The organism is Streptomyces sp. NPDC097595 (assembly GCF_044761525.1).
Lineage (GTDB): Bacteria > Actinomycetota > Actinomycetes > Streptomycetales > Streptomycetaceae > Streptomyces > Streptomyces drozdowiczii_A.
On record NZ_JBIWCN010000005.1, the window covers coordinates 109,531 to 167,201 of the forward strand.

The 57,671-nt window shown below is 72.8% G+C and carries 42 protein-coding genes (2 of these 42 only partly in view); 25 read left to right on the forward strand and 17 right to left on the reverse strand.

What is annotated here, in order from left to right:
* A protein-coding gene (locus tag ACIQZN_RS09960) for a dihydroxyacetone kinase subunit DhaK (protein ID WP_403990131.1) crosses the window boundary here: on the forward strand, positions 1-554 show its 3' portion. 445 nt of this gene lie to the left of the window's left edge; 554 of the gene's 999 nt are visible here — the last part of the coding sequence; the start codon falls outside the window, past its left edge; the stop codon is at positions 552-554.
* 40 nt (positions 555-594) lie between these two features.
* Positions 595-1,257 (forward strand): dihydroxyacetone kinase subunit DhaL, encoded by a 663-nt coding sequence (dhaL, locus tag ACIQZN_RS09965; protein WP_403990133.1) that lies wholly within the window; start codon positions 595-597, stop codon positions 1,255-1,257.
* Between the two features lie 12 nt (positions 1,258-1,269).
* Here the strand turns inward: dhaL and ACIQZN_RS09970 are convergent, their stop codons facing one another.
* Positions 1,270-1,950 (reverse strand): HAD family hydrolase, encoded by a 681-nt coding sequence (locus ACIQZN_RS09970; protein ID WP_403990135.1) that lies wholly within the window; start codon positions 1,948-1,950, stop codon positions 1,270-1,272.
* Between the two features lie 388 nt (positions 1,951-2,338).
* Between ACIQZN_RS09970 and ACIQZN_RS09975 the strand changes: the two genes are divergently transcribed.
* The 11 genes from ACIQZN_RS09975 (at position 2,339) to ACIQZN_RS10025 (ending at position 13,360) form a co-directional block, all read left to right on the forward strand.
* On the forward strand, positions 2,339-3,019 hold the full coding sequence (locus ACIQZN_RS09975; RefSeq protein WP_403990137.1) for a ScbR family autoregulator-binding transcription factor: 681 nt from the start codon (positions 2,339-2,341) through the stop codon (positions 3,017-3,019).
* Between the two features lie 124 nt (positions 3,020-3,143).
* Positions 3,144-4,163, forward strand: coding sequence for a LacI family DNA-binding transcriptional regulator (locus ACIQZN_RS09980; RefSeq protein ID WP_403990139.1), 1,020 nt, complete (start codon positions 3,144-3,146; stop codon positions 4,161-4,163).
* A gap of 88 nt (positions 4,164-4,251) precedes the next feature.
* The gene (locus tag ACIQZN_RS09985) at positions 4,252-5,544 is read left to right on the forward strand and encodes an extracellular solute-binding protein (protein WP_403990141.1); all 1,293 of its coding nucleotides are present in this window, start codon (positions 4,252-4,254) and stop codon (positions 5,542-5,544) included.
* Positions 5,541-6,479: a carbohydrate ABC transporter permease gene (locus ACIQZN_RS09990; protein WP_403990143.1), complete on the forward strand. Its 939-nt coding sequence runs from the start codon at positions 5,541-5,543 to the stop codon at positions 6,477-6,479. Before ACIQZN_RS09985 ends, ACIQZN_RS09990 begins: the two co-directional genes overlap by 4 nt.
* 1 nt (position 6,480) lies before the next feature.
* Positions 6,481-7,338 (forward strand): carbohydrate ABC transporter permease, encoded by an 858-nt coding sequence (locus tag ACIQZN_RS09995; protein ID WP_403990145.1) that lies wholly within the window; start codon positions 6,481-6,483, stop codon positions 7,336-7,338.
* A 5-nt stretch (positions 7,339-7,343) separates the two neighbouring features.
* A complete protein-coding gene (locus tag ACIQZN_RS10000) occupies positions 7,344-8,423 on the forward strand; it encodes a glycosidase (RefSeq protein WP_403990147.1) in 1,080 nt (359 codons plus the stop codon).
* Positions 8,420-9,640, forward strand: coding sequence for a Gfo/Idh/MocA family protein (locus tag ACIQZN_RS10005; RefSeq protein WP_403990149.1), 1,221 nt, complete (start codon positions 8,420-8,422; stop codon positions 9,638-9,640). Before ACIQZN_RS10000 ends, ACIQZN_RS10005 begins: the two co-directional genes overlap by 4 nt.
* Entirely contained in the window at positions 9,637-11,244 is a 1,608-nt protein-coding gene (locus tag ACIQZN_RS10010; protein ID WP_403990151.1) for a glycoside hydrolase family 13 protein, read from the forward strand. Before ACIQZN_RS10005 ends, ACIQZN_RS10010 begins: the two co-directional genes overlap by 4 nt.
* Positions 11,225-12,616 (forward strand): phosphomannomutase/phosphoglucomutase, encoded by a 1,392-nt coding sequence (locus ACIQZN_RS10015; RefSeq protein WP_403990153.1) that lies wholly within the window; start codon positions 11,225-11,227, stop codon positions 12,614-12,616. Before ACIQZN_RS10010 ends, ACIQZN_RS10015 begins: the two co-directional genes overlap by 20 nt.
* Before the next feature lie 27 nt (positions 12,617-12,643).
* The gene (locus ACIQZN_RS10020) at positions 12,644-12,832 is read left to right on the forward strand and encodes a hypothetical protein (RefSeq protein WP_403990155.1); all 189 of its coding nucleotides are present in this window, start codon (positions 12,644-12,646) and stop codon (positions 12,830-12,832) included.
* A gap of 78 nt (positions 12,833-12,910) precedes the next feature.
* A complete protein-coding gene (locus tag ACIQZN_RS10025) occupies positions 12,911-13,360 on the forward strand; it encodes a GNAT family N-acetyltransferase (protein WP_403990157.1) in 450 nt (149 codons plus the stop codon).
* A gap of 13 nt (positions 13,361-13,373) precedes the next feature.
* On the opposite strand, the gene ACIQZN_RS10030 is transcribed toward ACIQZN_RS10025, so the two are convergent.
* Entirely contained in the window at positions 13,374-13,937 is a 564-nt protein-coding gene (locus ACIQZN_RS10030; RefSeq protein WP_403990854.1) for a TetR/AcrR family transcriptional regulator, read from the reverse strand.
* 317 nt (positions 13,938-14,254) lie between these two features.
* Here ACIQZN_RS10030 and ACIQZN_RS10035 point away from each other — a divergent pair, with 317 nt between their 5' ends.
* From ACIQZN_RS10035 to ACIQZN_RS10055, 5 genes are all read left to right on the forward strand, one after another.
* The gene (locus ACIQZN_RS10035; RefSeq protein WP_403990159.1) at positions 14,255-16,156 is read left to right on the forward strand and encodes an RICIN domain-containing protein; all 1,902 of its coding nucleotides are present in this window, start codon (positions 14,255-14,257) and stop codon (positions 16,154-16,156) included.
* Positions 16,157-16,411: 255 nt separating this feature from the next.
* Complete coding sequence (locus ACIQZN_RS10040) at positions 16,412-17,167, forward strand: (5-formylfuran-3-yl)methyl phosphate synthase (RefSeq protein ID WP_403990161.1); 756 nt, start codon at positions 16,412-16,414, stop codon at positions 17,165-17,167.
* A gap of 8 nt (positions 17,168-17,175) precedes the next feature.
* Positions 17,176-18,561, forward strand: a complete 1,386-nt coding sequence (locus ACIQZN_RS10045; RefSeq protein WP_403990163.1) for an aldehyde dehydrogenase family protein — start codon at positions 17,176-17,178, stop codon at positions 18,559-18,561.
* A complete protein-coding gene (locus ACIQZN_RS10050) occupies positions 18,558-19,670 on the forward strand; it encodes an NAD(P)-dependent alcohol dehydrogenase (RefSeq protein WP_403990165.1) in 1,113 nt (370 codons plus the stop codon). Before ACIQZN_RS10045 ends, ACIQZN_RS10050 begins: the two co-directional genes overlap by 4 nt.
* Complete coding sequence (locus ACIQZN_RS10055) at positions 19,667-20,581, forward strand: class I SAM-dependent methyltransferase (protein WP_403990167.1); 915 nt, start codon at positions 19,667-19,669, stop codon at positions 20,579-20,581. The genes ACIQZN_RS10050 and ACIQZN_RS10055 overlap by 4 nt, the downstream gene beginning before the upstream one ends.
* 3 nt (positions 20,582-20,584) lie before the next feature.
* On the opposite strand, the gene ACIQZN_RS10060 is transcribed toward ACIQZN_RS10055, so the two are convergent.
* From ACIQZN_RS10060 to ACIQZN_RS10080, 5 genes are all read right to left on the reverse strand, one after another.
* Positions 20,585-21,088, reverse strand: coding sequence for a GNAT family N-acetyltransferase (locus ACIQZN_RS10060; RefSeq protein WP_403990169.1), 504 nt, complete (start codon positions 21,086-21,088; stop codon positions 20,585-20,587).
* A 4-nt stretch (positions 21,089-21,092) separates the two neighbouring features.
* Positions 21,093-23,426, reverse strand: a complete 2,334-nt coding sequence (locus ACIQZN_RS10065; protein WP_403990171.1) for an excinuclease ABC subunit UvrA — start codon at positions 23,424-23,426, stop codon at positions 21,093-21,095.
* A 76-nt stretch (positions 23,427-23,502) separates the two neighbouring features.
* Positions 23,503-24,951: a glycoside hydrolase family 76 protein gene (locus tag ACIQZN_RS10070; RefSeq protein ID WP_403990173.1), complete on the reverse strand. Its 1,449-nt coding sequence runs from the start codon at positions 24,949-24,951 to the stop codon at positions 23,503-23,505.
* A 177-nt stretch (positions 24,952-25,128) separates the two neighbouring features.
* Positions 25,129-25,731 (reverse strand): hypothetical protein, encoded by a 603-nt coding sequence (locus tag ACIQZN_RS10075; protein WP_403990175.1) that lies wholly within the window; start codon positions 25,729-25,731, stop codon positions 25,129-25,131.
* A 92-nt stretch (positions 25,732-25,823) separates the two neighbouring features.
* Positions 25,824-26,465: an NADPH-dependent F420 reductase gene (locus ACIQZN_RS10080; RefSeq protein ID WP_403990177.1), complete on the reverse strand. Its 642-nt coding sequence runs from the start codon at positions 26,463-26,465 to the stop codon at positions 25,824-25,826.
* A gap of 77 nt (positions 26,466-26,542) precedes the next feature.
* On the opposite strand from ACIQZN_RS10080, the gene ACIQZN_RS10085 reads away from it, so the two are divergent.
* Positions 26,543-26,899, forward strand: coding sequence for a winged helix-turn-helix transcriptional regulator (locus ACIQZN_RS10085; protein ID WP_403990179.1), 357 nt, complete (start codon positions 26,543-26,545; stop codon positions 26,897-26,899).
* Between the two features lie 37 nt (positions 26,900-26,936).
* Here the strand turns inward: ACIQZN_RS10085 and ACIQZN_RS10090 are convergent, their stop codons facing one another.
* The 3 genes from ACIQZN_RS10090 to ACIQZN_RS10100 form a co-directional block, all read right to left on the reverse strand.
* A complete protein-coding gene (locus tag ACIQZN_RS10090) occupies positions 26,937-27,731 on the reverse strand; it encodes an SDR family NAD(P)-dependent oxidoreductase (RefSeq protein WP_403990181.1) in 795 nt (264 codons plus the stop codon).
* Positions 27,732-27,776: 45 nt separating this feature from the next.
* Positions 27,777-28,601 carry an aldo/keto reductase gene (locus ACIQZN_RS10095; protein ID WP_403990183.1) on the reverse strand — a complete coding sequence of 275 codons (825 nt, stop codon included), beginning with the start codon at positions 28,599-28,601 and terminating at the stop codon, positions 27,777-27,779.
* Between the two features lie 145 nt (positions 28,602-28,746).
* On the reverse strand, positions 28,747-29,526 hold the full coding sequence (locus tag ACIQZN_RS10100) for an NAD(P)H-dependent oxidoreductase (protein ID WP_403990185.1): 780 nt from the start codon (positions 29,524-29,526) through the stop codon (positions 28,747-28,749).
* A gap of 144 nt (positions 29,527-29,670) precedes the next feature.
* On the opposite strand from ACIQZN_RS10100, the gene ACIQZN_RS10105 reads away from it, so the two are divergent.
* Positions 29,671-30,525 carry a helix-turn-helix transcriptional regulator gene (locus tag ACIQZN_RS10105; RefSeq protein ID WP_403990187.1) on the forward strand — a complete coding sequence of 285 codons (855 nt, stop codon included), beginning with the start codon at positions 29,671-29,673 and terminating at the stop codon, positions 30,523-30,525.
* On the opposite strand, the gene ACIQZN_RS10110 is transcribed toward ACIQZN_RS10105, so the two are convergent.
* The gene (locus ACIQZN_RS10110) at positions 30,522-31,460 is read right to left on the reverse strand and encodes an aldo/keto reductase (RefSeq protein WP_403990857.1); all 939 of its coding nucleotides are present in this window, start codon (positions 31,458-31,460) and stop codon (positions 30,522-30,524) included. The two genes, ACIQZN_RS10105 and ACIQZN_RS10110, sit on opposite strands and share 4 nt — an antisense overlap.
* A 110-nt stretch (positions 31,461-31,570) precedes the next feature.
* Between ACIQZN_RS10110 and ACIQZN_RS10115 the strand changes: the two genes are divergently transcribed.
* Both ACIQZN_RS10115 and ACIQZN_RS10120 read left to right on the forward strand, forming a co-directional pair.
* Positions 31,571-32,371 (forward strand): GNAT family N-acetyltransferase, encoded by an 801-nt coding sequence (locus tag ACIQZN_RS10115; protein ID WP_403990189.1) that lies wholly within the window; start codon positions 31,571-31,573, stop codon positions 32,369-32,371.
* Positions 32,372-32,530: 159 nt separating this feature from the next.
* Complete coding sequence (locus tag ACIQZN_RS10120) at positions 32,531-33,724, forward strand: hypothetical protein (protein ID WP_403990191.1); 1,194 nt, start codon at positions 32,531-32,533, stop codon at positions 33,722-33,724.
* 69 nt (positions 33,725-33,793) lie between these two features.
* Here the strand turns inward: ACIQZN_RS10120 and ACIQZN_RS10125 are convergent, their stop codons facing one another.
* Positions 33,794-34,522 carry an esterase/lipase family protein gene (locus tag ACIQZN_RS10125; RefSeq protein ID WP_403990193.1) on the reverse strand — a complete coding sequence of 243 codons (729 nt, stop codon included), beginning with the start codon at positions 34,520-34,522 and terminating at the stop codon, positions 33,794-33,796.
* A gap of 218 nt (positions 34,523-34,740) precedes the next feature.
* Here ACIQZN_RS10125 and ACIQZN_RS10130 point away from each other — a divergent pair, with 218 nt between their 5' ends.
* Positions 34,741-35,487 carry a DUF1838 family protein gene (locus tag ACIQZN_RS10130; protein WP_403990195.1) on the forward strand — a complete coding sequence of 249 codons (747 nt, stop codon included), beginning with the start codon at positions 34,741-34,743 and terminating at the stop codon, positions 35,485-35,487.
* Between the two features lie 17 nt (positions 35,488-35,504).
* Here ACIQZN_RS10130 and ACIQZN_RS10135 read toward each other — a convergent pair whose 3' ends face one another.
* A complete protein-coding gene (locus tag ACIQZN_RS10135) occupies positions 35,505-36,143 on the reverse strand; it encodes a LysE family translocator (protein WP_403990197.1) in 639 nt (212 codons plus the stop codon).
* A 283-nt stretch (positions 36,144-36,426) separates the two neighbouring features.
* On the opposite strand from ACIQZN_RS10135, the gene ACIQZN_RS10140 reads away from it, so the two are divergent.
* Positions 36,427-39,624, forward strand: a complete 3,198-nt coding sequence (locus ACIQZN_RS10140) for a TIM-barrel domain-containing protein (protein WP_403990860.1) — start codon at positions 36,427-36,429, stop codon at positions 39,622-39,624.
* A gap of 18 nt (positions 39,625-39,642) precedes the next feature.
* On the opposite strand, the gene ACIQZN_RS10145 is transcribed toward ACIQZN_RS10140, so the two are convergent.
* From ACIQZN_RS10145 to ACIQZN_RS10155, 3 genes are all read right to left on the reverse strand, one after another.
* Entirely contained in the window at positions 39,643-40,845 is a 1,203-nt protein-coding gene (locus ACIQZN_RS10145; protein WP_403990199.1) for a TerD family protein, read from the reverse strand.
* 131 nt (positions 40,846-40,976) lie between these two features.
* Positions 40,977-41,426 (reverse strand): spore-associated protein, encoded by a 450-nt coding sequence (locus tag ACIQZN_RS10150; protein ID WP_403990201.1) that lies wholly within the window; start codon positions 41,424-41,426, stop codon positions 40,977-40,979.
* Positions 41,427-41,533: 107 nt separating this feature from the next.
* Positions 41,534-49,111, reverse strand: coding sequence for an amino acid adenylation domain-containing protein (locus ACIQZN_RS10155; protein ID WP_403990203.1), 7,578 nt, complete (start codon positions 49,109-49,111; stop codon positions 41,534-41,536).
* A gap of 144 nt (positions 49,112-49,255) precedes the next feature.
* Here ACIQZN_RS10155 and ACIQZN_RS10160 point away from each other — a divergent pair, with 144 nt between their 5' ends.
* Complete coding sequence (locus ACIQZN_RS10160; protein WP_403990205.1) at positions 49,256-50,566, forward strand: RNA-guided endonuclease InsQ/TnpB family protein; 1,311 nt, start codon at positions 49,256-49,258, stop codon at positions 50,564-50,566.
* Here the strand turns inward: ACIQZN_RS10160 and ACIQZN_RS10165 are convergent.
* Positions 50,514-57,671: the 3' portion of an amino acid adenylation domain-containing protein gene (locus ACIQZN_RS10165; protein WP_403990207.1), read on the reverse strand. Its footprint extends 7,110 nt past the window's final position; the window shows 7,158 of its 14,268 coding nt (coding positions 7,111-14,268); the start codon falls outside the window, past its right edge; its stop codon occupies positions 50,514-50,516. The two genes, ACIQZN_RS10160 and ACIQZN_RS10165, sit on opposite strands and share 53 nt — an antisense overlap.

Genomic DNA, 57,671 nt, shown 5'->3' on the forward strand with positions numbered 1-57,671 from the left:
GGCGCGGCACGGGCGCCACGGTGCTGCTGGAGAAGGTCCTGGGCGCCGCCGCCGACACGGGCATGGGGCTCGACGAGCTGGTGGAGCTGGGTACGGGCCTCGCGGGCCGGTGCCGTACGCTCGCCGTCGCCTCGGCCGCGCACCACGCGCCGGCCACCGGAGAGCCGGCGTTCGAACTGCCGCCCGGTGAGCTGGAGTACGGCGTGGGGATCCACGGGGAACGCGCCGCCCGCACCCGGGAACAGGACACCGTGGGCGCGTTGGTGGAGGAGATGACGGGGGCGCTGCTGGACGCGTTGCGGCCCGGGCCCGAGGAGTCCGTAGTCGCCCTCGTCAACGGGCTGGGCTCGGTCACCTCGCTGGAGCTGTACGCGGTGTTCGGCGAGCTGGGGCGGGTGCTCGACGCCCGAGGGGTGCGGCTCGCGCGCCACCTCGTGGGCGAGTACGTGACGGCGCTGGACATGCGGGGGTTCTCGCTCACGCTCATGGCCGCCGGCCGGACCGCCCTGGATTTCTACGACGCACCCGTGCACACCCCGGCACTGCGGTGGTGACCGGTCAGCCCCCTGCGGGACCAAGGTACGAGGAGGGCCCATGACGAGCGACGCTCTGGACGGTGCACGGACCCGCGAGTGGGCGGAGCACTTCGCGGACTCAGTCCACGCGACGGAGGCCGAGCTGACCGAGCTCGACCAGCGGGCGGGCGACGGCGACTTCGGCGCCAACCTCGCCGCCGGGGTCCGGGCCGCCGGACCGCTGCTCGACCGGCTGGCGGCGTCGGCCGGGCCCGGTGAGCACCTCGGCGCCCTGGCCACCGCCTTCCTGGACGAGGTCGGCGGGACCAGCGGTCCGCTGTTCGGGCTGCTGTTCCAGGCGATGGGCCGGGCCGCCGGCTCCGGTCCCGGGCTGACGACGGGCGCGCTCGCCGAAGGCGCCGCCGAGGGCCTGGCCGCGATCCGCCGCGTCGGGGACGCGGCGCCCGGTGACAAGACGCTGGTCGACGCGCTGGCCCCGGCCGCCGAGGCGCTGCGGGCGGCCGGGGACGCACCGCCCGCCGACGCCCTGGCCGCCGCCGCGGACGAAGCGTGGCGGGGGGTGCGGGAGACCGCGTCCCAGGCGGCGCGCATGGGGCGGGCGAGCTACCTGGGCGAGCGGGCCACCGGCGTCCCGGACCCGGGGGCCGTGGGCATGGCGCTGTTCTTCGCGTCCGCGGCGGGCACGGTGCGGCGGCTGGCGCCCCACCTCGCCGGCGGCTGACCCGCCCGCCGGTCAGGGGCCGAGGCGGCTGCGGGCCCAGCTGAGGAGCTCGGGGTCGGCCAGGCTCGTCACCCACAGGTCGGCCTGCTCGCCGTCCGGGTCCGGCGGGCGCGTCCCGATGCCGATCACCCGGAGGCCGGCCCGGCGCGCCGACTCCATGCCGGTCAGCGAGTCCTCCACGGCCAGGGCCTCCTCCGGCGGTACGCCGCAGAGGCGGGCGGCCGCCCGGTACACGTCCGGCTCGGGCTTCGGCCGTACCTTCTCGCCGGCGACCACGACATGCTGGAAGCAGCCGAGGAGCCCGGCCCGGTCGAGGCATGACTCCACCGTGGCCCGGGGGCAGTTGCTGGCCACCGCGAGGGGGCGGTGGCGGGCGGCCAGCCGGACCAGCGAGGCGGCGCCCGGCATGGTGACCGGGTCCTCCTCGACCAGCGCGGTGAAGGTGCTCAGGAGGGTGTCGGCGAAGTCGCCGGCCAGGTCAGGCTTTCCCGTCTCCCGGGCCATCAGGGCGCCGCACTCGATGTAGTGCACGCCCTTCGCCCGGTCGGCGAACCCCGCGGGCGGGGTGAGCCCGAAGAGCCGGAAGGTGATGGTGCGGGCCTCCTGCCAGTGCCTTTCCGTATCCATCAGGGTGCCGTCGCAGTCGAAGACCAGGGCGGACGGGGACCAGGAAAGGATGCGATGAGCTGTCATGTAACCGCCGTTCTCGGAGGCTGCGCCGAACCGGTGAGGTACAAGGGCGCAGACATGTGCCGGATGGCACACCTGTGGAAGGGAGGAATCGGACGCGGGCGTCGCTCCGTGGGCGCGGCGGCCAGGTCGATTCCGCTGGGCGCCGCGACGGACTCGCGACCCCGAGGGTCAGCCCGTCCGAAACATCATGACCGTTACGTTATTTCGGCTGCCCAGAATTCCGCAATCACCAATTCGAGTGCACCGGAATACCCGAAGAAGCACCGCACGGCTGCGCGGCTCGGGCGATGAATAATAGGATCGTCGCGCGATGCGACTGCGCCCCCCGCAAGGAGCGTGACGGCCTTTTATGTCGCGGCGCCAGAACGTATGAGCGAAGGTGGAACAAGTGCAGGACAGGGCGCGCGCTACCCGCAGAGTGCTGTTGGAATCGGCGGCACATCTATTCGTAGAACGGGGATATGTGGGCACGAGTGTCAATGACATAAGTGACCACTCAGGAAAGACCAGCGGCGCGATCTACTTCCATTACTCCAGCAAGGAAAAACTCGCGCTCGCCGTCGTGCGGGAGCAGTTCGCCAGCTGGCCGCAGCTCGCGGCCACCTACGCCGCACCCGGCATCCCCCCGCTGGAGAAGCTGGTCGCGCTCAGCTTCCGCGTCGCCCAGTCCCTCAGCGAGGACGTCGTGGCGCGGGCCGGCGCGCGACTGTGGGCGGAGCGCCGGACCATCGGGGCGCCCGTGCCGACGCCGTTCGGCTCCTGGGCGCTGGCCTGCGCCCGGCTCCTCGCCCAGGCCAAGTCGCGGGGCGAACTCGCGGACGGGGTCGAGCCGTCGGCGGCGGCCGTGGCGCTGGTGTGCGGGTTCTACGGGCACTGCACCCTGACCGACGAGATGCCGGGCAAATGGGACTGGACGGAGCGGCTCGATCAGTGGTGGCGGCTGGCCCTCGCCTCGCTCCAGGCGGAGCCCGACCCGGCGGCCCTGCTCGCCCGGGCCCGCGCCCGGATCCCCGCACAGGCGGACGGCTCGCGGGCCGGCCGGACGGCCGCCTCCCCCTCTCCCCGGTGACGGGCATCACAGGCTCAGGACTCTTGACGCCCTCCTTCCAAACCGGTTTGGTTGTCCTCGTTCGAGCAGTCAAACCGGTTTGAAGACACTCGTCTTCGGCCCACGGGCAAGGAAGTCCAGGCACATGGCACGCAAGCCCACCATCGCGGATGTCGCTCGGCGGGCCGGTGTTTCACGCGCCACGGTCTCCTTCGCTCTGAACGACCGGCCCGGTGTCGCCGAGGAGACGAAGCTGCGGATCCTCGCGGCGAGCCGGGAGCTCGGCTGGACCCCCAGCCGTCAGGCCCGGGCCCTCTCGCTCGGCAAGGCCGGCGCCTTCGGACTCGTCCTCGCCCGCGACGCGGAGCAGGTCGGGGCCGACCCCTTCTTCCCGGCGTTCATCGCCGGGGTCGAGGCGGTGATCGGGCAGCGCGGCGACGGGTTGATGATCCACATCACCGCCCCGGACCACGAGCAGAGCGTCTACCGGCGCCTCGCCTCGGAGCAGCAGGTGGACGGGGTCCTCCTCACCGACCTGCGCCGCGACGATCCGCGCCCCGCGCTGCTGCGGGAGCTCGGTCTGCCGGCCGTCGTGGTCGGCCAGCCCGAGTGGGGCGACGGTCTGACGGCGGTGAGCCTGGACGACGAACCGGCGTACACGGCCGCCGTCCGCCACCTCGCGGAGCTGGGCCACCGGCGCATCGCCCACGTCGAGGGGCCGCAGGAGCTGCTGCACGCCCACCGGCGCCGGACCGCGTGGGAGCAGACCCTGCACGCGCTCGGCCTGCCCGAAGCCCCTGTGCTGCCCGGCGGGTTCACACCCGAGGGCGGCGCGCAGGCGACCAGGCAGCTGCTGGCCTCGGCCGAACCGCCGACCGCGATCGTCTACGGCAACGACCTGGCCGCGATGGCCGGGCTCTCGGTCGCCCAGGAGCTGGGTGTCCGAGTGCCCGACCAGTTGTCGCTGGTCGGCTACGACGACGCGCCCCTGACGCGGTACAGCTATCCGCCGCTCGCCTCCGCGCGGGCGGACGCCCGGGGCTGGGGCGAGGCGGCGGCCCGCGCGCTCGACGCGGTCGTCGCCGAGGGAGCCGCCGACCATGTGCGGCTGCCCCCGGCGCAGTTCGTGCCCCGGGCGTCGATGGGGCCGGCGCCCCGCCGGTGACGTAACGGGGGCAATCGACCGGTCGTGCTCGCGCCGACCGGGAATTCCGCGCGGCGACGAGGCCGCGTGAACAGTTCGGAGATCAATCATGCTGAGGAGAACGGCGTACGCGCTGCTCGTGCTCGCTCTCGCGGGCACGGCGACGGCCTGCGGCCGGTCGGCTCCCGATCCGGCCACCGCCGCCACGGCGCGCGGCCCGATCACGGTCTGGCTTTCCAACAACGCGCAGGAGGTGCAGTGGGGCAGGGCGATGGTCGCCGCGTGGAACAAGGCCCATCCCGACCAGCACGTCACCGCGCAGCAGATCCCGGCCGGCAAGACCTCCGAGGAGGCCATCAGCGCCTCGATCATCGCGGGGACGACGGCCTGTCTCGCCTTCAACACCTCCCCGGCGGCGGTGCCGACGTTCCAGAAGCAGAACGGCCTCGTCTCCCTCAGTGACTTCCCGGACGGCGAGAAGTACATCGCCGGACGCGGCGGCTCCCTCACCGACCAGTACCGCTCCACCGACGGCAAGTTCTACCAGCTGCCGTGGAAGAGCAATCCGGTCATGATCCTCTACAACAAGAAGCTGTTCGCGAAGGCAGGTCTCGATCCCGAGCACCCGAAGCTGGCCACGTACAAGGAATTCCTCGAAACCTCGCGGACGCTCGTGCACAGCGGCGCCGCGAAGGCCGCGATATGGCCCTCGCCGAGCAGTGACTTCTTCCAGCCCTGGTACGACTTCTATCCGGCGTTCGCCGCGCAGAGCGGCGGAAAGCAGCTGATCGAGGACGGCAAGCCGCAGTTCGACTCGGCGGCGGGCCGGCAGGTCGCGTCGTTCTGGCGCACCCTGTACGCGGAGAAGCTGGCGCCCCAGGAGCAGTACCCGGGGGATCCGGTCAACGACGGCAAGACCGCCATGGCGACTGTGGGTGCGTGGGCCGTGGCCGCGTACAAGGACAACGTGGACATCGGTGTGGCACCGGTGCCGACGTCCGACGGCGGGAGCGGCAAGCACTCGTTCAGTGACGAGAAGTCCGCGGCGATGTTCAGCGCCTGCAAGAACCGGGGCACCGCCTGGGACGTGCTGAAGTTCGCGACCTCCGCCGCCCAGGACGGGAAGTTCCTGGACGCCACCGGCCAGATGCCGATGCGCGAGGACCTGACGGCGAAGTATCCCGGCTACTTCGCGAAGAACCCGACGTACAAGGCGTTCGCCGACCAGGCGGAGCGCGTCGTCGAGGTGCCCAACGTGCCGGGCTCCATCGACATCTGGCAGGCGTTCCGCGACGAGTGGACGAAGTCGGTCGTGTTCGGCCGCGAGTCCACGGACGCGGGACTGCGCAAGGCGTCGTCCGAGATCACCGACCTGCTGAACGAGTACGGGGACCCGTCATGAGCGTGAACCTGGACGCGGCGCCCGGCGCCGTACGCACGAGTGCACCCGCCCCGCGCGGCAAGGCACGGCGGGGTCTGTCGCGGGCCGGCGCGCTGTTCGTGTCGCCGTACGTGCTGTTCATCGTGGTGGTCTTCGCGGTCCCGCTGGTCTACACGGTGTGGATCTCCTTCCACCGCTTCTACTTCACCGCGCCGGGCACGGACATCGACTCGCCGTGGGTGGGTCTGTCGAACTACCGGGACGTGTTCACGGACCCGGTCGTCGGGCAGGCGTTCCTCAACATCCTGATCTTCCTCGTCATCAACGTGCCGCTGACGGTGGGCGTCTCACTGGTGCTCGCGGCGGCGCTGAACTCGAAGATCCGGGGGCGTGGGTTCTTCCGCGCCGCGTTCTACGTGCCGTATGTGACGGCGAGCGTGGCCCTGGTCGCCGTATGGCAGTTCCTCTTCGGCTCGGACGGGTTCGTCAACCACCTGCTCGGCTCGCACGCCCCGGACCCGTCGTGGCTGGTCAACTCGCATCTCGCGATGCCGATGATCGCCGTCTTCGTGACCTGGAAGCAGCTCGGCTTCTTCGTGATGCTGTATCTGGCCTCGCTCCAGAACGTCGGCAAGGAGCTGTACGAGGCGTCCGCCATGGACGGCGCGGGCAAGGTGCGGCAGTTCTTCTCGGTGACCGTGCCGGGTGTCCGGCCGGCGACGACGCTCGTCGTGATCTACGCGATCATCACCGGCGCCAACCTGTTCAGCGAGCCGTATCTGCTGACCGGCGGCGGTGGCCCCGACCACTCCTCCACCTCGCCCGTCCTGCTGATGTACCAGAAGGGCATCGAACAGGGGCATCCCGACTTCGCGGCCGCTCTGGGCGTCGTTCTCGTCGCCTTCGTGATGGTCGTGTCGATCGCCGCCCGCAAGCTCACCGAGAGGGGCGACTGACATGAGCGCCACCACCCGCAGGCCCGCCCGCCGCTTCGCCACGGGCAGCGCCATCCGCTACGTGCTGCTGTCGCTGGGCGCCGTCGCCTTCCTGTTCCCCTTCTACTACATGATCGTCGGCTCGCTGCGCGGGCAGACCGTCGGTGACCTGTCGGCCGCGGTCCCCTCGGGGCTGACCGGCGACAACTACGCGGCGGTCAACAGCGCGATCTCGCTGGGCCGGTCCCTGCTCAACTCGGGGATCATGACCATCGGGGTGCTGATCTGCACGCTGGTGTTCGGCGTGCTCGCCGGGTACGCGCTGGCGCAGCTGCGCTTCCGGGGCAAGGGGGCGGTCTTCGCGGCCCTCCTGCTCGTACAGATGGTCCCGTTCCAGCTGCTGACGCTGCCGCTGTACGTACTCGTCGTCCGCGACTACGGGCTCGGCGACAACTACCTGGGCATGATCCTGCCGTTCGCGATCAACTCGACGGCGGTGTTCCTGTTCCGCCAGTTCTTCGCGCAGATGCCGCAGTCCCTCTTCGAGGCGGCCCGCATCGACGGTGCGAGCGAGCTGCGCATCCTGTGGCGGATCGCGCTGCCGATGGCCCGCCCGGCCGTGCTGACCGCGCTGCTGCTGACGTTCATCGGTCCGTGGAACGAGTTCCTGTGGCCGTTCCTCGTCACCAAGAACGCGGACATGCAGCCGCTGGCCGTCTCGCTCGCGAGCTTCCTCTCCAACCTTCAGGGCACGGTGGCCAACCCGGCCGGTGCCCTGCTGGCCGGCGCCTGTGTGCTGGCCCTCCCCGCGGTGGTCCTGTTCCTCCTGTTCCAGCGCCACTTCACCTCTACCGACATCGACTCCGGAGTAAAGGGCTAATCGCCATGAGCAACACCACCACCGCCACCCGCATCCCCTACCGCATGGTGCGCAAGGGTGTGGTCATGTCCCCGCTGGCCGGTGAGGCGAACGAGGTCGAGGGCGTCCTGAACCCCGCCTCCGGCCGCACCCCGGACGGCACGCTGCACCTGCTGCCGCGCCTGGTCGCCGAGGGCAACGTCTCCCGCGTCGGCCTCGCCGAGGTCACCTTCGACGGGGCGGGCGTCCCGAACGGCATCGAGCGCCGCGGCACCGTCCTCTCCCCCGACGAGGGCTGGGAGCGCGGCAAGAACAACGCCGGGGTCGAGGACCCGCGCGTCACCTGGATCCCGTCGCTCGGCAAGCACGTCATGAGCTACGTGGCCTACGGCCCGCTCGGCCCGAAGCCGGCGCTCGCCGTGTCCGAGAACCTCACCGACTGGACCCGTCTCGGCCCGATCCAGTTCGCCTACCAGCCGGATCTGGACACCGACCTCAACCTCTTCCCGAACAAGGACGTCGTCCACTTCCCCGAGCCCGTCCCGGGCCCGGACGGCGAGATGGCGTACGCGATGCTGCACCGCCCGATGTGGGACCTGGGCTGGTTCCGCCCGGGTGAGGGCGTCCACCTGCCCGCCGGTGTCACCGACGAGCGCCCCGGCATCTGGATCAGCTATGTCCCGGCCGCCGAGGTGGAGGCCGACATCACCGCGCTGACCCGGCCGCGCGACCACAGGCTGCTGGCCCTGTCCGAGTACCCCTGGGAGTCCCTGAAGATCGGCGGCGGCCCCGCCCCGATCCGGGTGCCCGAGGGCTGGCTGCTCATCCACCACGGTGTGTCGGGCACCATCGAGGACCCGTGGGCGCAGAACCAGGACGTGTCGTACGCGGCCGGCGCGATGATCCTCGACCCCGCCGACCCGTCCCGCGTCCTCGCCCGCTCGGACGAGCCGCTGATGGCGCCGGAGACCGAGGAGGAGCGCTCGGGCACCGTCCCGAACGTCGTCTTCCCCACGGCGATCGAGGAGATCGACGGCGAGCTGTACGTGTTCTACGGCATGGCCGACGCGCACATCGGCGTGGCCCTCCTGGAGCGCACGGCATGACGGACGGCGCCCTCGGTATCGGCCTGGCCGGCTGCGGCGGGTTCGCGGAGTTCGTCCTGGACGCGATCGCCGGACTGCCCGGGCTGCGGCTCGCGGCGGTCGCCGACCCCTTGCCGGAGCGGGCCCGGCTGCTCGGTGAGCGGCACGGCGTTCCGGCGCTGGGTTCGCTGGACGAGCTCCTTCAGCGGGACGACGTGGCGGCCGTGCTGATCGCCACCCCGCCCGCGACCCACGCCGCGATGGCCACGGCCGCGCTGCGCGCGGGGCGCCACGTCTTCTGCGAGAAGCCTCTCGCGACCACGACCGAGGACGCATCGGCGGTCGTCCACGAGGCGCGGCGCGCCGGGCGTGCCCTGGTCGTCGACCATGTGCTGCGCTACAACCCGCTGCTGCGGGCAGTGGAGCGGCTGACCGGGCGGGGGCTCCTCGCGCCGCCGCGCCGGTTCCTGTTCGAGAACGACGCGTCCGACGAGGACCTGGGCCCCGGCCACTGGTTCTGGGACCCGGCGCACAGCGGCGGGATCTTCATCGAGCACGGCGTCCACTTCTTCGACGCCGCCCGGGCCCTCCTCGGCACCGATCCGCTGAGCGTGCGGGCCACCGCGGTCGGCCGCCCCGGCGGCCCGGTCGACATGGTCAGCGCCGATGTGGTGCACCCCGGGGGCGTGCTCGCCTCGCACCTGCACTCCTTCACGCACGCCCATCGCGCCGAGCGGCAGCTGATGCGCCTGGACCACGGGTTCGCTGAGACCCGGATCAGCGGCTGGATCCCCGTGCACGCGGAGATCACTGCGTGGGTGGACGAGGAAGGGGCCCGTGCCTGGGAGGAGCTGCCGGAGCTGCGGGACGACCTGCTGGCCGTCGAGGGGTTCCGGCCCGGCGGCGGCGAGCGGATCACCGTGCGCGTGGAGCGGAACGCCGGGTCCGCCGCACCGGCCCGCGGCCGGGGCGAGGAGCGCACCGTGCCGCACCGCGTGACCGCCGTGCTCGACCTGGGCGGCGAGCCGCGCAAGCCGTACGTGTACGCGCAGAGCGTGCGCGCCGCGATGGCCGATCTGGTGCGGGCGGCCCGTACGGGCGAGCCCCCGGCGGCCGGCCCGGTCAGCGGGTTCGCGGCGGTCGCGGTCGCCGAGGCGGCCACGGTCGCCGCCGCGACCGGCGCCGAGCAGCACGTCCTGTCCCCCGGCCCGGCCCTCTCCGAAGGAGTCCCCGCATGAGCTGGTGGCAGGACATGGTCTGCTACGAGGTGTACCCCCGGTCCTTCGCGGACTCGGACGGGGACGGGACAGGGGACCTGGCGGGCCTGACCGCGCGCCTGGAGCACATCCGGGACCTGGGCGCGGACGCCGTGTGGTGCACCCCCTTCTACCCGTCCCCGCTGGCCGACGGCGGCTACGACATCTCCGACTACACGGGCGTCGCCCCGGATCTGGGGACGGACGCGGACGCCGGACGGCTGACCGCCCGCGCCCATGAGCTGGGCCTCAAGCTGATCGTGGACCTCGTCCCGAACCACACGTCGGACCGCCACCCGTGGTTCACGGACGCGCTCGCGGCCGGCCCGGGATCGGCGGAGCGGGAGATGTACCTGTTCCGGGCGGGCCGGGGCGAGGCCGGCGAACTGCCGCCTAACGACTGGCAGTCGGCGTTCGGCGGGCCCGCCTGGACGCGGGTCGCGGACGGCGAGTGGTACTGCCATCTGCACGCGCCCGAACAGCCCGACCTGAACTGGCGCAACCCGAAGGTGCGGGACGCCTTCATGGAGGTCCTGCGGTACTGGCTCGACCGGGGTGTGGACGGCTTCCGGGTGGACGTGGCGCACGCCCTGTTCAAGGCGGAGGGCCTGCCGGACGCGGGGCCCGGGCAGCACGCCGACCCACTGCGGAACCACCTGATGCCGTACTACGACCAGGAGGAGCTGCACCCGCTGTACCGCGAGTGGCGGGCGCTGCTCGACACCCATCCGGCGCCGCCGGGGGCGGTGGCGCCGCACGACCGGGTGATGGTCGCGGAGTCGGCCGTCTTCGACCCGGCGCGGCTGGCCCGCTACATCCGGCCCGATGAGATGCACCAGGCGTTCAACTTCGCTTTCCTGGAGGCGGCTTGGGACCCGGCGGAGCTGCGCCGGGTCATCGACGACTCGTTCGGTGTGCCGGGTGCGGCCGTCACCTGGCTGCTCTCCAGCCATGACGCGGTGCGCCCGGTCACCCGGTACGGTTCCCCGGCCCGGGCCCGCGCCGCCGCTCTGCTGATGCTGGCGCTGCCGGGCTCCGCGTACCTCTACCAGGGCGAGGAGCTGGGCCTGCCCCAGGCCGAGGTGCCCGTCGACCGCATCCGCGACCCGTTGTGGGAGCGGTCCGGCCGAACCGAGCGGGGGCGCGACGGGGCGCGGGTGCCGATGCCGTGGTCCGGTGCGCGGGCGCCGTACGGCTTCACCACGGCGGACGCCGGGGCGACCTGGCTGCCGCAGCCCGATGGCTGGGCCGGTCTCACCGTCGCCGCGCAGGAGACGGACCCCGGCTCGACGCTCGCCCTGTACCGGGCGGCGCTCCGGCTGCGCCGCGCCCACCCCGCCCCGGACCCGGCGGCGCCGCCCGTCTGGCTCTCGGAGCCGGGCGCGCCCGTCCTGGCGTTCCGGCGCGGGGAGTTGGTGTGCGCGGTCAATCTGGGCGCCGAGCCCGTACGTACGCCCGGGCGCCCGCTGCTCAGCAGTGGGCCGCTCGACGGGGACACGCTGCCGCCCGACACCGCCGTGTGGTTCCTCGCCCCGCCCTCTTCCCGTACCGCCCATGGAGACACCGATGACGACGCCCGTGACTGACCCGACGCCCCGGACCGACCTGTCGGGGCTCGTCAAGGCGTACGACGTACGCGGTGTGGTGCCGGACCAGTGGGACGAGGCGACGGCGGAGCTGTTCGGTGCCGCGTTCGTCCGGGTCACCGGTGCGGACGCGATCGTGACGGGGCATGACATGCGGCCCTCCTCCCCCGGTCTGGCCCGGGCGTTCGCGCGCGGCGCCACGGCGCAGGGTGCCGACGTCACGGAGATCGGGCTCTGCTCGACGGACCAGCTGTACTACGCGTCGGGCTCGCTGGGGCTCGCCGGTGCGATGTTCACCGCCTCGCACAACCCGGCCCGCTACAACGGCATCAAGCTGTGCCGGGCCGGTGCGGAGCCGGTCGGCCAGGACACCGGTCTCGGGGAGATCCGTGCCCTGGTCGAGCGGTGGACGGACCACGGGGCACCGGCTCCGGCCGCCCGCGCGGGTGCCGTCACCGGGCAGGACACCCTGGCGGAGTACGCGGCGTATCTGCATTCCCTGGTGGACCTGTCCGCGATCCGCCCGCTGAAGGTGGTGGTGGACGCGGGCAACGGCATGGGCGGCCACACGGTCCCGACGGTGCTCGCGGGGCTGCCGCTGACGGTGGTGCCGATGTACTTCGAGCTGGACGGTACGTTCCCGAACCACGAGGCCAATCCGCTGGAGCCGGCGAACATCGTGGACCTCCAGTCCCGGGTGCGCGCCGAGGGCGCCGATCTCGGGCTCGCCTTCGACGGGGACGCGGACCGCTGCTTCGTGGTGGACGAGAACGGCGACCCGGTCTCACCGTCGGCGGTCACGGCCCTGGTCGCCTCGCGCGAGTTGGCGCGGCACCCCGGGGCGGCCGTCATCCACAACCTCATCACCTCGCGCGCGGTGCCCGAGCTGATCCGTGAGGCGGGCGGCACGCCGGTCCGTACCCGGGTCGGCCACTCGTTCATCAAGGCCGAAATGGCCCGTACCGGGGCGGTGTTCGGGGGCGAGCACTCCGCGCACTACTACTTCCGCGACTTCTGGAACGCGGATACGGGCATGCTGGCCGCGCTCCACGTCCTCGCCGCGCTCGGCGGCCAGGACGGCCCGCTGTCCGCGCTGACCAGCCGCTTCGAGCGGTACGCCGCGTCGGGCGAGATCAACTCCACGGTCACCGACCAGGCCGCCCGTACGGCGGCGGTCCGCACGGCGTGGGAGTCCCGCCCGGGCGTCACGGCGGACACCCTGGACGGGCTCACCGTCGGCGGCACGGACTGGTGGTTCAACCTGCGCCCGTCCAACACCGAACCGCTGCTGCGGCTCAACGTGGAGGCCCGCACGGAGGAGTTGATGCGCCGGGTCCGGGACGAGGTGCTGGCGACGGTGCGCGAAGCCTGACGGACACCGCCGGGCACCATGCGGCCCATGAGCCTGCACTACGAAGTCGTCTTCACCTGCTCCCTCCGCGAGGACACCCCGGCCCCGGTGCTGGACGCCCTGCGGTGGCACCTCGGCCTGTCCGAGGAGCCACCGCAGGGGTACGGCGAGGAGGACGAGACCCGGCCGACGGTCTTCACGTTCCGGGACGGGGCCTACGACGCACTGAAGCCCTGAGGACCACGGGTGCCCCCACTCGGTGCCGTCTTCGGCAGGAAGATCACCGGAACGCAGGAGCCCCCTAGGCTTACCGGTGTGAAGATCACCGTACGAACCGCCGCCGAGCAGGACCTTCCCGCGCTGCTCGCGCTCTACCGCGAGCTGAACCCCGACGACGCGGCCCTGTCCCCGGAGGCGGCCCGGGCCGGGTGGGAGCGCATCGCGGCACAGCAGGGGCGCACCGTTCTCGTCGCCGAGGCCGACGGGGCCCTCGTCGGGACGGCCGACAGCATCGTCATGCCGAACCTGACCCGGGGCGGCCGGGGGATCCTCTTCGTGGAGAACGTCGTGGTCGCCGGGGCCGGCCGCCGCCGGGGCGTCGGGCGGCGCCTGCTGGACGCGGTGGTGGGCCTCGCGGAGGAGGCCGGCTGCTACAAGGTGCAACTCCTCGCCGCCGACGACGCGTACGTCCACACGTTCTACGAGTCGTGCGGCTTCGAGCCGCGCGCCCAGGGGTTCCGGCGCTACCTCGCGCGCGAGGCGTGACCCGTGAGGCCGTTCAGCTCTCCGCGCCGAAGCGGTCCGGGGCCAGCGTCCTGAGCAGGGCGTTGACCACCAGGTCCGTCGAGGCGGCCATGTCCACGGCGCCGGGGGCCAGCAGCCACTGGACCTGGAGGCCGTCCATCACCGCGATGATCGCGTCGGCCGCGTGCTCCACCTTCTCCGTCCCGTCGTCGGGGAGGCCGCACGCCTCGCGGAGGGCGTCGGCGACGAGACCCCGCAGCCCGTCGTAGCGGTCCCGGAAGTACTCCTGCGCCGGGTGGTCGTCCGTGACGGACTCCGCCGACAGGACGGCGTACAGGCGGACGATGCCCTCGCGTTCGGCGTTGCGGGTCGCCGTGTCGACCAGGTGGCGCAGGAACGCCAGGCCCTGCGGGCGGTCCGGGCCGAGCTGCTGGATGTCCGACTGGTCGCGCAGTTCGAGGACGCTGGTGAGCAGGAGCGCCTTGGAGCGGAAGTAGTGCAGGACACCGGCCTGGGTGAGGCCGACCCGGTCGGCGATCTCGGCGAGCGAGGCGTTGTTGTAGCCACGGGCGGCGAAGGTGTCCATCGCGATGTGCAGGATGTCCCGCTGCCGCTGCTGGGCTTCCGGGCTCCTGGGCGTGCGGGGCTTGGCCGACCGGCCGGATGTGCCTGCTGACTGGTTGCTCACCGGCACAGCTTAGACCGGCCGTAACAGGGGTCAACGGGGGCGTCCGGGCCGCTGACCTGGGGGCGGCGGGGGTGCGGAAGCCGCCCGCACCAATGCGCGTACGACTACTTACTAACCACTTAGTGGGTGTGCTTTCATATCGCCGTCGTCCACGGAACCGCGGCCCGCCGCGGTGTCCGAGGGACGCGCCATGTCCTCCCCCAGGCATGACCGAAGGAGAGCCGCACATGTCCCACGACACTCCCCCGCGCCCCCGGGCGCGCGCCGCAGGCGCGGCCCTGGCGATGGCCGTCGCGGCCGTCGGCCTGGCCGGCAGCGGTACGGCCGCGCAGGCCGCCGACCCCACGGCTCAGGTATGGGTCACCACCCCCGACGGCGCGAAGAGGCTGTCCGCGGAGGGCTCCGTCGCGTTCACGGGCTCGCCGCAGAGCGTCGACATCCGCGTCGACGCCAACAGCAAGGGCCAGAAGTTCACCGGGGCGGGCGCCTCGGTCACCGGGGCCTCGGCCCACCTCATCCAGGGCCTGCCGCAGGACAAGCGGAACGCGCTGATGAGCTCGCTGTTCTCGTCCGCCGGCGACGGCATCGGGCTCAGCTATCTGCGCCAGCCGCTCGGCAGCAGCGACTTCAACGCCGACAACAGCCTCTACACGTACGAGGACACCCGCGGCTCCTTCTCCATCGACCGGGACAAGGGCGAGATCATCCCGGTCCTGAAGCAGGCCACCTCGGTCAACCCGGCCATCCGCTTCATGGGCACCCCCTGGTCGCCGCCCGCCTGGATGAAGACCAACAACGCGCTGAACGGCGGCAGCCTCAAGACGGACAGCTACCAGGCGTACGCCGACTACCTGGTCAAGGCGATCAAGGCGTACGGGCAGCAGGGCATCACGCTGACCGACCTCACCGTGCAGAACGAGCCGGAGTTCGCCGCGAGTTACCCGTCGATGACCATGTCGTCGTCGCAGCAGGCGGACTTCTTCAAGGTGCTCGACCGTACGCTGACGGCGGCGAACCTGCCGACGAACCTGCTGGCCTTCGACCACAACTGGGACCACCCCAACTACCCGTTGGAGGTGTTCAACGGGACCCCGGGCATGAGCCGGGTGATCGGCGCCGCGTTCCACTGCTACGGCGGTGACCCGTCCGCCCAGCAGCAGGTGGTCAACGCCGGGAAGCGGGTGTTCTTCACCGAGTGCTCCGGTACGGAGAGCGCCGACCGGTCCACCACGTTCGCCGACACCCTCAAGTGGCACGCCGAGAACCTCGTCGTGCAGAACATGCGCAACGGCGGCGAGACGGTCATCGACTGGAACCTGGCCCTGGACCAGAACGGCGGCCCGCACCAGGGCGGTTGCTCGGACCGCTGCAACGGCGTCGTGGAGATCGCGAACGGCAACGTGACGCGTAACGCCGAGTACTACGTGCTGGGTCAGCTCTCCAAGTTCGTCAAGCCCGGCGCCACCCGCATCGGCTCGACCAGCCAGGGCAACGGCGGCGTGGAGAACGTCGCCTTCCAGAACGCGGACGGCACCCGTGCCGCGTACGTCGTCAACTCGGCCACGAGCGCGCAGAAGTTCTCGCTGACCGACAACGGCAGGTCGCTCGTCTACACGCTGCCCGTGGGCGCGGTCGCCACCTTCGTGTGGAGCGGCACCGACGGCGGCACCACGGAGCCGCCCACGGGCTCCATCGACTCGTCCGCCTGGTACCGGGTGAAGAACGCCGGCAGCGGTGCCTGCCTGGACGCCGCCGACTGGGGCACCGCCGACGGGACCGCGCTCCAGCAGTGGAGCTGCACCACCGGCGCCAACCAGACCTGGCAGTTCCGGTCCGCCGGTGACGGCACCTACCAGGTCGTCAACCGGCACAACAGCAAGGTGTGGGACGTCGACGGCGGACCCGGCGCGACCGCCTCCGGCACCCGGGTGCACCTGTGGTCGTACGTGGGCGGCACCAACCAGCAGTGGCGGGCGGAGCCGTCCGGCGCGGCCGGCCGCTACCGCATCGTCGCCCGCAACAGCGGCAAGTGCCTGGCCGTGGACGGTGGGTCCACCGCCAACGGGGCGCACCTCTCGCAGCAGCCGTGCGACGGATCGGCGGCGCAGACGTTCTCCCTGGAGAGCTGAGCACCCTCGTCCGTGTGCCCCCGCGAGCGGTCCGCTCGCGGGGGCCTCGTGCTTACGCCGTCACTTCCAGGTCACTGCTGGTCCCCGCATGATCCCACGGTGCTCCTCTGCGCCGGGGCGTGCGGCGCATTGCGCGTGGGCGCTGTGCTCCCAGGGGGGCCCGCGCGCTCTACCGGGGCCCGTGAGCGGCGGAAATGATGAGCGCACCGCAGGTCAACCTGGTGATCCGCACCCCTGCGGCGGAAGGAGCCCGAGGTGTTGCTTCTCATCTCTCCGGACAGCGTCGAGGAAGCCGTCGACTGCGCGAAGGCGGCGGAGTATCTGGACATCGTCGATGTGAAGAAGCCCGACGAGGGGTCGCTCGGCGCCAACTTCCCCTGGGTGATCAGGGAGATCCGGGAGGCGGTCCCGGCCGGTAAGCCGGTGTCCGCGACCGTGGGCGACGTTCCGTACAAGCCCGGCACGGTGGCCCAGGCGGCGCTGGGGGCCGTCGTCTCGGGTGCCACGTACATCAAGGTCGGGCTCTACGGGTGCACGACGCCCGACCAGGGGATCGAGGTGATGCGGGCGGTCGTGCGGGCGGTGAAGGACTACCGCCCCGAGGCGCTGGTCGTCGCCTCCGGCTATGCCGACGCCCACCGCGTCGGATGCGTGAATCCGCTCGCCCTGCCCGACAGCGCGGCCCGGTCCGGCGCGGACGCGGCGATGCTCGACACGGCGATCAAGGACGGCTCGCGGCTGTTCGACCACGTACCGCCGGACGTCTGCGCCGAGTTCGTCGGTCTCGCCCACGCCTCCGGGCTGCTCGCGGCCCTCGCGGGCAGCGTGAAGCAGGCGGACCTCGCCACGCTGACCCGTATCGGCACGGACATCGTGGGGGTGCGCGGGGCGGTCTGCGAGGGCGGTGACCGCAATGCCGGAAGGATTCAGCCGCATCTGGTGGCCGCGTTCCGGGCGGAGATGGACCGGCACGCCCGGGAGTTCGCGGCCGGCGTCACCCTCGCGGGCTGACCGCCGGAATGCGGACCTTCGAAGGGGCCGGGCGCGGGATCTTTGTAACCGACCCGGCCACCGGGGAGACCTGTGGCGAGGCCCCCGACATGCGGCCGGACGAGCTGGACGCGGTGATCGGCCGGACCCACCGGGCCTGGTCCGAGTGGCGGGCCGATCCCGCCGCCCGGACGCGGGCGCTGCTCGGCGCGGCCGATGCCGTGGAGGCGGCCGGTGACGACCTGGCGCGGCTGCTCACCCGGGAGCAGGGCAAGCCGCTGGCCGAGTCGTACGCCGAGGTCGCCCGCACGGCGGCCCGGCTGCGGTACTTCGCGGACCTGGCCCCCAGGACGCGGCGGCTCAGCGACGGGCGGCCCGTGCGCAGCGAGGTCCGCTGGCGTCCCGTCGGGCCGGTCGCGGCTATCGTGCCGTGGAACTTCCCGCTGCAACTGGCGGCGGCGAAGTTCGCGCCCGCGCTCGCGGCGGGCAACACCATGGTCCTCAAACCGTCCCCGTACACCCCGCTGGCCACCCGGCTGCTGGGGTCCGTGCTGGCGGCCGTCCTGCCCGAGGACGTGCTGACCGTCGTCACCGGGCGCGAACCCCTCGGGGCGCGCCTCGCCTCGCATCCGGGCATCCGGCATGTCACGTTCACCGGTTCGGTGCCGACCGGGCGGGCGGTCGCCGAGGGGGCGGCGGCCTCCCTCGCCCGGGTCACCCTGGAACTGGGCGGGAACGACGCGGCCGTCCTGCTGGACGACGTCGATGTCGAGGGGGTCGCGGACCGGTTGTTCTGGGCCGCGTTCCGCAACTGCGGGCAGGTCTGCATGGCGGTCAAGCGGGTGTACGTCCCCGCCCGGCTGCACGCGGAGGTGGTCGAGGCGCTGGCCCAGCGGGCGAAGTCCGTCGCGGTGGGCAACGGCCTCGACCCGGACACCCGCATCGGCCCGGTCAACAACGCCGCGCAGCTGGCCCGGGTCGCGGAGCTCACCGGACGGGCCCTGGCCGACGGTGCCCGGGCCGCGGCCGGCGGGCACCGCCTGGACGGGCCCGGCCACTTCTTCGCCCCGACGATCCTCACCGATGTGCCGCCCGACAGCGCGGTGGTAACGGAGGAGCAGTTCGGGCCGGTCCTGCCGGTGCTGCCGTACCGGAGCGTCGACGAGGCGGTCGACGCGGCGAACGGCACGGGCTTCGGGCTGGGCGGCTCCGTCTGGGGCACGGATCCCGACCGGGCGGAGGCGGTGGCCGACCGACTGGAGTGCGGCACGGCCTGGATCAACCATCACGCCGAGCTGTCCCTCGCCCAGCCGTTCGCCGGGGTCAAGGACAGCGGGGTCGGCGTCGCGGGCGGGCCGTGGGGGCTGTACGGGAACCTGCGGCCGTTCGTCGTCCACCGCCCGGAGGGCACATGACGACGAGATTCCGGGCGGCGGTGCTGCGCTCGTACGAGGAGCCCTTCGCGGTCGAGGACGTCGTCCTCGACACGGAACCGGCACCGGGCGAGATCCTGGTCGAGATCGCGGGCGCCGGAATGTGCCGGACGGATCTCGCGGTACGGCGGTCGGCAGGCCGCAGCCCGTTGCCGGCGGTCCTCGGCCACGAGGGGGCGGGAGTCGTCGTCCGCGCCGGCGGCGGCCCGGACACGGAGATCGGTGTCGGTGACCACGTCGTGCTGAGCTTCGACTCCTGCGGACACTGCCGGAACTGCCGGGGCGCGGCGCCCGCGTACTGCGACTCCTTCGCCGCCCTCAACCTCTTCGGAGGACGGGCGCAGGAGCCGCCCCGGCTCGGCGACGCGGACGGGAAGGCGCTGGCACCCCGGTGGTTCGGCCAGTCCTCGTTCGCCGAGTACGCGCTCGTGTCCGCCCGCAACGCCGTCCGCGTCGACCCCGCGCTGCCCGTCGAACTGCTCGGGCCGCTCGGCTGCGGCTTCCTCACGGGGGCCGGGGCGGTGCTGAACACCTTCCGCGCCGGGCCCGGCGACACGCTGGTGGTCCTCGGCGCCGGGGCGGTGGGGCTCGCCGCGGTCATGGCGGCGCGGGCGGCCGGGGTGCCGGTCGTGGCGGTGGACCGGCTGCCGGGGCGGCTGGAGCTCGCCGAGCGGTTCGGGGCCGTCCCGCTGTCCGCCGGTGCGGCCGGGCTGCCGGAGCGCGTGCGCCGGCTGACGGACGGCGGTGCCCGGTACGCGCTGGACACGACGGCGTCGCCCGCGCTGATCAACGACGCGCTCCTGTCGCTGCGCCCGACCGGGACGCTGGGCCTGGTGGCGCGGCTGCACAGCGCCCTGTCGCTGGAGCCGGGGACCCTGGACCGGGGCCGGAGCGTCCGCCACATCTGCGAGGGGGACGCGGTGCCGGGGCTGCTGATCCCCGTACTGACGGAGCTGTGGCGGGCCGGGCGGTTCCCCTTCGACCAGCTGATCCGTACCTATCCCCTGGCCGACATCAACGAGGCCGAACGCGACTGCGAAGCGGGCCGGGTGGTCAAACCCGTCCTCATCCCGGAGGGAAGAAGCCGATGAACGAGGCATGCGGTACGACGCCCCAGGACCTGGTGGCGGAAGGCGTGGACGGGGGTGTGGGGCTGACCGCCCTGCTGGTCGCCGCCGCCCGGGCGATCGAGACCCGCCGCCCTGACAGCCTGGCCCGCGACGTCTACGCCGAGCACTTCGTGCGGGCCGCGCCGGCCTGCGCCCAGTGGCCCGTGCGCATCGAGGAGGTGCCGGACGGGGACGAGAACGCGTTGTGGGGCCGGTTCGCCCGCTACTTCGGGCTGCGGACCCGGGTCCTGGACGACTTCGTCGTACGGTCGGTGCTCACGGGCGCCCGCCAAGTGGTGCTCCTGGGCGCCGGGTTGGACACCCGGGCGTTCCGGCTGGACTGGCCGTCGGACTGTGTGTTCTTCGAGGTCGACCGAGCGGGCGTGCTGGCCTTCAAGCACGAGGTCCTTGCGGAGCTGTCGGCCGCGCCGAAGGTGAAACGCGTGCTGGTCCCGGTCGATTTGCGCGACGACTGGGTCACCGCGCTGACCGCCTCGGGCTTCGACCCGTCGGCGCCGAGCATCTGGCTGGCGGAGGGGTTGCTGTTCTATCTGCCGGGCCCGGCCGAGACGTATCTCGTGGACACCGTGGACCTGTTGGCCAGCGAGGGGAGCGCCCTGGCCTTCGAGGCGAAGCTGGAGGCGGACCTCCTGGCGTACCGGGACAGCACGATCTACACGGCGACACGGGAACAGATCGGTATCGACCTGCTCGGCCTCTTCGACCTGGGCCCGCGCCCCGACTCGGCGGGCCGGCTGGCCGCGAGGGGCTGGTCCGCGTCGACGCACACGCCCTTCGAGTTCACCCGCCGCCACGGGCGCGGCCCGCTGCCGGAGCCCAACGACGCACTGGAGGGGAACCGTTGGGTGTTCGCGTACCGGCGCCGGGTGTAGTGCCTACGGCAACTCGCGCGTGAGCCAGACGATTTCGCCGTCCTCGTCCGTGGAGATGTGATCCCGTACGAAGTCGAGCTTCTCCAGGACGCGGAGCGAGGGCTCGTTCCACGTCCGGACGGTCGACCAGAGCCGTCGCCGCCCGGTCGCGGCGGCGGCGCCGAGCACGGCGCGGGCTGCTTCGGTGGCGTAACCCTGGTTGTGCGCATGCCGGAAGAGCTCGTAGGCGATCTCGGGTTCCTCCAGGGTGGAGCGGCCGATGATCAGCCCGCAGTAGCCGATGAAGTCGCCCTCGTCGCGGCGCTGGATGGGGAGGAGGGCGATGCCGGTGTCCTCCGTGCCGGCGAGGAGACCGGCGATGCCCTTGCGGGCGCGCTCCACGGTGTAGTTCTCCTCGCCGCGTTCGGAGAGGAGTTCGCTGAACTCGGGGGCGTCGGATTCGGCCCAGGGGCGCAGGATCAGCCGCTCGGTCTCCAGGTGGTACGGCATGGTCGTGTAGGTCGGCATGCCCCTACTCTGCCGTACGGCCGCGGGCCTTCTTCCGGCGAGGCCGGCTCTCCGGTGCGGAGGCGAGCCGGAGCGCGCGGCCGGTCAGCGAGGTGTCGTCGCCGAGGAGGGCGGCGGGGGTGCCGGTGAAGACGACCCGGCCGCCGTCGGTGCCGGCGCCGGGCCCGATGTCGATGACATGGTCGGCGCGGGCGACGACGCGGAGGTTGTGCTCGACCACGACGAGCGTGGCACCGGCCTCCAGGAGGTCGTCGAAGAGCACGTTGATCCGGTCCACGTCGCTGGGGTGCAGTCCGGTGGTCGGCTCGTCCAGGACGATCCGCTCGCCGGCCAGGTCGTCCACGCCGCTGAGGTGGCGCGCCAGGAGGAGGCGCTGCTTCTCGCCGCCGGAGAGGGTGTCGAGGGACTGGCCGACGGCGATGTAGCCGAGGCCGACGCGTTGCTGCCAGGACATCGCCGCGACGGTCTCGGGGTCGTCGGGGAGCAGGTCCGCGAGTTCGTGTGCGGCCATGGAGAGCACGTCGGCGATGGTGCTGCCGCGGACCGTGACGGCTAGGGCGGTGTCGTTGAAACGCAGGCCCCCGCAGACGTCGCACGGGGTGGAGACGTCGTCCAGGAACGCCAGCTCGGTGGTGAGGTGGCCCTTGCCCCGGCAGGCGGGGCAGGCGCCCTTGGAGTTGAAGCTGAACCAGGACGGGTCCAGGTCCGATGCCCGGGCGAACGCGCCCCGGACGTGGTCGGCGACGCCGAGGATGGACAGCGAGGTGGACCGCACCCCGCCGCGCAGCGGGTCCTGGCCCACGACGGTGAACTCGGGTTGCTGGGCCGGGAGTTCCTGGGTGGCGAGCGAGCTCTTGCCGGAGCCCGCGACGCCGGTGACGGCGGTGAGGACGCCGAGCGGGATCTCGGCGTCGAAGCCCGTCAGGTTGTTGGCCCGGGCCTTCCGGACGACAACGGAGCCCTGCCAGGGGCGGGCGGTGGTCGCGACCTCAAGCGGTGTGCCGAGCAGTCGCCCCGTCACGGTCCCGCTCGTGCGCAGCGCGTCCGGCGTGCCCTCGAACTCGATCCGGCCGCCGTCCGCCCCGGCGCCCGGGCCGACGTCGATGACGTGGTCCGCGATGCCGATCATCTGCCGGTGGTGCTCGACCACCAGCACGGTGTTGCCCGAGTCCCGCAGCCGGAGCAGCAGATGGGTGAGGAGGTGGACGTCCACAGGGTGCAGGCCGACCGAGGGCTCGTCGAACACATAGGTGACGTCGGTGAGGGCGCTGCCCAGGTGCCGGACGATCTTCACGCGCTGGGCCTCGCCTCCGGAGAGGCTGGAGGAGGTCCGGTCCAGGGAGAGGTAGCCCAGGCCGACGGAGCGGAGGGCGTCGAGCGTGGCGCGGATGCCGTCGAGCGCGGGCTCGACGCGCGGGTCGTGTGTGTCCTCCAGCAGTTCCCGCAGCCGGGTGACCGACAGGGCCGACCAGTCCGCGAGGGAACGGCCGTCGATCAGGCTTGTCCTGGCCGCCTCGTTGAGCCGGGTGCCGTGGCACTCCGGGCAGGTGTGGCGGGTGGTGATGCGGTCCAGCTCCTCGCGGACCTGGGCGGAGACCTTCGTCGGGTGGTTCTTGACGAACGTGTCGCGCATACGGGTGATGACACCGTCGAAGCGGGCGGTCTTCGGGAACTCCGGGTCGGGGTGGGGCGGTTTCAGCTGCTCGGCGTGGAGGAAGAGGTCCATCTCCTCGGCCGTGTAGTCCTTCAGCGGCTTGTCCCGGTCGAACAGACCGCTGTACGCGAACCGCTTCCACCGGTATCCGCCGCGCCGGAACAGGCTGAACCGGACGGGCCCCTCGTTGATGGACTTCTCCGGGTCGATGAGTTCGCCGGGGTCGATGTCGACCACGGTGCCGATGCCCTCGCACCGCGGGCACATCCCGGTCGGGTCGTTGAAGGAGTACGCGGGCGTGTAGCCGGCGGAGGGTTCGCCGATCCGGGAGAACACGAGCCGCATCAGCGGTGCAACGTCGCAGGCGGTCGCCACGACCGAGCGGGCGTTGCCGGTAAAGCGGCGCTGGTCGATCAGCGCAGCGAACGTGAGCCCGTCCATCGACTGGACCTCGGGGGCGGGCAGCTGCGGCAGCCGGTTGCGTACGAACGTCGGGTAGGCGTCGTTGACCAGCCGCTGGGCCTCGGCCGCGATCGTGTCCAGCACCAGCGACGACTTGCCCGAGCCGGACACCCCCGTGACGACGGTGAGCGCCTTCTTGGGCACGTCGACGGTGACGTCCTTGAGGTTGTTCGTCGCCGCGCCGACCACGCGGATCACCCCGGCCGCATGCGCATCGCTCATCAGGGGATCGTACTCAGCCGCGTGTTCCTTCACGGGTGAGGGCGCCCGGCATTTCGCGTACCGGGCGCCCCGGGAGTCAGCCGGTGGCGGCGTTGAGCAGGTCGAGCGCGCTCTGCTGGCAGCCGTAGTCGGTGGTCCCGCCGCCGCCGTTCCAGTGCGGGCCGTACTGGTCGAGGGCGTTGCGGTCGCGGTCGTGGGCGCTGTCGGCCCAGCGGGTGAGGGGTGCGGCGTACGGGTGGTCGGAGAGCGTGCGGTTGAGGGCGCCGAGGCCGCGCACATAGGCGCCCTTGAAGCTGGGGCCGTCCCCGGTGCAGCCGTCGCCCTCGCCGGGCTCGCGCAGGACGCCGTCGGTCTGGAGCCGGACGGTGGACGCGTCGGCGAGGCCGCGCGCGGTCGTCAGGAGTCCGGCGTCGCCGGTGGCGCGGTGCAGTTCGGTGAGCGCGCCCAGGATGACGCCCTGGTTGTACGTCCAGGTGGGCTGGCCGTTGTTGGCGCAGTTGCCGTCGAGCCCGTCGTTGATCATGCGGTCACCGTTGATCATGCCGCTGCGCTGGAACCAGTCCCATTCGTTCTTCGCCCGGTCCAGATAGACGGTGTCGCCGGGGATGCGGTTGTGCAGGGCCGCCGTGAGGCCGAGGAAGAGTTCGTTGGTGATGGCGTTCTTGTAGTTGCCTTCGGTGTTCCACCGGACCCCGCCGCCGCAGGTGCCGTTCCAGTTGGCGAACATGTGGTCCGCGTCGGCCCGTGCGGTGTCGAGGTAGCGGCTCTCCCCCGTCAGGTCGTACGCGGCGATCCAGGCGAGGCCCCACCAGCCGGTGTCGTCCAGGTATTCGTTGCGGAACCGGCCGCCCTGGGCGTTGATGTTCTTCTCGTACGTGTCCGCGATGGCGTACCGGTAGCTGCCCATGCCGGTGATCCGGATGTTGTCGATGACGGCGGTCAGCGCGTTGGCCGCCGTCCACCAGCCGTTGCCGCCGAAGAGTTTGGTGCCCCGGTCGTACGACATCATCAGGGCGGTCGCGGCGGCGGTGCTCCTGCTGCCCGCGTTCCAGGTGGTGCGGGCCCAGGGGGTGCACGCGATGGCGCCGCCGCCCGCCGGCTGCCCGCAGGCGCGCAGGGCTCCGACGCCCTGGGTGTTCCAGTCGTCCACGTTGTACATCTGGGTGCGCCAGCCCCGGCCTCCGGACGGCACGGCGGTGTCGCCCAGCCGGCTGCCCGACGCCCAGGTCCTGCCGCCGTCCATGGACCGGTCCAGCCAGACGTGGTCGCCGGCCCCGCCGTTGTCGAGGGAGCCCCAGCCCATCGCGTCGGTGTCGTCGAAGTGGAGGGAGATCGTGCGGGAGTCGACGGTGGCCGTGACGGGGATCCGGTCCTGGGGACTGAGCGCCGGGTCCCGCGCGTCGCAGTACTTGTTGCAGACCGCCGCCTCCGGCGCGGCGGCGGCGGGAACGGCTCCCACAAGGAGCGCGGACAACGTTGTCAGGACAGCGCCGACGAGGGCTGCCCGAGGACGTGCAGGCTTCATGAGGGGGCTCCCGGAACGTGTGGGGGGGCGTCGGAGGGCGCTCCGCCGACGCGCAGGAGAACGCTCTCCGACGCTAGCGAAGCGCCATGGGCACGTCAACGGCGCGTGCGGCGGCCGTGCTGCGGGCCTCGCCCCGGACCACGTCCCGGTCCGCTTCCCGCACCGCGCCCCGGCCGGTCACCCGGCGCCGGGGTCCGGCCAGGCCGCGACCAGGGTGTCCAGGTCCGGGAAGCGGGAGCCGCCGATCGGCGCCCGGAGCATCTCCCCGTTGAGCCAGCAGACTTCGCCGGGGCTGCCGTCGCCGATGTCGAACAGGCAGCACACTCCCCCGGCGTCCGCCGCGAGGCCGGTGAACGTCTCCCGGACCGTGGCGGAGCGTTCGAAGAGGCGGCTCATCGCCGAGGTCGCCGCCCAGAACTCCATGGAGGCGTAGCCCGGGTGGTGGGTGGACGCGAAGCGGACCGTGGCGTAGATGTAGCCGACCTCCAGCCGCCCGCCGGTTTCCGATGGGTAGCCGGGCCGGTCGGCGTACGCGCGTACCGCGTCGTCCAGGCCGAACATGAGGGAGGTGTCAAGTTCGAGGTCGTCACCCGTGGTGCAGTCGACCGGGCCGCTCCCGAACTGCGAGGTGAAGGGAAGGGCGATCCGGTCGCCACCGGGCAGCGTGACGTGGAGCGGAGGCCCGTCGAGGTCCGGCGCCGCCAGCTCCGTCAGCGCGGTCAGCGCCCCGGCGACGTTCTGCGGGCGCAGGTAGATGTCGTAGCTGTAGGTCAGCCCCATGAGCGATACCCCTCCCCCTCGGCCCTACCGGATCGCACCCTCTCACGAACGGGCGGCCGGGCCCTGATCGTTTTTCGCGGGCCCGGACCCCGTCAACCGGCCGCGTACGCCAGCGGCGGGGCGATCGCCTGGGCGTCCGCTCCCTCGCCGACCCACAGTCCGATGAACAGCGCCGCCGTGGCTTCCAGGAGCCCCGCGCGTTCCAGTCCGCCGCCCGGCACGGGTGCGCACCCCGTGTCCCGTACGAGCCGGTGCACGTGCCCGAGGGAAGGGCCGTCGTCCCCGCACACCGGTACGGCCAGCGGGCGGCCGTCGAAGACGGGCGGGCGCATGCGCCATACGTCCTCGTGGCAGAGGTTGAACGCCTTGACCACGTGGGCTCCGGGCGCCGCCTCGGCCAGTCGCTCCGCGGCGGAGACACCACCGCGGGTCAGCAGCCGGAAGCCGGGGCCGACCGGGTTGGAGCAGTCGATCAGCGCCTTGCCCCGGAGCTCGGGCCCCAGGTCCCGCACCACCTCGGCGCCGGCCCCGAAGGGCAACGCGACGAGCACCACGTCACCGAAGGCGGCCGCCTCTCGCAGTCCCTCGGCCTTCGCGCCCCCGCCGAGCCGTGCCGCGAGCCCTCGCGCCCGCTCCCTGTCGCGTCCGCCGACCACGACCTCGTGCCCCGCCCGCACCCAGTGGGTGGCGAGCGCGTCCGCCATGTTGCCCGCACCCAGTACGCCGATCCTCATCACGCATGTCCTTTCGTCGACGGCCCGTTCAGCCGTTCGCATCGACGCTAGAACGCGGCTCGGGCACCATCTGGTACGTGACCACCGACGCCTTCCTCGCCGACTGCCGCGCCCGCCTGGCGTTCGACCTGCTCTCCCACACGTGGAACGCCGTGGTGCTCTGGTCCCTGCGCGACGGTCCCCGCCGCCCGGTCGAACTGCGCGAGCACATCGGGTCGATCAGCCCCAAGGTCCTCACCGAGACGCTGCGCCGCCTCCAGTTCAACGGGCTCGTGTCCCGGCGGGCGTACCCCGGCTCCCCGCCGCACGTGGAGTACGCGCTCACCGATCTGGGGCGCACCCTGCTGGGGCCCATCGACACCATCGGGGCATGGGCCTTCGAGCACGGCGACGAGGTGATGGCGGCGCAGGACGCCGGCGTGGACGAGCGGTAGCGGCCGGCGCGCTCGGGGCGGGGTCTCGGGCGGGATCTCAGGGCAGGATCGAGTCGACGTAGCCGCCGTCCACGCGGAGGGCGCCGCCCGTGGTGGCGGAGGCGTACGGCGAGGCGAGGTAGACGACCATGTGCGCGATCTCCTCGGGCTCGATGAGGCGTTGCAGCAGGGACTGCGGTCGGTGCTTGACCATGAACTCGTGCTGGGCCTCGTCCCAGGGGAGGTCGTCGCCGACGAGTTCGCGGACGAAGTCCTCGACGCCGCCGGTGTGGGTGGGGCCCGCGATGACGGAGTTGACCGTGACGCCGGTGCCCGCGGCGTCCTTGGCGAAGCCCCGGGAGACCGCGAGCAGCGAGGTCTTGGTCATGCCGTAGTGGATCATCTCGGCGGGGATGGCCACGGCCGAGTCGCTGGCGATGTTGAGGACGCGCCCCCAGCCGTTGTCCTTCATACGCGGCAGGTAGGCGCGGATGAGGCGGACGGCGGAGAGGACGTTGACCTCGAAGTAGCGGCGCCACTCCGCGTCCTCGATCTCCAGTGGCGAGGCGGACCCGAAGACACCGAGGCTGTTGACCAGGATGTCGACCGCGGGCGCGGCCTCCAGGACGGCGGCGGCGCCGTCCTCGGTCGCGAGGTCGCCCGCGGCGCCGGTGACCTCGTCGTTCCCTGATGCGGTCCGTACGGCGTGGACGGCCTCGGCGACCCGTTCCTGGCCGCGGCCGTTCACGACGACATGGGCGCCGGCGCGGGCCAGCCCGACGGCGATGGCCTCGCCGATGCCCTGGGTGGAGCCGGTGACCAGGGCGGTGCGGCCGGAGAGATCGATATGCATGGCGGGTCCTCCTCGCGCCGGGGCCGGCGACACGGCCCGCGCGGGTCAGTTGAGGGTGTCGGGGTCCGGGCCGGTGCGCAGTCCCCGGTCGAGGTCGGCCAGGGCGGCCAGGTCGGCGTCGGTCAGGTCGAACCCGAAGACGTCCAGGTTCTGCCGGATGCGGGCGGGGGTGACGGACTTGGGGATCACGATGTTGCCCGTCCGCAGATGCCAGCGCAGCACGACCTGGGCGGGCGTTACGCCGTTGGCCTGAGCGATGCGCACGACCGCCTCGTCCGCCAGCACCGCGCCCTGGGCCAGCGGGCTCCACGCCTCGGTCGCGATGCCGTGCTCGGCGTGGAAGGCGCGCAGCTCGGCCTGCTGGAGGCCGGGGTGCAGCTCGACCTGGTTGACGGCGGGGACGGTGCCGGTGTGCTCCATGAGCCGCCGCAGGTGGGGGACCTGGAAGTTGGAGACGCCGATCGCGCGGGCGCGGCCGCCGGCGAGGATCTTCTCCAGCGCCTTGTACGTCTCCACGTACAGGTCCCGGGCGGGGGTGGGCCAGTGGATGAGGTAGAGGTCCACGTGGTCCAGGCCGAGCTTGTCCAGGGAGGTGTCGAAGGCGGCGAGAGCCTGGTCGTAACCCTGGTCGGCGTTCCACAGCTTGGTCGTGACGAAGAGCTCCTCGCGCGGCAGCCCGGAGTCGGCGATGGCCCGGCCGACACCGCGTTCGTTGCCGTAGACGGCGGCGGTGTCGATGCTGCGGTAGCCGGCGTCCAGGGCGTGCCCGACCGCGGTGGCGGTCTCGTCGTCGGGGACCTGGAAGACGCCGAAGCCGAGCTGCGGCATGCGGACGCCGTTGTTGAGGGCGATAGGGGGCACGGAAGTCATGGGGGGTGGTCCTTTACGTGTTCGTCGTGCGCCGGGCGGCGAGCCGGGCCGGGCCGGCTCGCCGCACATGCATGCAAGCGCGCCTTACATGCATCGACAATACTTGCACACGCGCATTAATGCAATCGACTGCTTCCCGCGTCGGTCACTCCCCCACGTGCAGCCCGAAGCCCGTGCGGCCCGTCGGTTCCAGGCCCTCCTTGAGGTGCAGGGACGGGATCTCGTAGTCGCCGAAGTTCTGGCGGCGGTACGGGACCGGAGCGGTCGTTTCCAGGGTGAGCAGGCGCTCCTGCCATGCCTTGGCCGCTTCCGGGTAGTCCGTCTCGGTCATCCGGTCGGTGCCGTACAGGACGAACGGCGGCAGCACCTCCAGGCCGGGGTAGTGGAGGATGCCGTGCTGGATCGGGAACAGCAGGTCGTCGATGGGGCCGTTGATGCCCCGGGGCGCGTAGTGGGATTCGAGGCCGCCGACGGTCACCGAGAGCATCGCCCGGCGGCCCGCGAGGGTGCCCTCGCCGTAGCGCTCGCCGTACTTGGTGTCGCTGTGCTCGCCGACGCCGTACGCGAAGTGGAACGTGAACACGCGGTCCACCCAGCCCTTGAGGATCGCCGGCATCGTGTACCACCACAGGGGGAACTGGAAGATGACGGTGTCCGCCCACAGCAGCTTCTCCTGTTCGGCGCGCACGTCCGGGGTGAGCGTGCCCGCGTCGAAGGCGCGGCCGGAATCGCGGGCCGGCTTGAGCGGGTCCGAGGCGTCGGGCCCGTAGTCCGCCGCGTCGACGGTGGTCTTCCAGTTCATCGCGTACAGGTCGCTCACCCGCACCTCGTGCCCGGCCGCCTCCAGGGTCGAGACCGCGAGGTCCTTGAGCGAGCCGTTCAGGGACTTCGGCTCGGGGTGGGCGTGGACGATGAGCGTCTTCATGGGAAACGCACTCCTTCGGATCGGATGAGTTCGATCCTGGACGCCCGGGCGACGGTTGTTCAGGGGCGCCGCTTCCATCGGACCGGGCTTCCTGGTACCGGCAGGGCCACCCTCGCGCGGGGCGGGCGTGGCCATACTGGGGGCATGGACGATCTCGCGGGATTTTTGCGGACCCGGCGCGCCCGGGTCGACCCGGCCTCGGCCGGCATCTCCGCCGACAGCCGCCGCCGGGTCGACGGGCTGCGCCGCGAAGAGGTCGCGCACCTGTCCGGGGTGAGCGTCGACTACTACGTGCGCCTGGAACAGGGCCGCGCGACCCAGCCGTCGGAGCAGGTCCTCGACGCGCTCGCCCGCGTCCTCGGCCTGGACGAGACCGAGCGCGAGCACCTGGACCGGCTGGCCCGGCAGCGGCGCCGGCGGGCGAAGGCGCCGGGCGGGCGGGTCCGGCCCGAGGTGCTGCGGGTCCTCGATCTGGTCGTGGACGCCCCGGCGGTGCTCATGGACCACCGCATGGACGTCCTCGCGGGCAACCGCCTGGCCCGGCTGCTGTACGGCCGGCCGCTGCCGGGGATGAACACCGCCCGGCACCTCTTCCTGGAGGAGACCGAGCGGGGTCTGTACGCGGAGTGGGAGCAGTGCACCCTGGACGCGGTCGGCCACCTGCGCCTGGCCGCCGGCAAGTACCCGGACGACGCACGGCTGGCCTCGCTCATCGGGGAGCTGTCGATGGGCAGCGACCGCTTCCGCCGGCTGTGGGCCCGCGCGGACGTGCGCGCCCGTACGCATGGGCGCAAGGTCTACCGGCACCCGCTCGTCGGCGTGTTGGAGCTGCACCAGGAGAACTTCTCGCTGGCGGACGCGCCGGGCCGGGAGATGATCGTGCTGTCGGCGGCGCCCGGCAGCCCGGCGGAGGACGGGCTGCGGCTGCTGTCCGGGCTGGGGGCGGAGGGCGACGGCGCTCCCGACCGGTCCCGCGTCCGCGAGGAGCGCCCCCGCTAGCGCGCCGCCTCGAAGCGCGTCAGGTGGTCGTCGGTGAGCCGGACGTCCCGGGCGGCGAGGGCTTCCTCGACGTGCTGTACGCGGCTCACGCCGACGATCGGGGCGATGCCCTGGTGCAGCAGCCACGCCAGGACGACCTGGTTCTTCGTCGCGGAGACCTCGTCGGCGACCTCGTCCAGGACCGCGAGCACCCTGGCGGTGCCGGGGTGCTCGTACGTGTCGGGGAACGGCTTCTCCGGGCGCGTGTAGGAGCCCCAGAGCAGGGAGCTGTACGCCCACACCTCCAGCCCTTCCGCCTCGGCGAGGTCCAGGTCGTCGGGCGTGAGGTGGCGGTGGCCGCCCTCCGCGACGGGGGTGAGCGGGCGCGGCTGGACGAGGGAGTGGCGCAGTTGCAGGGCGGTCCACGGCTCCGCGCCCTGCTCGCGGGCGAGGGACCGGGCGCGCTCGACGCGCCAGGCGGTGTGGTTCGCCGCGCCGACCCGCAACGCCACGCCCTTGGTGACCAGTTCGCCGAAGGCCCCGACCGTCTCCTCCAGGGGGACGGTGCGGTCCTCGGCGTGGGCCCACAGCAGGTCGACGTGGCCGACGCCGAGGCGTTCCAGGCTCTCCGCCATGCCCGCGTGGACGGCGCGGGCGGAGAGACCCTCGGCGCTCTCGGGCCAGGAGTGCGGGACGAGCGGGTTCTGCCGGACCTTGGTCGCGATGCGTACGGCGTCGCGGGCGCCGGGGCGGGCCGCCAGCCAGGCGCCTATGACGCGCTCGCTGGCGCCGCCGACACCGCTGGGGTCGGCCCAGAAGGAGTAGCAGTTGGCGGTGTCGAGCCAGCCGCCGCCACCGGCGACGAAGGCGTCGAGGACGGCGAAGGAGGTGTCGGGGTCGACCTGGGTGCCGAAGCCCATGGTGCCCAGAACGATCCCGGGGTTCGCGTCGTTCATGTTGATGGCGTGCGTGTCGGTGCGGTTCGTGTTCGCGTTCATGTCCGTCATGCTCGGCGTTGAAGTGCGCTCCAGGTCAAGCCAGTCCTTCGAAACCTTCAGGAGTTGTGGTGGCGGATCTCGCGGAATCGGTCGAATCGATGGAACAACTCACCGTCGGCTGGCGGACCATGGTGCTCGACCGGGACGCCGGCGCGGATGTACGGGACCTGCCCGGGATCGCCGTGCGCTGGGCCGACTGCGGTTTCGCCTTCTGGAACTGCGTCACCCTGACCGACGTCGGCGCGGACGCGGCGCTCGCCGCCCGGCGCTTGAGCGAGGCGGCGGACATCATGCGGGCGAAGAGCCGGCCCGGCTTCCTCTGGGTCTTCGAGGGGCTGCTCGACGCGGAGGCGCGCGCCTCGCTGGACACGGCGGCCGAGCGCGCCGGCCTCACGTACGCCTTCCCCGGCACGGGCATGGCGGGCGACCTGTTCCCGCTGCCCGAACCGGCCCACCCCGAGCTGGAGTTCGTACGGGTGAGCGAGGACGCTCACCTGTTGGCGTACGCGGATCTGAACTCGCGGGCGTACGGCTTCCCCCTGGACGCGGGCCGCGACGGGCTGGCGGGGTCCTCACTGTGGAAGAGCGGGGTGCACGCCTATCTGGGGCTGCGGCAGGGGGTGCCGGTGACGTGTGCCGCGACGGTGGAGGCGGCGGGCCGGCTCTTCGTCGTGCTGGTCGCCACCGATCCGGCGTGGGAGCGCCGGGGATACGGGGAGGCGGTGACGCGCAAGGCGCTGTACGAGGGGGCCCGCGCCACCGGGCTGACCCGTGCCACCCTGCACGCGACGGCGGCGGGGGCGCCGGTGTACCCCCGGATCGGCTTCACCCCGAATTCGGCCATGCGCTTCTACGGGTTGCCGGAGTGAGCGGGAGGCGGCCGACGCTGTCACAGAACCATGACACGCGGGGTCACAACCCGGGGCCCGGGTGGCCTGTCCAACTGGGTGAGACGACGGGCTGATCCACCCGTCGTCGGCGGGACGCGGCAACCGGCCGCGCCGCCCACACGCCCTGGGGGAAATACCTTGAACACCGTTGCGCGCAGCCTGCGTTCGTCCGCCGTCGCCTCGGCCGCCGGCCTGCTGCTGACCCTCACCGGAGCCGCCCTGGCCCCGGCCGCCCTGGCCGACAGCGGCCCGCCCATGCTGGCCGTGTCCACCGACGCACCCGCGATGGTCGGCCTCGGCGGTCTGCCGGTCGCCTTCACCACCACGGCGTCCAACCCCGGCCCGAACGACACCTCGTCGGCGCGCCTGATCTACCGCATCGACGGTGAGAACGGGCTGCCGGAGCACGCCCTGAGCCTGGAGTACCGGCTCGACGGAACGACCTGGAAGAAGGTTCCGCTGGAGGTCAGCGAAGGCTCCGTGTACGGCGGCGAGCTGCCCGAGCAGTTCCCGCTGGCCGCCGGGAAGTCGCGGACCGTGCAGTTGCGGCTCGGCATGCCGATGGGCACCCCGCACCACGGCTCCAGCAACGGCGGCACCGACCACCTGAAGCTGACGACGATGATCTCCTACGGTGCCTCGGGGGCGGCGAACGACACCGATGTGGACAACGTCGCGGTCAGCGGGCTGGACACCCGCCTGTCGGGGGTACCCGCCACCGCGGTGGCCGGCGGGCCGGGGATCACCTTCAAGGCCACGGTCGACAACCCGACGCCGTCCGCGTACGAGAACGTGAGCGATGTGATCATGACGAGCCGCCACGCCTCCGTCCAGGTGCTGCGCTCGGGGAAGTGGACCACGCTGAAGCCGATCACCGACAGCGCCGAACCCGATGTGTACGGCTTCAACGTCATCGGCCCGGACGTGTCCATCAAGGCACACGGCAGCACGTCCACGCAGGTCCGGGTGACCTACCTCAAGGACGCGCCGGCCGGTAAGACCATCCTGAACCCGTGCGCGATCGTCAACGAGGGGCCGGGCACCTTCCGGGGCACGACGAGCTGTGGCGACAGGGCCACGGTCACCGTGAAGAAGGCGGTGGCCACCTCCGGCACCCCGTCCCCCTCCCCCTCCGTCACCGCGAGCGCGTCGTCCTCCCCCGCCGCGACGGGCACCGGCACCACCTCGGCGTCGTCCGGCACGACCGCGCAACTGGCGGAGACCGGGAGCGGCGGCGTCTCGGCGACGGCGGTGGGCGCGGCGGGCCTCGTCGCGGTCGGCGCGGGCGCCCTGGGCTTCACCGCGATGCGCCGCCGGCGCGGCCGGGTCTGAGGGGACGGCGGAAGGGGCCGGTCCACGGCGAGAACGGCCGTGGACCGGCCCCTTCCGGGTCGTGCGGGGTCAGGAGGCGATGAACCGCGCGACCTGGCCGAGGACGACCGTGTCCGCCAGGTACCCGATGTGGGTCTGGCAGACCACGTTGTTGTTCGTCGCGCCGCTCAGGCGGGTGCTGGTGTACGGGAGGATGACGCCGTCGCACGCCGAGTACCAGGTGGCGTACTTGGTGTCGCCGGGGGTCTCGTCACCCGAGGTGATCTGCGCGATGAACGAGGAGCCCGGGTACATCTGCTGACAGGTCGTGTAGATCAGGCAGGCACCGGCGGCCGTGGTGCCGTGGTTGGCGCCGGCGATGGACGCGAGGTGGCTGACGCTGGTGTTGCCGCCGAGCACCTTCAGGTAGTACTGGCTGACCAGGCCGCCCATCGAGTGGTTGACGATCGCGACCTTGCTCGCCCCGGTCCGGGACTTCACGTCGTTGACGAAGGCGGCGAGGCCCTGGGCGTTGGTGATGTTGTTGCCGTAGGAGTCGTACTCGTACGCGAACAGGTTCGAGCTCGACCAGCCGTTGAGGCGGAAGACGCTCATGGCCGTGGTCCAGTTGGAGGCGCTGCCGGTGTAGCCGTGGACGAAGACGACCGGGGTGCCGGTCGACAGCGGCTGCACGGCGGCGGCTCGGGCCGGGGCGGTCGTCTCGGCGGCGCCGGCCGCGGACGCCGGGGAGAACAGGGTGAACGCGACCGCGACGGCCGCGAGGGCGCCGAGGAGCCGGCGAGGTGAACGACGAGGCATGGGGCACTCCTGAGGGGAACGCGGGGATGTGGTTGCCTGCCCGCACAAGGTGCCGGGCGCGGGGTACCCACGCCATCGGCTAATTCACCGGTCTTCGCTACCCGTCGGCGGGTGCTCCGTGGCCGCAGGGGCCCGGGAAGCGGCACTTTTCAGCCGTTCGGGCCCTCGAAGCGGTGTTACGCCCCCGGCCGGCGCGGCGCTCGCGCAGAGTGCTGCGTATGACCACACCCGCTGAGCTGCTCCGCCTCCTCGCCCGCACCCGGGCCTCCCTCGACGGGGAGGAGGTCACGTACTGGTGGTCGGGCGATGTGTACTCCTGGGCTCCCGACCAGCCCTACCAGCGCCTCTTCGGCTTCGAGGGCGTCAACGTCGCCCGCCTGGTCCGGGACGCGGAAGCCGGGCCCGACGCCTACCAACTGCTCACCCGTGAGGCCGCGTTCTACCTCGACCCGCTCACCCGGGAGATCCTGGAGACCTGGCAGGACCTGCCGGTGGTGCACGTCTGGAACGACCCGGCCAACCAGAAGTGGCGGCCCTTCCCGGTGCCCATGACGGAGCTGGGCGCACAGGTGTGCTTCAGCCTGGAGATCCCGCTGGCCTATCCGTCGCCGCTGCCCGTCGCGGAGTACCCCGTGCACTCGTCCGGGGACACCTACCGGGCGCTTGAGCTCTTCCAGTTCTTCGCCGACCGGGCGGAGCTGGCCGGTCCGGCGGCGAGTGTGTCCGCCACGATGTCGTGGACGCGGATGTCCCCGTGGCTGCCGTGGATGGCCCGGGGGCAGGCGCCGGGCGGGCTGACGTTCCACTGCCGGGGCCGGAAGCTGGGCTCGTACGCGGAGGTGCCCGAGCGCACCCGCGCCTACATCGCGGACCGGCACCCGGAGTTCGCGCACGCGCCGGAGAAGTGGAGCGAGCCGAACGAGACCAGCTGGACGTACTTCCGCAAGCTCAACCCGCCCGCGTAGAGGGGCGCGCGGGCAGCTCAGTCCTTGCGGCCCGTCGCGGCGATGGTGACGCCGAGCCCGATCATGGTGAGCCCGCCGACGCCTCCGACGAGCGACATCCGCCGGGGCGAGCGGGCGAACCAGTCGCGTCCCGTCGCCGCCGCCAGCCCCCAGATGCTGTCGCAGGTCAGCGCGATCAGGTTGAACACCAGTCCGAGCTCCAGCATCTGGACCATGACGTGCCCGTGCTCGCGGTCCACGAACTGCGGCAGCACGGCCGCGAAGAACACGATGGTCTTCGGGTTCGCGACTCCGACGGCGAACCCTTCCCACAGCGTGCGCAGGCTCCCCCGCGCCTCCCCCTCGGTGCTGAACGCGGCCTGCAATGAACCGCGTTGGCGCCAAGCCTTCACCCCGAGGTGGACGAGGTAGACGGCGCCCGCCAGCTTCAGGGCGGTGAAGACGAGCACGGAGCGTTCCACGACCGCCCCGAGACCGAGCGCCACGGCCACGATGAGGACGTACGCGCCCAGGGTGTTGCCGACGACCGTGGTCAGCGCGGCGCGGCGGCCCTGCGCCAGGGCGCGTCCGATCACGAACAGCACGCTGGGGCCGGGGATCACGATGAGCAGGAACGACATGGCCGCGAAGGCCAGCGCACGGTCGGAGGACACCATGCGGCCATGTAAGCACGCACCGTACCCGCCCCACAGCCGAATTCCGGGCGGGCTGTGCGGCGGTGCCAACTCGCGCCCGCCGCCCGCCTTATGGACACCGCGCCATGGGCGTGCTCTCATGCCACTTGCACTTTTCCAACGATGCACAACGAGCGGTGCGGTGCGGACGGGCCGACCGGTCGGCGTGAGAACGGAGTCGCACATGAAACCTCCATCCGCGAGGCGGCGCAGAGGGCTGCGGCGGTGGATCGGTGGAGCCGCCGTCCTCGGGACCGCCGCCGCCATGACGGTGACGGGCACGGCGGGTCCGGCGTCGGCCGGCGGACCGCACAGCCACCGCATCCCGACGGTCACCTCGGGTGACGCCCGGTTCCAGGTCCTGTCGCCCACGCTGATCCGGACCGAGTACGCGGGTGACGGGGCCTTCACCGACGAGGCGACCTTCAACGCCATCGGCCGGGGCTCCTTCGCCCCGGCCGCGTACACCACGAAGACGGCGGACGGCTGGCTCACCCTCACCACGAGCGCGGTGACGCTGCGGTACAAGGTGGGCTCCGGGCCCTTCGACGCGAGCAACCTGTCGGTCCGGCTCAACACCGGCGAATCGCCCGTGACCGCGAGCCCCTGGCACCGCATCACCTGCGCGCCCGGTGCGCTGTGCGAGGCGGAGAACCTGCGGGCCGGCGGGGTCTCCGTGGCGTCCGACCACGACGGCTACACCGGTTCCGGGTTCGCCGCCGGCTTCGAGAGCACCGGCGCCTCCCTGTCCTCTGACATCGATGTCAACGCTGCGGGCGCCTACCGGTTCGCCGTGCGATACGCCAATGCGCGCGGCGGCGACGGCAAGAGCGAGCCGCGCACCCTCACCCTGTCGGTGGACGGCGGTGACGAGCAGCGGGTGACGCTGCCGCCGACGGCGGACTGGGACACCTGGGACACCGTCTACGCCGATGTCCGGCTGGGCGCCGGGCACCACGCGGTCGGCCTGACCCGGGGCGCTTCGGACTCCGGCAGTGTGAACGTGGACAGCGTCGCGCTGCTGGGCGGGGGCGAGGCGTTCCCGCCCGCGTCGAGCACGGCGATCGCCGACTGCCGGTTCGGGGTGAGCTGTGAGGCGGAGGCCGGGCGTGTCATCGGTTCGGCGGCGGCGGCCACCGATCACACGGGCTTCGCCGGGACCGGCTTCGTCGCGGAGCTCAACCAGGGCTCCTCACTGACGACGCATGTGGTGGAGGTCCCCTCGGCCGGGACGTACAGCCTGCGCGTCCGTTACGCCAACGGCCCGGGCGGCGACGGCCGGCACGTGACGCGCACCGCCGCCGTGTCGGCGGGCGGCGCCACCGGCACCCTGTCGTTCCCCGCGACGGACGACTGGGACACGTGGTCCACGGCGACCCTGCCCGTCCGCCTGGAGGCGGGTGCCAACGACGTCACGCTCGCCTGCCCGGACGCGGGGAGCTGCCACGTGAACGCGGACACCGTCTCCGTCGCCGCGACCGGCGACCCGGCCCCGCAGCCGCATCTGGCCCTCGGCGGCTACCGGCGCGGCCTCGACGGCGTCACCGGCAACGGCGCGGCCCCCGTCACCACGCCCGGCCTGCTCAACCAGGACGGCTGGTACCTCCTGGACGACACCCCGTCCGCGCTCTACGACTCCGCCACCCGCGAGGTGACCCAGCGCTCCGATCACGGCGGCGCCCCGTACCAGGACGGCTACCTCTTCGGCTACGGCCACGACTACAAGCAGGGCCTCGGCGACCTGGCGGCCCTCACCGGACCGCCCGCGCTGCTGCCCTCCTGGGCGTACGGGGTCTGGTACTCGGAGTACATCGACCGCACGGACGCGGACTACCGGAACACGATCCTGCCGACGTTCCGTTCCGAGGGCGTGCCGTTGGACGTGCTGGTGACGGACACCGACTACAAGGCCGTCAACGCGTGGAGCGGTTGGGAGATCGACACGGCCAAGTTCCCCGATCCGAAGGGGTTCTTCGACTGGTCCGAGTCCCAGGGCCTGCACAACACGCTCAATGTGCACCCCAGCATCCTCGCCGCCGACCCCCAGTTCGCGCAGGCGCAGAAGACCGCCAAGGGCAAGCTGGAGAAGGGGAGTTGCGGTGGCGGCGCGGGGCCGGACTGCTACGTCTTCGACTTCGGCGACCCCGACCAGTTGCAGGCGTACATGGATCTGCACCGGACCATGGACGAGCAGGGCAACGACTTCTGGTGGCTCGACTGGTGCTGCGACTCGTCGCAGTCGTCGCTGCCCGGTGTGACCCCGGACGCGTGGATCAACCAGCAGTACGCGGACACCACCGGCCGCCACCTCGACCGCCCGTTCGTCCTCTCGCGCGCCTACGGTTCGCTCCAGGCCGCCGGTTACAGCGGCCAGCAGTCGGTGCCCACCGGCCCCTGGGCGGACAAGCGCACCACGGTCCACTTCACCGGCGACACGTCGTCCACCTGGGGCACGCTGAAGTTCGAGGTGGGGTACACCCCGGCCGAGTCGGCGGCGACCGGGATGGCCAACGTCACGCATGACATCGGCGGCCACAACGACACGACGGGCCTCAAGGGCTCGGAGGCGTACACCGACGGCGGTGGCACGCACACCACGACGAAGCTGCCCGACGACCTGTACGCGCGCTGGGTGCAGTTCGGCACCTTCCAGCCCGTCGACCGGCTGCACAGCAACCACAGCGACCGGCTGCCCTGGCAGTACGGCCCCGAGGCGGCGGCCTCCGCGAAGAAGTTCCTCAACCTGCGCGAGAGTCTGCTGCCGTACACGTACACCCTCGCCGAGGAGGCCAACCGGACCGGTGTGCCGATCGTCCGGCCGATGTATCTGGAGTACCCGGAGGAGCGGCAGGCGTACGAGACGGCCGGCAGCGAGTACTTCTACGGCTCCGACCTGCTGGTCGCCCCGGTCACCACGCCCGGCGCCTCCGCGAGGACGTCGGTGTGGTTCCCACCGGGGCAGTGGACGGACTACTTCACCGGCAGGACGTACGAGGGCGGCACCACGCAGGACGTCACGACGACGCTGGACACCATGCCGGTGTTCGTCAGGGCGGGCGCCGTCGTCCCGAGCCGCACGCATGACGTCGCCCACGACGGGGCGCCCGGCGCGGACGACCTCACGCTCACGATCGCCCCGGGCGGCTCCGGTTCGTTCAGCCTGTACGAGGACGACGGCGGCGCCGCGGGCCAGGCCCGGAGCGCCACGACGAAGGTCTCCTACAAGGAGTCCGGCGCACGCCACACGGTGTCCATCGCCCCGGCGAAGGGGTCCTTCCGGGGTCAGCCGAAGGCCCGCACGTGGACCCTGTCGGTCAAGGCGGACCACGCGCCCCGGAAGGTCACCGCGAGCGGGGCCCACCTGTCCCCGCAGGCGTACAAGTGGGACGCGGGCTCCAAGACGCTGAACGTCACCCTGCCGCAGCGCAACATCCACGTGCCGGTCACCGTCACGTACTGGTAGCAGCGGCCCGGCAGTCGGTCAGTCCTTGCTGGCCGACTGCCAGGACAGGCCCCAGTCGTAGGCGAGGTCGACGGCCTGCTGCTTGAAGATGCCGGGCGGGAGGATGATGTACTTCGCCTCCCGGCGGACGATGAGTTCGCCGTTGACGTTCTCGATGAGGGCGATCGCCGCGACGGGTGCGGGGACCGTGCACTCGTCCAACTGGACCTCGATGGGCGGTCCGGCGGGCGGGTAGAGGGTGGCCACGCCGTGCAGGCCGGCGAAGCTGGACGCGCCGGAGTAGACGGCCACGAAGACCAGGAGGCGCTTGATCTCGGAGGTGTGGTCGAGGTTGATCGTGAGGTTCTCGCCGTCCTCGCTGCCTCCGGTCCGGTCGTCGTGGTCCAGCTGGACGTAGGGCGGCTCGTCGTACGAGCCGAACTGATTGTTGATGGGGTGGACGATCCCGCTCGCCCCGTTCTGCAGCTCCCACAGGCAGGAGAGGTCGAGGTCGACGTCTTCGAGGCGGACGGCGTCGCGGCCCTTGTTCATCCAGCCGCCCGGGGGTGTGCGGGCGCTCCAGGAGAGGTTGACCCGCATCGCGCCGGACGTCGCTCCCTGTTTGGTGAGGGAGACCGAGGGCGCGTTCTTGGTCAGCGTGATCTTCGTCAGCCGTACGGGCGGGGCGACGGGCGCGGCGACCGGGGCGGGGGGCGCGGGCTCGTCCACGGTGATGCCGAAGTCGGTGGCGAGCCCCGCCAGGCCGGAGGCGTAACCCTGGCCTACGGCGCGGAACTTCCACGCGCCGTTGCGCCGGTACAGCTCCCCGAGCACGAACGCGGTCTCCGTGGTGGCGTCCACCGGGTCGAACCGTGCCGTCTCGGCACCGGTCGCGGCGTCCAGCACCCGGATGCAGAGGCCGGACACCCTGCCGAACGTGCCGTCCGTGGAAGCCGCGAGGACCACGGTCGCGATGTCCTGCTCCACCGACGGCAGGGACACCTGGATCGTCTCGACCACCCCGGCGCCGTCCTGCCTCCGGCCCTCGTGGCGCACGGCGCCACGAGGGTGGACGGGCTGGTTGTAGAACACGAAGTCGTCGTCCGAGCGGACCCTGCCGCCCGCCGTGAGCAGCAGCGCCGACGCGTCGACATCGGGCGCGCCGGGGCCGGTGCGCCAGCCGAGCTCCACCCGTACGACCGGGCTCGCGATCGGTGTGTTGGCACCCTTGCGCAACGACATATGGCTCCCCCTCAGCAGTCCGTCCGTCCCGGGCAGCGTACGGAATGCGGGGTGGCCGTCAGGCGTGAAGCGGGGAATTGGGTGGGCCCGCCCCCGCTGGGATGCGGAGGCGGGCCGGTGAGCGGCGCCGATCAGCGGACCTGGAGGCTCCGCTGCTCCTTGAACGAGGCGCAGTTGGAGTTCTCCACGGACACGTACACGTTGGCGATGTGACCGCCCCAGCTGACGCAGTGGCCCTTGCCGTAGGCGTAGGCCGGACCGGCGTACGACGTGTAGTTCCCGTAGTCGCTCGCCGACGCGTCGGTGTCGGGGACGTAGAGGTACGCCGACATGTCCTTCGCGGCGCCGGGCGTGGACCGGATGGTCACGACACAGTTCTTGCCGTTCGACGCGTTGTACGTCAGGTAGACCGTGCCGAGGGAGCCCACGGCGGCGGAGTTGACGGTCTTGTACGCGCTGCCGCAGACCTTCTGCGGGGTGGTGTTGGGCGCGGCGGACGCGGTCGGGCCGAAGGCGGCCGTCGCGCCCACCATGAGGGTGGTCAGGGCCCCGGCGGTGGCGAGAGTACGGATGTTTCGCATATTTCCCCCTTGTAGCTCCAGGAGTGTTTTGCTCCTACTTGATGGGACCTCCCAGGGACACGGATGGTTGTATGCGAATGGCCGGGGACCTGACGATTGGTGATCTTTTACGCCCCCGGAAGCGCTCCGGGGGCCGGCAGGAAGCCCGTGACCTGGAAGTACGTCAGATAGCGCGTCAGAACCTTGTCTGTAAGCGGCAGTTGGCGCACGCCCGCCTCCGCCGCCGCCCGGGCCGTGCGGCCGGAGTCGAAGCTGCGGTGGTCCGCCTCGCCCTCGCCGGCCCCGTCGTCGCCGAGGAACAACTGCGCCGCGTTGTCCGGGTGTTCGGCCACGCAGGCCCGCCACTCCTCGGGCGTCACGGGGCGCAGCTCGTACCCGAGGCCGGCCGCCGCCTCGAAGACGCGGTCCAGGCCGGGTGCGTCCGGGTTGGTGTAGTGGTACGCCGGTGCCCCGGGCCGTTCGGCGGTGCTGAGGGCCACCACGGCGGCGCTGACGTAGTCCACCGGGACCCAGTCCGTCGTGCCGTGCGCGAGATCGGGCACCGCCCCGGCCTGGAGGCAGCCCTTGATGAGCTGCCAGAGCAGGTCCCGGTCCTGGCAGGCGCCGGTGGCGGTGTCGCCGCTGATGCGGCCCGGGCGGTGCACGGTCACCGGGAGGCCACGGTCGCGGGCGAGGCCGACGAGTTGCTCGGCGACCCACTTGCTCTGCGCGTACCCGTCCGGCAGGCCGTCCGCCGGACCGGTCGGGGACGACTCGGTGAGCGGTGCGGGGTCCGTCCCGCGCGACGGGGCGTACACACCGGTGGTGGAGACGTAGTGCAGGCCGGGCGAGCCGGAGTCCGCGAGGAGCCGCAGCAGTTCCTCGGTGCCGCCCACGTTGGGCGCGCGCAGATCACCGTACGGGGCGGCGAAGTTGACGCGTGCCCCGTTGTGCAGGACGGGCCCGAGGCGCCGGGTGAGGGCCGTCCTTTCGTCGGGGGCCAGGCCGAGGCCCGGGGCCGCGAGGTCGCCGGGGACGGGGTGGATCAGGTCGGCGTACCGGGACTGCCACAGGCCGTAGTGCTCCAGGTTGGCCCGGAGCCGCTGGGCCGCGCTGTCGGGGCTCGCGGCCCGGACGAGGCAGTCGACCGGGCCGTCCGTGGCCTCGATGAGGTCGCGCAGCAGGAACGCGCCGAGGAAGCCGGAGGCGCCGGTGAGCAGGGGCCGCGCGGAGGGGCGGGCGGGACGCCGCTCCCCGGGGCCCCGGCTCTCCCCCGGGCCCTCGTGCTCGGCGGCGCCCCGGCGCTCGGCGGCCCCCCGGCGCTCGGCGGTGATGTTGGAGGCGAGCCGCGCCTCGGCGGCGAAGTCCGGGGCCGCCGCCTCCTCGTGCTCCTCCTCCCCCGGCCCCCGGCCGAGCAGGCGGTCGACGCCCTCGACGGTGGGCGTCGCGAACAGGGCGCGCAGGGAGGGCCGCACCCCGCAGCGCTCCCCGATCCGGCGGGCCAGGGTGACGGCGAGCAGGGAGTGGCCGCCGAGCGCGAAGAAGTCGTCGGTGACGCCGACCTCGGGCACGCCGAGGGTCTGCGCGAACACCTCGCAGAGTTCCCGTTCACGTGCGGTGCGCGGGGCCCGTCCGCCGGCCGCCGCCGGGCTCTCCGGTGCGGGCAGCGCACGACGGTCCGTCTTGCCGTTGGGCGTCACGGGGAAGGCGTCGAGGCGGACATGGGCGGCGGGCACCATGTGTTCGGGCAGGGTGGCGGCGAGGTGGGCGCGCAGTTCGGCCCAGCCGGGGGCGGGCTCGCCGGTGGGGGGCACGGTGTAGGCGACGAGGCGCCGGTCGCCGGGGCGGTCCTCGCGGACGGTGACGCAGGCGGCGGCGACCCCGGGGTGCGAGGTGAGCGCCGCCTCGATCTCGCCGAGTTCGATGCGGAAGCCGCGCAGCTTGACCTGGTCGTCCACGCGGGAGACGTAGAGGAGGCGCCCGTCGGGCGTCCACCGCACCAGGTCGCCGGTGCGGTACATCCGGCCGCCCGCGCGGTCGAAGGGGTCGGCGACGAAGCGGGTGGCGGTGAGGGCGGACCGGCCGTGGTAGCCGCGTGCGACGCCCTCGCCGGCCACGTACAGCTCGCCGGTGACACCGGGCGGCACGGGAACCAGCCGGTCGTCCAGGACGTGGACGCGGGTGCCGTCCACGGGGGCGCCGATGGGGACGGTGCGGTCGGGGGCGAGGGGCCCTTCGGCGTGCTGGAAGGTGCTCATGGTGGCGCAGACGGTGGTCTCCGTCGGGCCGTAGGCGTTGACGAGGAAGCGGTCCTTGGCCCAGGCGTGGACGAGGGCGGGCGGGCACGCCTCTCCGGCGAGGACCATGGTGAGGCCGCTGGGCAGGGAGTCCGGGGGCATCACGGCGAGGGCGGCGGGCGGGATGGTGAGGTGGGTGACGCCCCGGTCGTGGACCAGGCCGGTGAGGGCCGGTCCCGGCAGCAGGGCGTCGCGGGTGTCGATCTCCAGGCAGGCGCCGGTGAGCAGCCCCATGCACAGCTCCCAGAACGCGGCGTCGAAGCTGACCGACGCCATGTGCAGCACCCGGCTGCCCGGTCCGACGCGCAGCCGCTCGCTCTGGGTCCTGGCCATGGCGCGCACGCCCCGGTGTGTGACGACGACGCCCTTGGGGCGGCCGGTGGAGCCCGAGGTGTAGATGACGTACGCCGGGTTGGCCGGGTCGATGCGGACCGGAGCGGGTGCGGCGCCGCTCGCGCCGAGGTCGTCGGTGTAGAGGTGCGGCACCGGGTGTTCGGGCAGGCTGCGGTGGAGTTCCGGGGTGGTGAGGAGCAGACGGGGGTCCGCGTCGTCCAGCATGTAGGAGAGGCGCTGGGCCGGGTAGTCCGGGTCCAGCGGCAGATAGGCGGCACCCGCCTTGAGGACGGCGAGCAGGGCCACGACGAGTTCGGACGTCCGGGGCAGCGCGACGGCGACCCGGTCCTCGGGGCCCACTCCCCGCTCGGTGAGGTGGCGGGCCAAGGTACCTGCGCGGGCGTCGAGTTCGCCGTAGGTGAGGGTGGTGTGTGCGTCCCGGACGGCAGGGGCCGCGGGGGTGCGCCGGGCCCACTCCTCGAAGAGCGCGGGGACCGTCGTGGCGGGCAGGTCGTCGGCGGGCCCGGTGCCGAGCGCGGTGAGGCGGTCGTGCTCGGCGGGGGTCAGCAGGTCGTACGTGTGCAGAGGGCGGTCGGGGTCGGCGGTGACGGCGCCGAGGAGCAGGACGAGCCGGTCGGCGAGGCCCTGGACGGTGGGTGCGTCGAAGAGTTCGGTGGCGTAGTCGACGGTGCCCCGCATCCCGTCGAGTGCGCCGGTGTCGTCGTAGGTCTCGGTGAGCGCGAACGACAGGTCGAACTTGCTGACCTCCGCCTCGGCGGCCACCCCGGTGACGGTGAGGCCCGGCAGGTCGATGGCGGCGGACGCCTGGTTCTGGAGGATCAGCATGGTCTGGAAGAGCGGGTGGTGGCTCTGGGCGCGTGCCGGGTTGAGGAGTTCGACCAGCCGCTCGAAAGGCACGTCCTGGTGGGCGTAGGCGGCGAGGTCGAATTCCCTTACACGGCCGAGGAGTTCGCGGAAGGTGGGGTCGCCGCTCAGGTCGGTGCGCAGCACGAGGGTGTTGACGAAGAAGCCGACGAGACCGTTCGCCGCCTCGTCGGTGCGTCCGGCGACGGCCGTGCCCAGGGGGATGTCCTCGCCGCCGCCGTGCCGGGACAGGACGGTCGCCAGGGCGGCCTGGAGGACCATGAAGGCGCTGGAGCCGCAGGTGCGGGCGAGCTCCGTGACATGGCGGGCGGTGGCCCGGTCCACGGAGAAGCCGAGGGTGGCGCCGGTGTGCCGGGAGGTGGCGGGGCGGGGCCGGTCCCAGGGCAGTTCGATCGCCTCGGGCAGCCCGGCCAGCGCGTGCCGCCAGTGGGAGAGCTGCCGGCAGACGAGGCTGTCGGGGTCCTTCTCGTCGCCGAGCAGGTCGCGCTGCCAGAGGGTGTGGTCCGCGTAGTCGACGGGCAGCGGGGCCCAGTTGGGCTCCTCGCCCCGGGCGCGGGCGCGGTAGGCGAGGCCCAGGTCGTGGGCGAGGGGCGCCAGCGAGGTGCCGTCGGCCGCGATGTGGTGGACGACGAGCACGAGGACGTGGGCGTCGGGGGCCAGCCGCAGCAGGGTCGCGTGCAGCGGCAGGCTGCGTTCGATGTCGATGGCCTCGGCGGTGGCGGCGGCGACGCGGTGGCGCAGCTTCGCCTCCTCGACGCTCTCCATGGCGAAGGGGATGACGACGTCGCCGGGTGCGGTGATGTGCTGGCACGGCCCGTCCTCGCCCTCGGGGAAGACGGTGCGCAGGGCGGTGTGGCGTGCGATGACGTCGGCGACGGCGGCGCACAGGGCGTCGGCGTCGAGCGGTCCGTCGATGCGTACGGCGAGCGGGATGTTGTACGTGGCGGAGGGCCCGTCGAGCCGGTGCAGGAACCACAGCCGCTGCTGGGCGTACGAGAGCGGGAGTTCGGCGGGGCGTGGCTGCGGGACCAGCGGGGGGCGGGTGCCGCCCTCCGCGCCTTCCAGGGCGGTGGCGAGCGCGGCCACGGTGGGGTGCTCGAACAGGGTGCGGATGTCGGTCTCGGTGTGCAGGGCGGTGCGGATGCGGCCGACGAGGCGGGTGGCGAGCAGGGAGTGGCCGCCCAGGGCGAAGAAGCTGTCGTCGGTGCCGACCCGGTCCACGCCGAGCACATCGGCGAACAGCCCGGCGAGGATCTCCTCCATGGCGCTGCGCGGTGCCCGCCCGGCAGCCGTGCGGGGTGCGGTGGGCGCGGGCAGGGCGTTGCGGTCGATCTTGCCGTTGGGCGTCAGCGGCAGGACGTCCAGCGGCTGGATGACGGCCGGGACCATGTACGCGGGCAGCAGCCGGCCGACGTGGGCGGCGAGCAGTCCGGGGTCGGGCGTCTCGCCCGGTGCGAGGACTACGTAGGCGGTGAGGGTGCGGTCGCCGGGCAGGTCCTCGCGTACGAGGACGCAGGCGGCGCGTACCGCGGGGTGGTCGCGCAGGACCGTTTCGATCTCGGCCGGTTCGATGCGGTGGCCGCGCAGCTTGATCTGCTGGTCGGCCCGGGCGACGTAGCGCACGGTGCCGTCGGCGTCCTGGCGCACCAGGTCGCCGGTGCGGTACATGCGGGCCCCGCCGCCCGCGAAGGGGTCGGCGACGAAGCGGGTCGCGGTGAGGGCGGCCCGGCCGAGGTAGCCGCGGGCGACGCCGGGGCCCGCGAGGTACAGCTCGCCCTCGGCGCCGGGCGGCACGGGGCTCAGGGCGGCGTCCAGGACGTAGGCGCGCATGCCGTCGAGCGGGTGGCCGATGGGCGGGGCGCCGCCCGGGGTGTGGTCGGGGCCGACGTGGTGGGTGGTGGCGAAGGTGGTGGTCTCGGTGGGCCCGTACACGTGCAGGACGGTCGTCCCGGGGTGGGCGGCGGCGACGCGCTGCATGACCCCGGGCGCGGCGGCCTCGCCGCCGGCGGCGACCAGGCGCAGGTGGCCGAGGGAGCCGGGGTCGGTCTCGGCCAGGACGTTGAAGAGTGCGGTCGTCAGGAAGGCGGCGGTGACGCCGTGCCGGGTGACCAGGTCCCGCAGGGTGTCGGGCTGGAGCGGACCCTCCGGGGCGACGACGACGCGTCCGCCGCGCAGGAGCGGGGCCCAGAGCTCGAAGGTCGAAGCGTCGAAGACGTACGCGGAGTGCAGCAGGACGGCGTCGGCGGCGCCGTCGTCCCAGCCGTGGTGGGCGGCCAGGGCCGCGATGTCGCCGTGGCTGACGCCGACGCCCTTGGGCAGTCCGGTGGACCCGGAGGTGAACATGACGTACGCGAGCCGGTCGCCGCCGGGTGCGGCGGGGAGCGGGCCGGGGGCGGCGGGGCCGCCGGTGAGGACGCGGCCGGAGCCGTCGACGGTCAGGAGGGCGGTGTCCGGGCCGAGTTGGCGGACCCACGGCAGCGTGGCGGTGGTCTCGTCCACGACGAGGACGCGCAGCGGGACGACCTCGGTGACCCGGTGGAGCCGTTCGGTGGGCCAGCGGGGGTCGAGCGGCACATAGGCCCCGCCCGCGCGCAGGGTGGCCAGCGAGGCGGTGACGGTGGCGACGGAGCGGGCGACGAGGATCCCGACGCCGTCCTCGGCCCCGGTCCCGAGCCCGGTCAGGGCGGCGGCGAGCCGGTCCGCGAGGGCGGTGAGCTGTGCGTACGTCAGCTGCTCGCCGGCGCCGGCGACGGCCACCGCGTCCGGGTGGCGGGCGGCCCGCTCGGTGATGGCCGCCGGGATGCTCAGGGCCGTGGTGCCCTCGGGGAGTGCGGCTCCGGTGCCCCGGGCGATCAGCTCCTCGCGTTCGCCGTCGAGGAGGAAGGGCGCGGTGTCGGCGCGCCGGCCGAGGTCCTGCGCCATGGCCGTCAGCAGCTGCCGCATGCGCGAGACGGTCTCGGCGACCTCCTGGCGGTCGAGCACGGCGGCCCGGTAGCCGAAGGTGATCCTCAGGCTGTCGCCGGGCGCGACGGTGAGGGTGAGCGGGTAGTGGGCGGCGTCGGTGCCGCTGAAGCCGGTGACGGCGAGGCCGGGCAGCCCGCGCTGGGCGGTGCGCAGGGCCTCGGCGTCCATCGGGTAGTTCTCGAACACGACGAGGGTGTCGAAGAGTTCGTCCAGTCCGGTGACGCCCCGGATGTCGCTGAGGCCCACGTGCTGGCTGCCGAGGAGCCGGCCCTGCTCGGCCTGGAGCCGGGTCAGGAAGTCCGCCAGGGTCTCGCCGGTCGCGGGTTCGGTGCGTACGGGCACGGTGTTGATGAACAGGCCGACCATGGACTCGACGCCGGGAAGCTCCGGCGGGCGCCCGGACACGGTGGTGCCGAACACCACGTCGGACCGTCCGGTGAGGTGGCCGAGCAGCAGGCCCCAGGCGCCCTGGACCAGGGTGTTGAGGGTGAGGCGGTGGGCGCGGGCCGTCTCGCGCAGCCGTTGCGTCACGGCCGCGTCCAGGTCCAGGACGAGCGTCTCGGGCAGTTCGGCGGCGCCGTCGGGGCCGTCCCGCTCCGCGAGCAGGGTCGGCGCCTCGATGCCGGCGAGGGCGGCGGACCAGGTGTCGAGGGCGGCGGCGCGGTCCTGCTGGGAGAGCCAGACGAGGTAGGCACGGTACGGGGTGACGCGCGGCAGTGCGCTGTCGTCGCCGCCGGACGCGTACAGCTCGAAGAGCTCCCGTACGAGCAGGGGCAGCGACCAGCCGTCGAACAGAATGTGATGGCTCGTCATGACCAGGCGGTGCCGCTCCGGCGCGGTCCGTACGAGGGTGAACCGCATCAGAGGCGGCGTGGCCAGGTCGAAGCGGCGGGTGCGGTCGGCGGCGAGGAAGGCGGTGAGCCGGTCCGGCACCTCGTCGGCGCCGGTCAGGTCCAATTCCTCCAGGGGGACGGGGACCTCGGCCGCGACCGCCTGCACGGGTTCGTCCAGGTCCTCGTGGAGGAAGCCGACGCGCAGGTTGGCGTGGCGGCGGAGCAGGCCGGCAAGGGCGGCGCGCAGGGTGGGCACGTCGACGGGTCCGTCGAGGTCGAAGACGAACTGCGCGGTGTAGACGTCCACGGCGTGCGAGTCGTACAGGGCGTGGAAGTACATCCCGGCCTGCAGCGGCGTCAGCGGGAGTACGTCCTCCAGTTGGAACCCGTTCACCTTGATTCCCCCAGGATGTTCTGTTCTTCAGGGCGGGGAGGAATGGGTCCTTGGGGCGGAGCCGCGAAGCGGCGGAGTGCTCTGTGCATTGGTTGTGACCTGCGCTTTCTTTCGTTTTCAGCGGGGACTGCTAGGTTGCGGATCATGGCGACGACGGCAGTGGCTGAGCGGGGGTCCGGGCTTGCCCGGTTCACCTACCGGTTGCGTGTGTCGTCGTCCGCGCAGGCGGGCCTTGAGGCGGAGTGGGCGCGGTGTCGGTGGGTGTGGAACGAGTGCGTGGCGATGTCCCGCAAGGTCCATGCCGCGAACCGGAACGCTGTTGAGAAGACGTCGTGTGGTCCGGCGCAGCTGGACAGGCTGCTGACCGAGGCGCGGCAGTCGATGGTGTGGTTGCGTGAGGGGGCGTCGGTTTCGCAGCAGCAGACCATCCGTGACTTCGCGAAGTCCCGTACCAAGGCGGTCAAAGACATCACGGCGAAGGTGCCGGTGCGGCGCCGGGCCGGGATGCCCCGGATCAAGCGCAAGCGGGACGCACGGCCCACGCTGAACTACACCCAGCGCGGCTTCCGCCTCAAGGATGGCCGCCTGCACCTCGCGGGCGGCATCGTCCTGACCGTCGTCTGGTCCCGCGAGTTGCCGTCCGCCCCCTCCTCGGTGCGGGTGTACCGGGACAGACTGGGGCACTGGTACGCGTCGTTCGTCGTCACCACCGAGACCCAGCCGCTCCCCGCCACAGGGCGTGTGCTCGGCGTGGACTGGGGCGTCAAGGAAACCGCTACCACCACATCCGACGCCCACGACCTCCCCCACCCCGGCCACGGAAAGAGCGCGGCGCGGAAGCTGGGGCGCTATCAGCGGATGATGGCCCGCCGTCGCCCCGCCAAGGGCAAGGCCGCGTCCAAGGGCTACCGATACGCCCGGCGGCAGGCCGCGAAGCTGCACAAGAAGGTGGTCCGTCAGCGGCAGGACACCGCCCGCAAGTGGGCCAAGGCGGTGGTCCGCGACCACGATGCGATCGCTGTCGAGGACTTCCGCCCGAAGTTCCTGGCGAAGACCACCATGGCCCGAAAGGCCGCCGACGCCGCGATCGGCGCCACCAAGACCGCCCTCATCGAGATGGGGCGCAAACACGGACGGGACATCCGTCTGGTGCATCCCGCGCATACCACGATGGACTGCGCACGGTGCGGTGCGAGAACCAAGCACGCACTTCCTCTTTCGGAACGTACCTACACCTGCACCGCGTGCGGGATCGTGTCCCCGAGGGACAAGAACTCCGCGCGCGTGATGCTGGTCCGGGCAGGTCTCAACCCGGCTGGTGCCGATCGTGTAAGAGCCGGAGGACCGCAGGTCCCCGGCCAACGTGAGCCAGAAATCCCCGCCCCTTGGAGCGGGGAGGATGTCAATTGCGTCCACCCCACTTGTTCTGCAGTCGGTCGATCTGGGCCTGGTTGAGCGAGACCAGGGGAAGGTCGGACGGCGTGTAGCCGCCTGCTCCGGGCTGTTCGGCGTGTTCCGCGACGGCGCGCAGGGCGCGGTTGAACGCCTCGGCGAGTGCGCCCACGTCCTCCTCCTTCAGCAGGTCGCTGGGCCAGGTCCAGCGGGCCACCAGGCGCGGGCCTTCCGGCAGGTCCTCGGTGTGCGCGTTGATGTCGAGGACGTGGTGCACGGGCATGTCCGGGTCCTGGCTGCGGGGGCCGCCGGCGTCGAGCAGGACCTCCCAGTCGCCGTCCGCCGCCTGGCCCGGGGCCGCGTACCGTCCCAGGTAGTTGAAGCCGATCTGGGGTGCGGGAGCGGCCAGACGGGGGGCGGTGGCCGGGTTGAGCCGGCGCAGCATGCCGTGGCCGACGCCGTGGTCGGGGACGGCGCGCAGCTGTTCCTTGACGCGCTTCACTGCACGCTCAACGAGCGAGGTGCCGAAGCGTGCCGGGTCACGGACGTCCAGCGGACCGGGGTCGACCCGGACGGGGTAGAGGCTGGTGAACCAGCCGACCGTGCGGGACAGGTCGATGTGGTCGGCGATCTGTTCCCGGCCGTGGCTCTCCAGGTCGAGGAGCACGGCGGTGTCCGGGCGGCTGCGCCAGGCGTTGACGGCGAGGGCGAGCGCGGTGAGCAGGATGTCGTCGACTCCGGCGTGGAAGGCGCCGGGGACGGTGGTGAGGAGGGGCTTCGTCCAGGTGGCGGGCAGGTGGGTGGTGAGGGTGCGGGTGCCGTCGGCGGTGTCCAGGAAGGGGTCGAGCGGCCGGTAGCCCAGCTGGGGGTCCGGTGTGCGCAGTGCCTCTTCCCACAGGGGTAGTTCGCCGGTGCGGGCCGGTGTGCGGGCCTGTTCGGCGAGGAGCTGGGACCAGCGCCGGTACGAAGTGGTGGCGGCGGGCAGCGCGGAAGCCGTGCCGGTGGCGGCCTGCCAGGCGTGGGCGAGGTCGTCGGCGAGGATGCGCCAGGAGACCGCGTCGACGGAGAGGTGGTGCACCACGAGGAGCAGCCGCCCGCGCGCACCGGGTCCGGCGTCGCCCCAGACCGCCTCGAAGACCGCGCCGGCGGAGGGCCGCAGGCGCCTGCGGGCCCGTTCGCCGGCGTCGGTGAGCGCGGCCCGGGCGGCGTCGGCGTCGAGTCCGGCGATGTCGATACGGGTGAAGCGGCGCCGGGCCGTGACGGCGCCGGGCGGCAGCGCTTCGAGCACGGGGTCGCCTCCGGCGGCACGGGTGACGCGCAGGCGGAGCATGTCGTGGTGGTCGGCGAGGAGCTGGAGCGCGGTGACGAGGGTGTCCTCGTGGGCGCCGGCGGGGGTGCTCAGCACCCCGGACTGGTTGTAGCCGTCGGTGGTGCCGGGGTGTTCGAGGAACCAGGCGGCGATAGGGGTCGGTTCCATGGTGCCGGTGCCGTGCCCGTCCGGTTCGCCGGTGGCGCCGTCCAGCGGTGCGGCGACGGCCGCGATGGCCTCGGGGGTGCGGTGGACGAAGACATCCCGGGGGGTGACGGCGAGTCCGGCTTCCCGGACGCGGCTGACGAGCTGGATGGAGAGGATGCTGTCGCCGCCGAGCGCGAAGAAGTCGTCGTCGGTACGGACGGCGGGGGCGCGCAGGACGGAAGCGAACGCCTCGCACAGGACGCGTTCGGGCGCGGTGCGCGGCTCCCGGCCCGGCCGGGCGGTGTCCGGGCGCTCCGGTGCGGGGAGGGCCGCGCGGTCCGTCTTGCCGTTGGGCAGGAGCGGCAGCGCGTCCAGGGCCACGAAGGCGGCGGGCACCATGTACGGCGGCAGGGCCGTGGTGAGCCGGGTGCGCAGTTCGCCGTCGGTGAGGCGGGCGCCCACGGTGTACGCGACGAGGCGCCGTTCGCCGGGCCGGTCCTCGCGGACCAGGGCGCAGGCGGCGGTGATGCCGTCGACGGCGGTGAGGGCGGCCTCGATCTCGCCGGGTTCGACGCGGAAGCCGTTGAGCTTGACCTGGTCGTCGGCGCGGGCGACGTAGTGCAGGAGCCCGTCGGCGTCGCGCCGGACGAGGTCGCCCGTGCGGTACATGCGGCTGCCGGCCGGGCCGAAGGGGTCGGCGACGAAGCGGGTGGCGGTGAGCCCGGGGCGGCCGAGGTAGCCGCGGGCGAGGCCGTCTCCCGCGATGTGGAGTTCGCCGGTGACACCCGCCGGTACGGGCTGGAGCGCGGCGTCCAGGACGTAGGCGCGGGTGTTGTCGACGGGGCGGCCGAGGGGGATGCCGCCCTCCTCCCCCGCGTCCTCGGGGCGGACGTGGTGGGCGGTGGCGTCGATGGTGGTCTCGGTCGGGCCGTAGAGGTTGTGCACCTCGGCGCCCCAGGCGCGGCCGGCCCGGGCCGCCAGGGCGCGGGTCAGGGGCTCGCCGCCGCAGGCGACGGCGCGCAGCGCCGGGGGCGCCGCTTCGGGCCCGGTCTCGGTGAGCAGGAGCGTGAGGTGGGAGGGCACGAACTGGGCGAGGGTGACGCCCTCGTCGCGCATCCGGGCGAGCAGCCCGGCCGGGTCGTGGTTGAGCGCGGCCGGTACGGGGCAGGTGGCGCCGCCGTGCAGCAGGGGCAGCCAGGTCTCCCAGACCGAGGCGTCGAAGCTGGGTGAGGTGCGGGCGAGGACGCGGTCGTCGTCGGTGAGGGCGAGGTGGCCGGCCATCCAGGCCATGTGGTTGGTGAGCGAGGCGTGCGGAACGACGACGCCCTTGGGGCGGCCGGTGGACCCGGAGGTGTAGATGATGTACGCGGCGTCGTCCGGGCTGGGCGCGGCGGCGGCCGGTGGCGTCCCGCGTCCGGCCGGCCAGGCGGAGCGGTCGCCGAGCGCGAGGCGGGGCACGGCCGTGAACCGGGCGGCGCGCGCCACGTCGTGGACCAGGAACAGGGCCGGGCGGGCGTCTTCCAGCATGTGGGTGACGCGGGCCTCGGGATAGTCCAGGTCGACGGGCAGGCAGGCGGCCCCGGCCTTGGCGACCGCCAGCATCGCGACGACCCGGTCGGCGTTGCCTTCGGCGGCGAGGGCGACGAGGTCGCCGCGGCCGATGCCCCGGTCGTGGAGGTGGTGGGCCAGGTCGTCGGAGCGGGCGTCCAGCTCGGCGAAGGTGAGCTGCTGGGAGCCGGCCCGGACCGCGATCCGCCCGGGGGTCCGGGCGGCCTGGGCGCGGAACGCCTCGGGGGCGGTCCGGGCGTGGACCGGGCGGACGGGTCCCGGGGCGGCCCGGTCCAGCTCGGCGCGCTCGGCCGCGTCCAGGAACGCGGCGGTGCGGACGCGCCCTTCGGGGTCGGCGGCGAGCGAGGCGAGCAGGCGGGTCAGGCGTGCGGCCAGGGCGTGCGCGGTGGCGGGGTCGAAGAGGTCGGTGGAGAACTCCAGATTGCCGTCGAGCCCGGTGGGCCGGCCCGCCCCGTCGCGGGTCTCCGTGAAGGTGAAGGTGAGGTCGAACTTGCTGATCCCTGTCCGCACGGGCTGCTCGGTCACGGTGAGACCGTCGAGGCCGAGCGCGGTGTCCGCCTGGTTCTGGAGGACAATCATGGTCTGGAAGAGCGGGTGGTGGTCCTGCGCCCGGGCCGGGGCGAGGGCGTCCACCAGCCGTTCGAACGGCAGGTCCTGGTGGGCGTAGGCGGCCAGGTCGAAGGCCCGGACCCGGTCGAGCACTTCGGTGAAGGTGGGGTCGCCGGTGAGGTCGGTGCGCAGGACGAGGGTGTTGACGAAGAAGCCCACCAGATCGTCCAGGGCCTCGTCGGTGCGTCCGGCGACGGCGGTGCCGAGGGGGATGTCCTCGCCGGCGCCGTGCTGGGAGAGCAGGACGGACAGGGCCGCCTGGAGCACCATGAACAGGCTGCATCCCCGGGCGCGGGCCAGCTCGGCGAGCGCCCGGTGCGTGTCCGCGTCCACGGGGAACGTGAAGGCGTCGCCCCGGTAGGTGAGGACGGCGGGGCGCGGCCGGTCCAGGGGCAGGGCGAGCAGTCCGGGGCTTCCGGCCAGCGCGGTGCGCCAGTGGTCCAGCTGCCGGGCGGCCCGGCTGTCCGCGTCGCTCTCGTCGCCGAGGAGGGCGCGCTGCCAGAGGGTGTAGTCGGCGTACTGGACGCGGAGTGCGGGCAGGTCGGGCGCCTGGCCCCGGCTGCGGCGGCGGTAGGCGTCGCCCAGGTCGCGGGCCAGCGGGGCGAGCGACCAGCCGTCGCCGGCGATGTGGTGGACGAGCAGGACCAGCACGTGGGACTCGGCGCCGAGGCCGAGCAGCCGGGCCCGTACGGGCAGGTCGGCGGTGACGTCGAAGGCGTGCGCCACCTCGGCGGCCAGCGCCTCGTCCAGGTCGTCCGGGCGGATCTCCCGGGGGGTCAGGTCCAGGTCGGCGTGGTCGGCGGCGAGGACGAGCTGACGGGGCACGCCGCCGGTCTCGGGGAAGACGGTGCGCAGGCTCTCGTGCCGTTCGACGACGTCCACGAGGGCGCGTTCGAGGGCCGGGGCGTCGAGCGGTCCTTCCAGGCGCAGTACCAGCGGCACGTTGTAGGTGGGGCTCGGGCCCTCGAACCGGTTGAGGAACCACAGGCGCTGCTGCGCGAAGGACAGCGGCAGCGGGTCCGGTCGGTGCGGGGTGCGCACCAGGGGCGGGGTGACGGTTCCGGCATCGCCGAGGGAGGCGGCGAGGGCGGCGGGCGTGGGGTGCTCGAAGACCGCCCTGACCTGGACCTCGACGGCGAGCGCGGTCCGGATGCGGGCGACGAGCCGGGTGGCGAGCAGGGAGTGGCCGCCCAGGGCGAAGAAGTCGTCGTCGGCGCCCACGGCCGGGAGGCCGAGGACGTCGGCGACGAGGCCGCAGACGATCTCCTCGCGCGCGGTGCGGGCGGCGCGCCCGCGCGGCGCGGCGTGCTGTTCGGGCGCGGGCAGGGCGCGCCGGTCCACCTTGCCGTTGACGGTCAGCGGCAGCGCGTCGATCAGGACGAACGCGGAGGGCACCATGTAGGCGGGCAGGGACCGGCCGACGGCCTCGGCCAGGTCGGCCGGGTCGGGGCGGACGGCCCCGGTGGGCACCACGTATGCGACGAGCCGCCGGTCCCCGGGCACGTCCTCGCGTACGACGGTGAAGGAGTCGGCGACCCCTTCGCAGCAGGCGAGTACGGACTCGATCTCGCCGGGTTCGATGCGGTAGCCGCGCAGCTTGACCTGGCTGTCGGCGCGGGAGACGTAGGCGATCTGTCCGTCCGGGGTCCACTTCACGAGGTCGCCGGTGCGGTACATGCGCCCGCCGTCCGGGTCGAAGGGGTCGGCGACGAACCGGGTGGCGGTCAGGGCGGGCAGGCCGGTGTAGCCCCGGGCGACGCCGCGTCCGGCGAGGTACAGCTCGCCCGTGACACCCGCGGGGACGGGGCCCAGCGAGCCGTCGAGCACGTACAGCCGCATGCCGTCCAGGGGCCGTCCGATGGGCGGCGGGCCCGCCGGGAGGTCGGCGGCCACGTCGTAGCGGGTGGCGAAGGTGGTGGTCTCGGTGGGGCCGTACACATGCAGGACGCGGACACCGGGCGCGGCGCCCGCGACGCGCTGCATCGCGTCGGGCGAGGCGAGTTCGCCGCCCGCGCAGACGAGGCGGAGCCCGGCGAAGGCGTCGGGGTCGGTGTCGGCGATCACGTTGAGCAGAGCAGTCGTCAGGAACACTGCGGTGACGCCCTGTTCGCGTACGGCGGCGCGGAGTGTCCCGGCCTCCAGGACGCCTTCGGGTGCGACGACGACCGTGCCGCCGCGCAGGAGGGGCGCCCACATCTCGAAGGTGGACGCGTCGAAGACGTACGCGGAGTGCATGAGGACCGCGTCGGCCGCGCCGCCGTGCCAGGCGGAGTCCTCGGCCAGCGCCGCCACGTCGGCGTGGCTGACCCCGACGCCCTTGGGCAGGCCGGTCGAGCCGGAGGTGAACATGACGTACGCGAGCGAGTCCGGGCCCGGTACGGCGGCGGTCCTTCCGGGTGCCGGGGGCGCGCCGCGCAGGACGCGTCCGGTGCGGTCCACGACGAGGACCGGGATGCGGCGGGCGGTCTCGGTCACCCAGGCGGACGCGGCGGCCGGCTCGTCCACGACGAGGACCCGGACGTCGGCCACGTCGGCGACCTGGTCGAGCCGTTCCCGGGGCCAGCGCGCGTCCATCGGGACGTACGCGGCGGCGGCGCGCACCGCGCCGAGCGAGGCGGAGACGACGGCCGGTGACCGGGAGAGCAGCACGCCGACACCGGTCTCCGGGCCCGCGCCGAGACCGGCGAGGGCGCGGGCCAGATCGGCCGAGAGGGTGTCGAGCGCGGTGTACGTGAGGGTGGTGCCGTCACCGGTCACGGCCACGGCGTCCGGGGTGCGGCGGGCCTGCGCGGCGAAGAGTGCGGGCAGGGTGGTCTCCGGTGCGGGGGGCGGCAGTTCGCGGCCGGTGCCCCAGCGGGCGGTGCGGGTGCGCTCGTCCGGGGCGAGCAGGTCGTAGTCCGCGAGGGGCCGGACGGGGTCGGCCGCGACCTGTTCCAGGAGCCGCAGCAGGCGCGCCGCCAGGGCCTCGACGGTGACGCGGTCGAAGAGGGCGGTGGCGTACTCGATCCCGGCGGTGAGTCCGCCCGCGCCCCGCTCCTCCCCGAAGGCGAAGGTGAGGTCGAATTTGCTCAGGCCGTTGTGGACGAGCCGGTCCTCGACGTCGAGTCCGGGCAGCTCGGGGCGTACGGCGTCCTGGTTCTGGAGGACCAGCATGGTCTGGAACAGGGGGTGGTGGTTGCGGGCCCTGACCGGGTTGACGCTCTCGACCAGCCGCTCGAACGGCACGTCCTGGTGTGCGTACGCGGCGAGGTCGAACTCCCGCACCCGCTCCAGGAGTTCACGGAAGGTGGGCGCGCCGGACAGATCGGTGCGCAGGACGAGGGTGTTCACGAAGAACCCGACCAGGTCCTCCAGCGCCTCGTCGGTGCGGCCCGCGACGGGCGTGCCGAGGGGGATGTCGTCGCCCGCGCCGTGCCGGTGCAGCAGCGTGGCGACGGCCGCTTGGAGCACCATGAACAGCGTGGTGCCCGACTCCCGCGCCACACGCAGGAGTTCGGCGTGCAGAGCGGGCGGTACGTCGAAGGCGTGCACGCC

Bases quoted from the DNA above. Each gene is read 5' to 3' on its own strand.
- dhaL (WP_403990133.1), top strand. From the start codon at position 595: ATGACGAGCGACGCTCTGGACGGTGCACGGACCCGCGAGTGGGCGGAG.
- ACIQZN_RS09970 (WP_403990135.1), bottom strand. From the start codon at position 1,950: ATGACAGCTCATCGCATCCTTTCCTGGTCCCCGTCCGCCCTGGTCTTC.
- ACIQZN_RS09980 (WP_403990139.1), top strand. From the start codon at position 3,144: ATGGCACGCAAGCCCACCATCGCGGATGTCGCTCGGCGGGCCGGTGTT.
- ACIQZN_RS09985 (WP_403990141.1), top strand. From the start codon at position 4,252: ATGCTGAGGAGAACGGCGTACGCGCTGCTCGTGCTCGCTCTCGCGGGC.
- ACIQZN_RS09990 (WP_403990143.1), top strand. From the start codon at position 5,541: ATGAGCGTGAACCTGGACGCGGCGCCCGGCGCCGTACGCACGAGTGCA.
- ACIQZN_RS09995 (WP_403990145.1), top strand. From the start codon at position 6,481: ATGAGCGCCACCACCCGCAGGCCCGCCCGCCGCTTCGCCACGGGCAGC.
- ACIQZN_RS10000 (WP_403990147.1), top strand. From the start codon at position 7,344: ATGAGCAACACCACCACCGCCACCCGCATCCCCTACCGCATGGTGCGC.
- ACIQZN_RS10005 (WP_403990149.1), top strand. From the start codon at position 8,420: ATGACGGACGGCGCCCTCGGTATCGGCCTGGCCGGCTGCGGCGGGTTC.
- ACIQZN_RS10010 (WP_403990151.1), top strand. From the start codon at position 9,637: ATGAGCTGGTGGCAGGACATGGTCTGCTACGAGGTGTACCCCCGGTCC.
- ACIQZN_RS10015 (WP_403990153.1), top strand. From the start codon at position 11,225: ATGACGACGCCCGTGACTGACCCGACGCCCCGGACCGACCTGTCGGGG.
- ACIQZN_RS10020 (WP_403990155.1), top strand. From the start codon at position 12,644: ATGAGCCTGCACTACGAAGTCGTCTTCACCTGCTCCCTCCGCGAGGAC.
- ACIQZN_RS10035 (WP_403990159.1), top strand. From the start codon at position 14,255: ATGTCCCACGACACTCCCCCGCGCCCCCGGGCGCGCGCCGCAGGCGCG.
- ACIQZN_RS10045 (WP_403990163.1), top strand. From the start codon at position 17,176: ATGCGGACCTTCGAAGGGGCCGGGCGCGGGATCTTTGTAACCGACCCG.
- ACIQZN_RS10050 (WP_403990165.1), top strand. From the start codon at position 18,558: ATGACGACGAGATTCCGGGCGGCGGTGCTGCGCTCGTACGAGGAGCCC.
- ACIQZN_RS10055 (WP_403990167.1), top strand. From the start codon at position 19,667: ATGAACGAGGCATGCGGTACGACGCCCCAGGACCTGGTGGCGGAAGGC.
- ACIQZN_RS10060 (WP_403990169.1), bottom strand. From the start codon at position 21,088: ATGCCGACCTACACGACCATGCCGTACCACCTGGAGACCGAGCGGCTG.
- ACIQZN_RS10065 (WP_403990171.1), bottom strand. From the start codon at position 23,426: ATGAGCGATGCGCATGCGGCCGGGGTGATCCGCGTGGTCGGCGCGGCG.
- ACIQZN_RS10070 (WP_403990173.1), bottom strand. From the start codon at position 24,951: ATGAAGCCTGCACGTCCTCGGGCAGCCCTCGTCGGCGCTGTCCTGACA.
- ACIQZN_RS10075 (WP_403990175.1), bottom strand. From the start codon at position 25,731: ATGGGGCTGACCTACAGCTACGACATCTACCTGCGCCCGCAGAACGTC.
- ACIQZN_RS10080 (WP_403990177.1), bottom strand. From the start codon at position 26,465: ATGAGGATCGGCGTACTGGGTGCGGGCAACATGGCGGACGCGCTCGCC.
- ACIQZN_RS10090 (WP_403990181.1), bottom strand. From the start codon at position 27,731: ATGCATATCGATCTCTCCGGCCGCACCGCCCTGGTCACCGGCTCCACC.
- ACIQZN_RS10095 (WP_403990183.1), bottom strand. From the start codon at position 28,601: ATGACTTCCGTGCCCCCTATCGCCCTCAACAACGGCGTCCGCATGCCG.
- ACIQZN_RS10100 (WP_403990185.1), bottom strand. From the start codon at position 29,526: ATGAAGACGCTCATCGTCCACGCCCACCCCGAGCCGAAGTCCCTGAAC.
- ACIQZN_RS10105 (WP_403990187.1), top strand. From the start codon at position 29,671: ATGGACGATCTCGCGGGATTTTTGCGGACCCGGCGCGCCCGGGTCGAC.
- ACIQZN_RS10110 (WP_403990857.1), bottom strand. From the start codon at position 31,460: ATGAACGACGCGAACCCCGGGATCGTTCTGGGCACCATGGGCTTCGGC.
- ACIQZN_RS10125 (WP_403990193.1), bottom strand. From the start codon at position 34,522: ATGCCTCGTCGTTCACCTCGCCGGCTCCTCGGCGCCCTCGCGGCCGTC.
- ACIQZN_RS10130 (WP_403990195.1), top strand. From the start codon at position 34,741: ATGACCACACCCGCTGAGCTGCTCCGCCTCCTCGCCCGCACCCGGGCC.
- ACIQZN_RS10135 (WP_403990197.1), bottom strand. From the start codon at position 36,143: ATGGTGTCCTCCGACCGTGCGCTGGCCTTCGCGGCCATGTCGTTCCTG.
- ACIQZN_RS10140 (WP_403990860.1), top strand. From the start codon at position 36,427: ATGACGGTGACGGGCACGGCGGGTCCGGCGTCGGCCGGCGGACCGCAC.
- ACIQZN_RS10145 (WP_403990199.1), bottom strand. From the start codon at position 40,845: ATGTCGTTGCGCAAGGGTGCCAACACACCGATCGCGAGCCCGGTCGTA.
- ACIQZN_RS10150 (WP_403990201.1), bottom strand. From the start codon at position 41,426: ATGCGAAACATCCGTACTCTCGCCACCGCCGGGGCCCTGACCACCCTC.
- ACIQZN_RS10160 (WP_403990205.1), top strand. From the start codon at position 49,256: ATGGCGACGACGGCAGTGGCTGAGCGGGGGTCCGGGCTTGCCCGGTTC.